The sequence below is a fragment of the Vibrio sp. 10N.261.51.F12 genome (assembly GCF_041471725.1).
GTDB lineage: Bacteria > Pseudomonadota > Gammaproteobacteria > Enterobacterales > Vibrionaceae > Vibrio.
Genome location: NZ_JBFROV010000016.1, coordinates 98,477 through 156,147, shown reverse-complemented (window position 1 = coordinate 156,147; position 57,671 = coordinate 98,477). Strand labels below are relative to the sequence as shown.

Below are 57,671 nucleotides of genomic sequence, written 5' to 3'. Positions count from 1 at the left end.
CGTTCCACGGTATCGATATCAGAATGCAGATAACGGACTCGAACACCATGCTCGCTCAAATATTCAGTCAGATCCTCGGCCATTCTTTTTGTTAACGTGGTCACTAATACCCGCTCGTCTCTTGCCGCGCGAGCTTTTGCTTCCGACATCACATCATCCACTTGGGTGGCAACGGGTCGCACTTCCAACACCGGATCAAGCAGCCCTGTTGGGCGCACCACTTGATCCGCTACTGCGCCAATTGATTTTTCCATCTCATAGGCTCCAGGCGTTGCTGAGACATAGATGGTTTGTGGCGCCAACATTTCAAATTCATCAAACTGCAACGGACGGTTGTCAAGCGCAGACGGCAGTCGAAATCCGTATTCCACTAGGGTTTCTTTGCGCGAACGGTCACCTTTGTACATTGCACCGATCTGAGGAACTGTCACGTGTGATTCATCAATAATCAACAAGCCATCAGCTGGGAGGTAGTCAAATAACGTCGGTGGCGGCTCGCCTTCACTGCGGCCACTTAGATAGCGAGAATAATTTTCGATGCCTGAACAAAAACCAAGTTCGTTCATCATCTCAATATCAAACTGTGTGCGCTGAGAAATACGCTGCTCTTCAAGCAACTTGTTATTATCGATTAGGTAAGATTGACGGGACTTAAGCTCAACCTTTATCTCTTCAACCGCTTCAAGAATTCGATCACGAGGGGTCACATAATGCGTTTTAGGATAAATAGTGTAGCGTGCCAAATCACGCTGAATGATCACGCCGGTGAGCGGATCAAACAGACTAATACAGTCAATCTCATCATCAAACATCTCAATGCGCACTGCGACTTGATCCGATTCCGCTGGGAACACATCAATCACTTCACCACGGACTCGAAACTGACCACGCTCGAAAGCGACGTCATTTCTAGAGTACTGTATTTCAGCAAGGCGACGAATGATGTCACGCTGATCTAACACGTCACCACGAGTGACGTGAAGCATCATTTTCAAATAAGACTGGGGATCACCAAGACCATAGATAGCCGATACAGAGGCGACAATGATGGCGTCTTTACGTTCCAACAGGGCTTTAGTCGCGGACAAGCGCATCTGCTCTATATGAGCATTGACAGAGGAATCTTTCTCAATGAAGGTGTCCGTCGTCGGAACGTATGCCTCAGGTTGGTAATAATCATAGTAGGAAACAAAATACTCAACTGAGTTGTTTGGGAAAAAAGCTTTCATCTCTCCATACAACTGAGCAGCGAGCGTTTTGTTGGGTGCCAGTATAATGGCAGGACGTTGTGCCGTCGCCACGACATTCGCCAAGGTAAACGTTTTGCCCGAGCCCGTTACCCCGAGTAGCGTTTGATGCGCGAGACCCGAATCTAGGCCATCTAACAATTTTTCAATGGCAGCAGGCTGGTCGCCTGAAGGTTGATAATCTGAAACTAATTCGAAATGTTTTGCCATGATATCGAGTCCTTTATTTGTCTCGCCCACATTGTCGCCGTTACAGGCTGACTTTTGCAACTCTTTGCTCGCTTTTCGTTTCACTTTTAGGTATATTAACTGCCCTCGTGAACTCCCCATAGAAAATATAAGCTAGCGTTTCATCCACGGCTTGTCCCCAAAATACAAATTATCTCTCACTAATGAGAATTTAGACATTATTCCCAAACCGAATAAAATCCAAATTAAACAACAAAAATCAAGCACTTACTTTCATCAGTTAAAACTTATTCACATTCGTTATTTTCATTCCTGTCAGTTCCATCATGTTGTACCGGATAATTAACACCCTTATCCACAATTTTGGTGGATAACTAAAATCACGTCATACCCGGCAAGGCGTACAAAGAAGTAAAGATATTTTTATTAGTTTTTTTCCACATCAACAACAAAAAAACCATTGACTCCTACCTCCTCTATCGCTAATATTCGCCGCGCTAAAGCAATTCCCCCTTAGTTCAGTTGGTAGAACGGCGGACTGTTAATCCGTATGTCGCAAGTTCAAGTCTTGCAGGGGGAGCCAAATTTTAAAAGCCGCATCTTAGGATGCGGCTTTTTTCGTTTTCAATTCTGCAAGTTTTGAGTCTTTTAATATCCATCGCGTATAATCTGGTAGACAGATTAATTGCTTACAAACCCACAGGTTTTCATAAAAACGCCTACATTTTCGTAGAAACTAATAAAACCTTATCTTTCACTGGTTGTTATTAACTACGCAAAGCACGATAATAACGGGATCGGAGCTCTTTACACATACTATTATGACCGAATATTTTCTATTGTTGGTAGGCACCGTCCTAGTCAATAACTTTGTACTGGTAAAATTTCTTGGCTTATGCCCATTCATGGGTGTATCAAAAAAACTCGAGACCGCCATTGGCATGGGCTTGGCAACCACCTTCGTCCTAACCTTGGCTTCGGTTTGCGCCTACCTTGTCGAAACCTATATTCTCATCCCTCTTGGTATTCAATACCTCAGAACAATGAGTTTTATTCTGGTGATTGCCGTCGTCGTTCAGTTTACCGAGATGGTGGTGCACAAAACCAGCCCAACCCTGTATCGACTACTTGGCATCTTTTTGCCATTGATTACGACCAATTGCGCTGTCTTGGGTGTTGCATTGCTCAACATTAATGAAAACCATAATTTCATGGAATCTATCATTTATGGGTTTGGAGCTGCGGTCGGTTTCTCTCTCGTTCTTATTCTTTTCGCGTCAATGCGTGAACGCATTACTGTCGCCGACGTACCTGCGCCATTTAAAGGCGCTTCTATTGCGATGATTACAGCTGGATTAATGTCACTCGCCTTTATGGGCTTCACAGGCTTGGTGAAATTATAATGACAACTATCATTATTGCAGTCCTTGCCCTTGTCGCGCTTGCGGCCATATTTGGGGCTATTCTAGGGTTCGCGTCCATTAAATTTAAGGTTGAAGCTGATCCGATTGTTGAACAGATTGATGCGATTTTGCCGCAAACTCAATGTGGCCAATGTGGATACCCAGGCTGTAAACCTTATGCAACGGCTATTGCTAACGGGGACGCTATCAACAAGTGCCCTCCCGGCGGACAGGCGACCATCGAAAAACTTGCAGATTTAATGGGTGTTGAAGTTGAGAGCTCGGCTCACGACGCTGAAAAGTCCATCAAGAAAGTCGCTTTTATACATGAAGATATGTGCATTGGCTGTACCAAGTGCATTCAGGCTTGCCCAGTGGACGCTATTGTAGGCGGCACGAAAGCCCTACATACCGTCATAAAAGATGAGTGCACGGGGTGTGATTTATGTGTTGCACCTTGCCCAACGGATTGCATCGAAATGATCCCAGTACAGACAACAACCGATTCATGGAAATGGCAATTGCAGCCCATTCCAGTGGTTAATGTTACCGATTCAAACACTCAGCCAATTAAGTCGTAGGTAGGGTATGTTGTCATTAATTGAACAAATTCAAACTGGCTCGCTGTGGAACTTCCCCGGTGGTGTCCACCCACAAGAAAACAAAAAGCAATCTAATACACACGCTATTTCTAGAGCGGCTATCCCTGCTGAGTTGGTCATTCCGATTAAGCAACATATCGGTAAACCCGGTGACTTACTCGTCGAAGTTGGCAGTCATGTACTCAAAGGACAACCATTGAGTGAGGTTAATGCGGCGTTCATGCTCCCTGTCCACGCCCCTACCTCAGGGACGGTAACAGCAATAGAACCAAGAACGGTCGCCCATCCTTCTGGCTTAAGCGACTTGTGCATCGTGATTGAGTCCGATGGCAATGATCAATGGATAGAGCGAGAGTTCACCACCGATTACTATCAAGTAGAACCCACTCAACTCATCGAAACGATCCGTCAGGCAGGTGTTTCAGGCATGGGCGGAGCCGGGTTCCCAACTGCTAAAAAAATTCAAAGTGGGTTACAACGTACTGATATTCTTATCCTAAACGCAGCCGAGTGCGAACCTTACATCACGTCTGACGACCGCCTGATGCAAGAATATGCGAGCGATATTGTTGAAGGGGTCAAAATACTCAAGCATATTTTAAAACCCAAATTAACCATCATCGGGATCGAAGATAATAAGCCGGACGCCATTAAAGCATTAGAGATAGCTGGGAAGGACGAAGATATCGTCATTCGTGTTATTCCTACCAAATATCCTTCAGGCGGTGAAAAGCAGCTGATTAAAATATTGACGAACTTAGAGGTTCCCGTTGGTGGTATCCCCGCCGATATTGGACTCCTCGTGCAAAATATCGGTTCAGCATACGCCATAAAACGCGCTATTTGTGATGGTGAGCCCCTGCTAGAACGGGTTGTAACGTTAACAGGTAAGGCGTTCAAACAGCCACAAAATGTTTGGGCACGAATTGGCACCCCGGTGCAGTCCTTACTCGATGAGTTTGGTTATAAAGCAGATAAAAAAGCACCCCGCCTAATTATGGGGGGGCCAATGATGGGCTTTACACTGCCGCATGCCAACGTACCCATAACGAAAACGTCTAACTGTATCCTTGCACCTACCTCTCGTGAAATCGATCCGAATCAAAACGAGATGGCATGTATACGCTGTAGCCAATGTGCGGAGGCATGCCCTGCATCACTATTACCACAGCAGCTGCAATGGTATGCAAAATCACAAGAATACGACAAATGCGAAGAACTCAATCTTAAAGACTGTATAGAATGTGGGGCATGCGCGTACGTTTGCCCAAGCGAGATTCCGCTCGTTCAGTATTATCGTCAGGCGAAAGCAGAGATTCGAACGCGGACGAAAGAAGCCGAAGCGGCTGAACGTGCAAAGGTTCGTTTTGAAGAAAGAAAAGCCCGCCTTGAACGAGATAAAGCCGAGCGTGAGAATCGCTTTAAGAAAGCAGCTGATGACCGTCGTAAACAAATGGCGACGTCAAACGGGGATGATGCCGTTGCCGCCGCGATTGCTCGAGTGAAGGCTCAAAAAGCAGCACCAACAACTGGCGAAGTCAAACCCGCGGTTGCCGCCGCAATTGCACGAGCAAAAGCCAAACAAGCGGCTGCAAAAACGTCTGAGCAAAGCCAGCCAGATAATAGTGAAATGGCTAAACTCAGAGAAGAACGTAAGCGTCTTGCTCGAGAGCGCAAAGCAAGTAAAACTGACACGCTAGACCACGTTGATACGAATACGGGTGCAAACGCTAATCAAGGTAATGATGATAAAAAGTCAGCCGTCGCCGATGCTATTGCACGCGCCAAGGCACGTAAGGCTGAACAGGCTTTAAGTAAACCAGAGGTATCTGAATCTACCAACGTTGATACCGCGGCCGATGTCGACCCGAAAAAAGCCGCCGTGGCCGCCGCAATTGCTCGCGCCAAAGCACGTAAATCTCAGCAAGCGGCAAGCGAATCCGAACCAGAAATGCCTGAGCCAGCCAACGCTGATACCGCGGCCGATGTCAACCCGAAAAAAGCCGCCGTTGCCGCCGCAATTGCTCGCGCCAAAGCACGTCAATCTCAGCAAGCGGCAAGCGAATCTGAACCAGAAGTGCCTGAGCCAGCCAACGCTGATACCGCGGCCGATGTCGACCCGAAAAAAGCCGCCGTTGCCGCCGCAATTGCTCGCGCCAAAGCACGTAAAGCTCAGCAAACGGCAGGCGAATCTGAACCAGAAATGCCTGAGCCAGCCAACGCTGATACCGCGGCCGATGCCGACCCGAAAAAAGCCGCCGTTGCCGCCGCAATTGCTCGCGCCAAAGCACGTAAAGCTCAGCAAGCGGCAAGCGAATCTGAACCAGAAATGCCTGAGTCAACCAACGCTGATAACGCGGCCGATGTCGACCCGAAAAAAGCCGCCGTGGCCGCCGCAATTGCTCGCGCCAAAGCACGTAAAGCTCAGCAAGCGGCAAGCGAATCTGAACCAGAAATGCCTGAGTCAACCAACGCTGATAACACGGCCGATGTCGACCCGAAAAAAGCCGCTGTCGCTGCTGCCGTTGCGCGCGCCAAGGCACGTAAAGCTCAGCAAGCAGCAAGCGAATCTGAACCAGAAGTGTTTGAACCAGTCAACGCTGATACCGTTGCCGATGTCGACCCGAAAAAAGCCGCGGTTGCCGCCGCGGTGGCACGCGCCAAAGCACGCAAGTTAAAAAATGAACAACAAGATAAGGAGAACAACTAGTGTCGTTCTTTATTGCTAGCTCTCCACATGCTCATAGTCGTAAACGTACCCCAGATCTGATGAAGGGCGTTGCCTTGTGTGCGCTGCCGGGATTAATAGCGCAAAGCTACTTTTTCGGCTGGGGTACCCTGATTCAACTTGGTTTGGCCGTTATTATTGGTTTAACACTCGAAGCACTGATCATGTTGCTCCGCAAGCGTTCTCCTAAAAGAGCACTTAGCGACTACAGTGCACTCGTCACTGCATGGCTACTAGCGGTGGCTATCCCGCCAATGTCACCTTGGTGGATCGTGGTTATTGGTTTGATTTTTGCGATTATTATTGCCAAACACCTGTACGGTGGCTTAGGACAAAACCCATTTAACCCCGCCATGGTCGCTTACGTTGTGTTGTTGATTTCATTTCCGGTAGAAATGACAAGTTGGATCACTCCGCATTCACTAAGCGGCGAGTCAATTACCTTTCAAGATACGTTTTCACTGATTTTTACTGGCTTTGACGTTGATGGTTATTCCTTACAGCAAATCCGCACCGGTATCGATGGCATCACGATGGCAACACCACTGGATGCGTTAAAGACTGGCTTCAAAAACGGATATACCTCGACTGAAATATTCCAACAACCTATCTTTTCTGGTTTAGCGGGTATTGGCTGGGAGTGGGTGAATTTGGCTTACTTGGCAGGTGGGTTATTGCTCCTTAAATTGCGGGTTATTCAATGGCACATTCCAGCTGCTTTTATCGGTTCACTTATTGTTATCAGTGGTTTGTTTGCCCTCATTTATCCAGGTGAATCTGCCTCTCCGTTGCTACACCTATTGTCTGGTGCAACCATGTTAGGGGCCTTTTTTATTGCCACTGACCCAGTGTCGGCTTCAACAACGATAAAAGGTCGCCTTCTATATGGTGCTTTCATTGGTGTCATGGTGTTTGTTATTCGGACATGGGGCGGATTCCCAGACGGTGTCGCCTTTGCAGTATTACTTGCCAATATGTGTGTGCCGTTAATCGACTACTACACGAAACCTAGAACTTACGGACATTAATGACTATGTTAAACGCGATTCGTAAAAACGGACTAACATTGGCTATTTTTGCCTGCGCTTCTACTGGGGTTGTGGCGTTGACGCAGTATCTGACAAAAGATCAAATCCTACAGCAAGAGCGAGCCCAGCTGCAGGCCACTTTGAATGAGGTTATCCCCCATTCTCTCCATGATAATGAATTGTATGCGTCATGTACGCTTGTCACCGATCCTTTGCTGGGTAGCGATTCTGCACAGCCACTCTATATTGCGACTCAATCTGGCGAGCCAACAGCGATGGCAATAGAAAGCATCGCACCTGATGGTTACAATGGCGCTATCCGTATTATTGTCGGCATCGATATTAATGGTGTTATATTGGGCTCTCGTGTGTTGTCTCATCAAGAAACGCCTGGGCTCGGTGATAAGATCGATCTTAGGATCACAGATTGGATGTTAAGTTTCACTGGTAAGCAAGTGACCCCTGACAATAACTCTGAGTGGGCCGTGCGCAAAGATGGCGGCCAGTTCGATTCCTTTACTGGCGCGACCATCACCCCTCGAGCAGTCGTAAAGGCCGTTAAAAATACGGTTAACTATGTTAATGCTAACCGCGACATTATTCTCAAGCAGCCGTTAAACTGTGGAGGTAAATCATGAGTACATCTAGACAACTCGCAAAAAATGGCTTGTGGGACAACAACCCTGCTCTGGTGCAATTATTGGGTTTATGTCCATTGCTCGCGGTCTCATCAACGGTGACGAATGCCCTAGGATTGGGGTTAGCGACACTTGCTGTTTTAGTTGGCTCTAATGTCACGGTGTCACTCATTCGCGACTACGTCCCAAAAGAAGTTCGAATACCCGTTTTTGTCATGATCATTGCGGCGTTGGTGACCTGTGTTCAATTATTAATGAATGCTTACGCCTACGGACTCTACCTATCGCTAGGCATCTTCATTCCATTAATAGTGACAAATTGCATCATTATTGGACGTGCAGAAGCGTTTGCCTCCAAGAATGAAGTCTTGCCTGCCGCACTTGATGGCTTATGGATGGGATTAGGTATGACGGCTGTTTTAGTTTTACTAGGCGCAATGCGCGAAATCATCGGTAACGGTACACTCTTTGACGGCGCAGACTTGTTACTTGGAGACTGGGCGTCAGCGTTACGAATTCAAGTCTTTCAATTCGACAGCCAGTTCTTGCTTGCATTATTACCCCCTGGCGCGTTTATCGGCGTAGGTTTTCTTATTGCGCTTAAGAATGTCATTGATAGAAAAATTGAAATGCGTCAGCCTAAACAAGACAAGCCTGCAATAGAAAGAGCAAGAGTGACAAACTAATCATGCTTCACCGATGTCTGGCACCGTTCGGACACGAATACTGAGCATTTATTCACTGGAAGAAAAAATTAGTCAGCAATGAATAATATAAAAAGAAGACAAATTCTAGAACGACTCCGCGAGAACAACCCAAAGCCGGAGACCGAACTTAATTGGAGCAGTCCATTCGAGTTACTGATCGCCGTTCTTTTATCTGCACAAGCAACCGATGTGAGCGTCAACAAAGCCACAGACAAACTTTACCCTATTGCTAATACACCAGAGAGCATTCTTGCTCTAGGGGTAGACGGGGTAAAAGACTATATCAAAACGATTGGCTTATTTAATTCAAAAGCTGAGAACGTGATTAAGACATGCCGTATTTTGGTTGAGCAGCACGCAAGCGTGGTCCCTGAAAATAGAGAAGCGCTAGAAGCGTTACCTGGTGTGGGTCGAAAAACCGCCAACGTCGTCTTGAATACCGCCTTTGGTTGGCCAACCATTGCCGTCGATACACATATTTACAGAGTCTCTAATCGCACTAAGCTGGCGATGGGAAAAACGGTTGACGATGTTGAGGCGAAACTCCTCAAGGTTATACCCAGTGAATTTAAGCTCGATGTGCACCACTGGCTCATTCTTCATGGACGCTATACCTGCGTTGCACGCAAACCACGTTGTGGAAGCTGCATCATCGAAGATTTATGTGAATTCAAAGAAAAAGTAGACATATAGCCGAAGCGTTATTCGAAAATGCTCTGGCTATTACCGACAATTAAGGAGCAATGTCATGTCAAACGGTCGTATCTTACACACCATGTTACGCGTAGGGGATCTTGATAAATCCATTTCTTTCTATAGCGATGTGATTGGAATGAACCTGCTACGTAAAAATGAAAATACTGAATACAAGTACACGCTAGCATTTCTAGGGTTTGGCGACGAATCAGAAGGTTCGGTGATTGAGCTAACCTACAACTGGGGCGTTACTGAGTATGACCTAGGCTCAGCATACGGTCATATTGCCATTGGCGTTGATGATATCTACACCACTTGTGATGCAATTAAAGCGGCTGGCGGCAACGTCACTCGTGAGCCAGGTCCCGTTAAGGGCGGCTCAACTCAAATTGCATTCGTCAAAGACCCGGACGGCTACATGATTGAGTTAATCCAAAACAAACAAGCAAGCGCTGGTTTGGAGGGGTAATAATCCCCCCTCAAATTATGCCCTTCTAATCAAAGAGCGTGCTTCCTAGCACGCTCTTTTCGTAACACTCACGTCATTGTCAACTCGCCATTAGGTAAGTTAGACATTAGGTAAGCTAGACATTTGTGCGCCCAAACGAGATGACAACACGTTGGTTTTTAGCTTTACCAATCGGAGAGGAATTATCGGCTATTGGTCGACGCTTGCCATATCCCTGCACCTGAATTCGATCTTTGGGTAATCCCAAAGACTGAAAGTAATCCTGCAATATCAACGCTCGCTTATCAGATAACTGCTGACTTTCACTCTTGGACTCTGTCGAATCAGTATAAGTAGAGACCAAGACTAAATCGATATTCTGGTTGAAGCGAACGTATTCGGCGATTTGCTGTAAGCGATGCTGCGACGTTTTATTTAACTGTTCGCTATTGGCATCATAATGAAGGATTGTAAACGAGATATCTTCGAAACTGTAAGGAAGCAGGTTCGCGATACACTGGCTGAACACGTTGTACTTGGCTTGAAATAATACCGATGATAATGCGACTTCTATCCGTTCATCTCGACTTTGCCAGTCTTGATAGCTAAACGTGGGATAGCGACCTTTTTCAAGCTCACTCAATAAGCTCCATGCAGCTTGCCCACCAACGTACCCATCAAACTGTCTGAAAAACTGCAGGTTTGAAATGCGATCCGCGCTATCTCCTGGCCGCCAAGGCGGTGGCATAGAAACCAAACTTACATTGCGCGTCTCACCCATCGCTCTTCGCATCTTTAATTCAAAGTCTAGGTTCATCTTTTTACCTGCTTTGGAGGTAAATTGAGCATCACCAAAGTTAGGAATGGGGTGAACGAGCTGACATTCTAACGGAGTGTTAGTGACCATCTCCCACTGAGATTGTGTTGGTGTCGCGACATAACGTTTTTCGATTGCCGCTTCTGCTTGAGGTATCAGTAAACTAGAAAAAACGACTCCACATAGCAACGCACTAGATAACCCTCTTCTAGGGCGCAATGTTCTAGGTCGGAGAGTTCTAGGTTGCAAAGTCGTAGATAACAATGCCCCAGATAAAAACCGAGGTACCAGCGGCAATGTAGGTGTGACATTCAATTTCATAGTGATAAATAGACTCAACGTTAGCGTCTTAGCGGCATATCATTGCCGCGACGATTCTAGATTATTAGATCTCTACTCAACGTTGCAAAATCCTAGCCAATTATTTAAATTCATCACCAGGCATTGAAGAGGTTAACTTTTCACCACCCATTGCACTTGCTGTTGGTATATCACTACATAAGCTTCCACCGAATGCACATAACAACCGTTACCAATGAAAATGAGCAATAGATTCGATAAATAGCACCAAATAGTGACCAAATTAAATGCCGTGGCAGGTTTGTTATAAGACCATTATCTGCAATAATGCAGCCTTCGCCACCACTGATAGATCTGAAATGACTGTAGAAAACGAAGCTCTCACCTTAAAAAAGCGATTCCGTGGCTATTTTCCTGTTGTTGTCGATGTAGAGACGGCTGGATTTAACGCCCAGACCGATGCGCTACTCGAAATTTGTGCCATCACTTTAAAAATGGATGATGAGGGAAATCTCGTCCCTGCTAGTGTTTTGCACTATCACATCGAGCCATTCGAAGGCGCAAACCTTGAAAAAGAAGCACTTGAGTTTATTGGTGTACGTGACCCTTTTAGCCCGCTTCGTGGCGCCGTACCGGAGCAAGAAGCGCTAAAAGAAATCTATAAAGTCATAAGAAAAGAACAGAAGCAGCACGACTGTAGCCGAGCTATTATGGTTGCTCACAATGCTAACTTCGATCACAGCTTTGTCAGTGCAGCGAATGAACGTTCAAAATTAAAACGTGTCCCTTTTCATCCCTTTGCGACTTTTGATACCGCCACATTGAGCGGCCTTGCGTTTGGTCAAACCGTTTTGGCAAAAGCATGTAAAACCGCAGGAATGGAATTTGACAACAAAGAAGCCCATTCGGCACTGTATGATACTCAGAAAACAGCAGAGTTATTCTGCCGAATCGTTAATAAATGGAAGGCTCTTGGAGGCTGGCCGCTTATTGACAACGATGAACAATAATTCAAACACAACATTTTAGAGCTTATTATGAACCCTGTCGTTATTTCCGTTTGCATCATGCTGCTACTCGCACTGATGCGTGTCAACGTAGTCGTTGCGTTGACCTTTAGTGCCATTGTTGGTGGTGTCGTTTCTGGTATGTCACTCACCGACGCGGTAAGCGCCTTTGAAGGCGGCCTAGGTGGTGGTGCAACCATCGCATTGAGTTATGCCATGCTAGGTACGTTTGCCGTCGCGATTTCCAAATCAGGCGTTACTGACTTGCTGGCGCAAAGTGTCATCAAACGCATCCATGGTAAAGAGAACGCAGCATCAGCGACTGGCCTAAAGTACGCGGTACTGGTTGCGCTAATCTTGGTGACGGTGTCCTCTCAAAACGTAATTCCAGTGCACATCGCCTTTATTCCAATTTTGATCCCACCTCTATTAGGCGTATTCGCCAAGATGAAGCTTGACCGTCGACTGGTTGCTTGCGTTCTAACGTTTGGTCTGGTCACGCCATACATGATTTTACCTATCGGTTTTGGTGGTATTTTCTTAAACAACATCTTGCTTAAAAATCTCCACGACAATGGGCTAGAAACGATTACTGCCGCTCAGGTACCAATGGCGATGATTCTTCCCGCCATCGGGATGTTGACGGGTCTGGCCATTGCGGTCTTCTTTAGTTACCGCAAGCCGCGTGAATACAAAGAAACTGAAATGACGCAGGTCGACAACGAACCTGCACACATCAACAAGAAAAACATCGTGGTTGCTTTAGCCGGTATCATCGCTGCATTAGCGGTCCAGTTGACTTCTGGCTCGATGATTATTGGTGCATTAGCTGGCTTTATGGTGTTCACTTTCGGCGGCGTTATTGCTTGGAAAGAAACCCACGACGTGTTCACTAAAGGTGTCCACATGATGGCAATGATCGGCTTTATCATGATTGCGGCGGCTGGCTTTGCCGCGGTGATGAAGCAAACTGGCGGCGTAGAGTCTTTGGTTGAAGCACTATCGACAAGTATTGGCGATAATAAACCTCTCGCAGCCTTATTGATGCTTGTCGTCGGCCTGCTTGTGACTATGGGTATTGGTTCATCATTCTCGACCATCCCAATCCTTGCAACAATCTACGTGCCACTTTCGCTGGCCTTCGGTTTTTCTCCAATGGCAACGGTTGCCCTTATTGGTACCGCCGCAGCACTGGGTGACGCAGGCTCTCCGGCATCAGATTCAACGCTCGGTCCTACCTCTGGATTGAATGCTGATGGCCAGCACGAACATATCTGGGAAACCGTAGTACCTACGTTCATTCACTACAATTTACCACTGATTATCTTTGGTTGGATTGCAGCGATGGTGCTATAAACATCACCGATGAATTGCTTGTACGAGAATAGACAATAACAAAAAGGCTTGGTCACTGACCAAGCCTTTTTCTATAGTGTTGCCTAAGATGTCACGCTAATCTCAGCGAGTGCAGTAACATCAATTAGACCATTGCCTGCTATTCAGCATCACCAGCACTGCGTGCTGCTGCTTCTTTAATTAATGGTTGAAGTTCACCCTTCTGGAACATTTCCATGATGATATCGCAACCACCAACCAACTCACCTTCAACCCATAATTGTGGGAATGTAGGCCATTGAGCATAGCTAGGCAGCTCTGCGCGAATGTCTGGGTTTTGCAGAATATCAACATAGGCAAACTTCTCACCACAGCCCATTAGCGCTTGTGATGCCTGTGAAGAAAAACCACAGCTAGGCAGCTTTGGTGAGCCTTTCATATAAAGAAGGATCGTATTTTCTTCAATTTGCTGTTTGATTTTATCGATAGTTTCCATTGCTTCCTCGAAATACTAGTACTGCGGATGTGTTCACATTCTAGCGAATCGACACAGAATAAAAAGCACAATAATTATAAGGTTATATAATTAACTCGTTTTAGTGTTCATTTGGTGACAACAGACGCCATATTATCGACTAAAACAACCTAAATAGTAGGCTTTTGACGGTAAGAAAAGAGAGATATCTCTTTTAATAAAGTAAAAACTTGCTAAAATAGAAACCAGTCAGTCAATACATTGACTCATATATATAATAAATTGGAAGCAATCAAAGGGTTAATACCCCTAAACCACTCAATGGAGAAGCGAGCAATGGCATTCGAACTACCAGCACTTCCGTACGCGAAAGACGCTCTACAACCACATATCTCAGAAGAGACTCTGGAATATCATTACGGTAAGCACCACAACACATACGTTGTTAAGCTTAACGGCCTTGTTCCTGGTACTGAGTTTGAAGGCAAAACATTAGAAGAAGTCGTGAAGACTTCAACTGGTGGCATTTTCAATAATGCAGCACAAATCTGGAACCACACGTTCTACTGGCATTGCCTAGCGCCAAACGCGGGTGGTGAACCAACAGGCGCCGTTGCTGAAGCAATCAACGCAGCATTTGGTTCTTTTGAAGAATTCAAAGCTAAGTTCACGGATTCTGCAATCAACAACTTTGGTTCTTCTTGGACTTGGTTAGTGAAAAAAGCAGATGGCACACTAGACATCGTCAACACTTCAAACGCAGCCACTCCGCTGACTGAAGAAGGCGTAACGCCGCTGCTAACCGTTGACCTTTGGGAACACGCTTACTATATCGATTACCGCAACGTTCGTCCTGATTACATGAATGGCTTCTGGGCGCTTGTAAACTGGTCTTTCGTTGAAAAAAATCTAGCTCAATAAACTAGAGTTTCAACTGATTTTGTAAAACCTGCCTTGTGCAGGTTTTTTTATTTCAGTTGAAAAGAAACCCTAAAGTGCCCCTCACACTTGCCGATAAAGAGAGTGAACATCGAGGGTACTATGCAAATTCATACAGTAGACAAAGCTAATTTAATCAACGAATTACAATGTGGCACATCACTTAGCCGTGCCGTTGTCCAAGGTAGACGCGCGGATTTTTCATTGTTATTGTCTATGCTAAGCCATGACTCTCGAGAAACTAGCGTAGTAGAAGAGTTTGACACCTCTATTACTGATGAAGAAGCATTAAAAAAGAGATTTGATGTTCCCACAGCCCAGAAGCTCAAAGGGGATCTCGACGATTATAGTAACTCGGCAGCCATAGCAAACCAATTCCATCACGGCGGCCTAGCAAGCGCAAAATTACATCATTATCGTTCTCCGGAACCATTGAGTTTTCAACCTGTCGACACTCAAGGCTTAGCCGAAGAGGTCTATCAAAATCTATCTGGTCACACTCGCCGACAACTGAGCAAGACAAAAACAAATCCGACGATCGATATTTTGTATAATCAGCTCTCCACGGCTTACAGAAAAGACCAAATTTCAATTCGATTATAACCACTTAACAAAGGTGGCAATGAATGCAACATCGACATTCGCTCTCATGCGGATTGTGATGAGTTGCATAATTAGTCGCTCCCAACCCTACTCATATGCAAAACTTTGACACCATTCACATCTCATCTAATTTTTATATACCAAGTTAATAACTCGCTGACGTTACCTTTTTAGGTGCAACCGCCCCCCCTTATTCGGAGTCTTTATGGTTATTGACAACTCAATAGTACTCATCACATCTGCTGGAACCACCCTAGGTGCGATGCTTGCTATTCACTTTTCTCGTTTAGGGGCACACGTCTTTCTTTGTGATACAAGTGACTCTCGATTACAGAATACCTACCAGCGCTGCCAAAATTTAACTCAGCGAGTTGATAAAATTCTAGTGAGTGACATTTCCATCTCGTCCATAGAAACGTTGTTTGATACCGTGGAAAGCCGCTCAGGTCGAACGCCTGATGTTCTCGTTAATCATTGGCTCTCCTTACCTCAGCAGTCATTAACGAATTCAGTATCCGGCGAGGCGTTTATTACGCAATTTTCACTATTGGCATCGAGCCTTTTCATGTTTGGGCAAGTGGCGGCCGAACGAATGTCTAGCGGCCAGTCTGGTGTCATCGTCAACGTTGTCGCTCAAGAGCCAGACCAACACCACAGTGATCTAGAGAATACGACCTCAATGGTCACAGGTTTTACTAAGAGTTGGGCAAAAGAACTTGAACCTCATAATGTTCGTGTTGGCGGCGTTATACCGGTGAAAAGCCATAACTTTAATCTTTCTGGGAACTGGTCTGAAATACAAGACGAGTTGACGCGTACGACCGAATACATCATCACCAATGACTACTTTAGCGGTCGAGTTGTTAGCACGGAGGCGTAGTTATTATGGTTCTTTACACTTGCGCTGACTGCTTACTAAGACGGTTTAATTGAAGCTGCGCCCTATATATCAAACCACGCTTTTCAAGGATAAAAAAAGCCCCTCTTCAAAAGAAGAGGGGCTTTGATCTTTTCCCGAAATAGTATTCGTGCTAGCGAAAACTACGTTCTCAATTAAGCGTTAGCTTTTTCTTTTTTTGCTTTTGCTGCTGGCTTAGCCGCTGGTTGCTCGTCTGTTTTCTTAATAACAGTTGTGCCTTCAAACGTTTCGCCTTCAACAAACGCTTTACCGTAGTAAGAAGCCGTTAGTACTTCTTTCAACTCACTAATTAGTGGGTAACGTGGGTTAGCACCAGTACATTGGTCATCAAACGCTTCAACTGATAACTGGTCTAGTTTCGCTAGGAAGTCAGCTTCTGGAACACCAGCAGCTTGAATTGATAGCGGGATATCTAGTGCAATTTTCAGCTCTTCTAACCATGCTAGTAGACGCTCAATCTTCTGAGCAGTACGGTCACCTGGTTGGCTTAGACGAAGGTGGTCAGCAACTTCTGCATAGCGACGACGAGCTTGTGGGCTTGCGTACTGAGAGAATGCTGTTTGCTTCGTTGGGTTATCGTTCGCGTTGTAACGTACCGTGTTAGAAATCAACAATGCGTTAGCTAAACCGTGTGGTACGTGGAACTCAGCACCCAGTTTGTGCGCCATTGAGTGACATACACCTAGGAAAGCATTCGCAAACGCGATACCAGCGATTGTCGCGGCATTGTGTACTTTCTCACGAGCGATTGGGTCAGCTGCACCATTTGCATAGCTTGATGGTAGGTATTCTTTAAGCATCTTAAGTGCTTGTAGAGCTTGACCATCTGAGTATTCGTTCGCTAGAACTGAAACATAAGCTTCTAGAGCGTGAGTTACTGCATCGTAACCACCAAATGCTGTTAGAGACTTAGGCATGTTCATTACTAGGTTTGCATCAACGATAGCCATATTTGGCGTTAGCTCGTAATCCGCTAGTGGGTACTTAGCACCTGTTTTGTCGTCAGTTACAACAGCAAAAGGAGTAACTTCAGAACCTGTACCTGAAGTAGTAGTAATACATACTAGTTCAGCTTTCTCACCCATTTTAGGGAACTTGTAGATACGTTTACGGATGTCCATAAAGCGCATTGCTAGTTCTTCGAAGTGAGTTTCTGGGTGCTCGTACATTACCCACATGATCTTCGCAGCATCCATTGGAGAACCGCCACCTAGTGCTAGGATAACGTCAGGCTGGAAGCTCTTCATTGCTTCAGCGCCTTTCTCAACAACAGACAATGTTGGATCTGCTTCTACATCGAAGAATGTTTGAACTTCGATACCTTGAGCTTTAAGTAGCTTAACGATTTCATCTGCGTAGCCGTTGTTGAATAGGAAACGGTCTGTTACTAGGAATGCACGCTTCTTACCTTCTAAGTCGCTCATTGCGATTGGAAGGCTACCACGACGGAAGTAGATTGACTTAGGTAGTTTGTGCCACAACATATTTTCAGCTCGCTTCGCTACAGTTTTCTTGTTGATAAGGTGCTTAGGACCTACGTTCTCAGAGATAGAGTTACCACCCCATGAGCCACAACCAAGAGTTAGAGAAGGTGCAACGTTAAAGTTGTAAAGGTCACCGATACCACCATGAGTAGTTGGGATGTTTACAAGAATACGAGCCGTCTTCATCTTGTCACCGAAGTAACGGATACGATCTGCGTTAGTGTCTTGGTTAGTGTATAGACCAGATGTGTGGCCGATACCGCCAATTTCTACCATTGTTACGGCTTGTGCTACTGCGTTCTCGAAAGAAGACGCACGGAACATACCTAGAGTTGGAGACAGTTTTTCGTGAGCAAATTCATCATCGTAAGACACTTCACCGATGCCTTCACCAACAAGAATCTTAGTATCTGCAGGCACTTTAACACCCGCCATCTCAGCGATAGCTGTTGCAGGTTGACCTACGATCTTCGCGTTTAGGTTACCGTCGATTAGTAGTACTTTACGTACTTTATCCGCGTCAGCTTTGCTTAGTACGTGAGCTTTGTGAGTAGCAAAACGCTCTTTCACTTCGTCATAAACTTCGTCCATAACGATAACTGCTTGCTCAGAAGCACAAACTACGCCGTTATCGAATGTTTTAGACATAAGAACAGAAGCTACAGCACGTTTGATGTCTGCAGTTTCATCAATAACAACAGGAACGTTACCTGCACCAACACCGATTGCTGGTTTACCTGATGAGTATGCTGCTTTAACCATGCCTGGACCACCAGTTGCTAGGATAAGTGCAATACCGTCGTGCTTCATTAGCGCGTTAGAAAGCTCAACTGAAGGCTGGTCAATCCAACCAATGATGTCTTTTGGTGCGCCTGCTGCTACTGCTGCATCAAGAACAAGTTTTGCTGCGTCGTTGGTAGAGTTCTTAGCACGTGGGTGTGGTGAGAAGATGATACCGTTACGAGTCTTCAAAGAGATAAGCGATTTGAAGATTGCTGTTGATGTTGGGTTCGTTGTTGGAACGATACCACAGATGATACCAACAGGTTCTGCGATAGTCATTGTGCCGAATTCTTCGTTCTCTTCAAGAATGCCACACGTTTTTTCATCTTTGTATTTGTTGTAGATAAACTCAGAAGCAAAGTGGTTTTTAATTACTTTGTCTTCAACAATACCCATGCCAGACTCGGCTACCGCTTGTTGCGCTAGAGGAATACGAGCTTGGTTGGCAGCGAGTGATGCTGCACGGAAGATAGCGTCTACTTTCTCTTGTGAGTAAGTTGCAAACTCTTCTTGTGCTGCTTTCACGCGTGCTACGAGTGCATCGAGTTCAGCTAAATTAGTTACAGGCATAGTGGATCTCCTAAAAATATAAAATATAAAAAACTAAAAACTTTTTAGTAAGTTAGCTGGCTAAACTTATACGCTGCTCTAGCCAATTCAGCTCTACTTAGTAAATTGCTTTCATGACTGAGTATAATATTTCACGACGTGAAAAAAATTGACTCAGATCAGTTATGAAAAGTTATTTACCTACTTAGTAGTAACCATTAAGGATAACAACAGCTAACCCACTGTTTATTAACAAATAAAAAGCCAAATTCCCGTCGATTAAAAAAGTGGCAATCAAACAAAAATCTGAAAAAAATCACGCGAAAATGTAAAAAAGTTTCATTTTTGTACAATAAATCCAAGTAAAACACACTCCGCGTGCTACAAATAGTATATACAACCCACCCATGTCAGCCATCAGTTATTGACACTTTATTAAAAATTGCGCCCTTGATAACATTTTCCATACATTATCCAACCAGGGAGCCTGAAAAACTGACGCAAAATTTCATATTTCTTCACAAATGACTTGGAATACAAACTCATTAGTTTTTCCATTGTTTTTTTTGTTTGGAACGTTAGATTTTTTCATTCGCCAAAATGAACGTGTTGGCGTACATTAGCGCCAACTGAAGCGGCATTAAAATGCCGATAGGATTGACTCTAATTTTTTCGAAGAATACGCCCATGAACAACATCGAACTTGCCATTTATTTACAGTTTTTCTTAGGCTTGGTGGCTGCGGTTAACCCCGTTGGCATTATGCCCGTATTTGTATCGCTTACCGGACACATGTCTCCCGAAGACAAAAACAAAACCGCTGCAACGGCCAACGTTGCCGTTGCTATCATTTTAATCGTGTCGCTATTAGCCGGTCAGGTATTACTGGATATGTTCAGTATTTCTCTGGATTCTTTTCGAGTCGCGGGTGGGTTGCTGCTATTGAGCATCGCTTTCTCAATGATGTCGGGTAAATTAGGTGAAGATAAGCAAAACAAACAAGAAAAATCCGAATACGTCAGTAAAGAGCAGATCGGCGTTGTGCCATTAGCGATGCCATTAATGGCCGGCCCCGGTGCTATCAGTTCCACCATCGTATATGGTGCGCGTTACCCTGATATGATTGAAACCATCGGAATTATTATCACCATTGCCTTATTCGCACTCTGTTCATGGCTTTTGTTTCGCTCTGCCCCCTTGATTGTCCGCTTTCTTGGACAAACGGGTATTAACGTCATCACCCGTATTATGGGGTTAATACTGGGCGCGCTAGGCATTGAATTTATGGCCAACGGGCTAAGAGCCCTATTCCCAGGCCTTGCTTAGCAAAAAAAAGACATCCATCAGCCCTTCTGACGGGAGGGCTTGCACCAAAGATCCGATTGTCATTCGACTGGTATATAATAGTAGGTAACCTTTTCAGCTTGTTACGTACTTTCATGACAGACAATAGACTCAAGCATAAACTGTACATTATTATATTTGGGACACATACCAAGGCCGGTTGGGTGTTCGATGTCGCACTGATCATTGCAATCTTGCTCTCTCTCGCAGTATTAGTTTTGCACTCCTTGCCTAATGTTGGTGCTGAATGGGGAGGGTTACTTGAGAAGTTAGAATACATCTTTACCGCTATTTTCACGGTTGAGTATTTATTAAGGCTCTATTGTTCTCCCAAACCAAAGGCGTATGCAACAAGCTTTTATGGCGTGGTGGACTTACTGTCTATCTTACCCACTTATTTGGCTCTGCTGTTTCCAAGTGCATCGTTCATGGGGGTCTTGCGTCTTCTTCGTGTTATGCGGATTTTCCGCGTATTGAAACTCGTGCGGTATTTACAAGATTCCAATATTTTACTGCGCTCATTACTTATGGCGAGACGAAAAATACTGGTATTTTTTAGCTCTGTTGCCGTACTCGTCACGATATTCGGATCATTAATCTATGTGATAGAGGGTCCTGAAAATGGCTTCAGCAGCATCCCACAAAGTATCTACTGGGCCATCGTTACCATTACCACCGTTGGTTACGGTGATTTAGTGCCCTCTACTCCTTTGGGTAAAGCGGTTGCTTCGCTAACAATGTTATTGGGCTACTCTATCCTAGCCGTTCCCACCGGCATCATCACGGCAGAACTCAACAACGAGATGCATGCGCACCGGAATTTGGTCAAATGCCCTAATTGCTCTCAGGCTGGCCATGAATCTGATGCTCTTCATTGTAAACATTGCGGCAGCCAACTTGCGGAACCAGATCAGCGCGTTGTGGTACCTGAAAAGAAGCCTTAATCCTTGATGGTTAATTGAAGCGGTACGGCTACGTACCGTATTATGCTCATAAAAAAAGCGCCATAGGCGCTTTTTTTATTCATTACGAAATCCTAACGCTGGGCTAAGATGATACGTAGAGTACGTCTAAGTGGTTCCGCTGCGCCCCACAAGAGTTGATCACCTACCGTAAATGCATTTAAGAAATCATCTCCCATCGCCATTTTTCTCAATCGACCAACAGGAATAGACATCGTACCCGTCACCTTCGCTGGTGTGAGTTCTTGAGCCGTGATGTCACGTTCATTTGGAATCACTTTAACCCAATCATTATGGGTGGCAATAATATCTTCAATTTCATCCATCGGAACATTTTGCTTGAGCTTAATCGTCAGTGCTTGCGCATGGCAACGCATCGCACCTATGCGGACACATGTCCCGTCAATTGCAATTGGATTACCTTGAGAGCCTAGGATTTTATTCGCTTCAACACCCGCTTTCCACTCTTCCTTACTTTGTCCATTATCACGCTTAACGTCGATCCAAGGGATCAATGAACCCGCTAGAGGAGCACCGAACTGCTCGGTAGGAAATGAGGATGAGCGAAGCGTATCCGCCACTTTTCGGTCAATATCGAGAATAGAGCTAGCAGGATTAGCAAGTTCAGAGGTCACAGCATCGTTCACCACACCCATCTGAGAAATAAGCTCACGCATATTTTTCGCACCAGCGCCAGAAGCCGCTTGATACGTCATTGCACTCGTCCATTCAACGAGGCCTTTTTCAAATAAGCCCCCTAAACCAAGAAGCATAAGACTCACGGTACAGTTACCGCCCACAAAAGTATTAATACCTTTATGAATCCCGTCTTGAATTCTTGTTAGGTTCACTGGGTCTAAAGTGATAATCGCATCATTTTCCATGCGAAGCGTAGAGGCAGCATCAATCCAGTATCCTTTCCAGCCAGCTTGCTTCAATGCAGGGTAGACTTTTTCCGTATAGCTCCCACCTTGGCAGGTAATAATCGCATCTAATTGCTTAAGGCTTTCAATGTCATAGGCATCTTGAAGCATTCCTGCATCTTTGCCCAGATTTGGTGCCGGGATACCAATTTGAGAAGTACTATAAAAGACCGGTTCGATGACATCGAAGTCTTTCTCTTCCACCATGCGCTGCATCAAGACCGATCCAACCATGCCACGCCAACCTACTAAACCAACTCTCATTCAATTACTCTCCATGTGATATTTAAAACGCTTCCCCCATCTATAAAATTTTCGAGCCAAGAAAACAAGCGTAAATTCAAATAAAGAGCGGTTTTTTTAACAAACCCAACCAGTTTAGGGTGTAACCATAGTAAAAGTAGTCATATGTGAAAAATCGAACAACATGAAACCCAACATTCTTAACCCCTACGAGCTGTGACAAAGACCCGCTAAACGTCATGTTATTCTGGATCGCAATGCGAAGTAAATTAGTGTTAGTTACTGCTCATTGTTCATCCAAATTAACGACTGACGAACATTAACAACCAAAACAAACTATTGACGAGTGTACGTTAAGTACTCGTACGGGTATCTTGTTTACGCTGAACCTTCTTGCCAAGCAAGTAACCTAGCCCAAGGGGAGCAAAAAAGATAATCAAGATAAACAAAATGAAATAGATAATGGTGCTCTTGATCAGCTGGATTAACTTGTCCACGGCCAACGTCACGACATCCTGAGATATTTTATCCAAGTCTTCAGCAAACAGGCTTCGTTCATGATTGACTATGATCGCAAACGCCTTGCGCTCACGCTCAACCATTTTTATCAACTCTTCTCTTTCACGCGCAACCATGTCGTCCAAAGCTTGTCGCTCTGCGCTCAATTGAGTCAATTTGTCTTGGGTTTTCGTATCCAAATCATTTAACAAAGGTTGCAGTTCAATCGCCATCTGCTGAGCCATACTCTGCATGTATTCCGGGTTGTTATTGACAAAATCTTGGAATGCATCCGCGCTCATTTGAAAACTCTGTAATGCCCCTCGGAGATCATTACCATTGACGTTACTATTCAATGCAATAAGCTGAGCTTTCCAGGTCATCAACTTAGGTGTCTGCTCCGACATTAACGCCAGTCGATCAGACACGTCCGATAACGCTTCTGGCATCGTTCCAAGTGTGGATGTCACCTCACTTTCATCAATCCCTTGTGACTTGAGCCAATCACGATAAGCGGGCGTGCGTGCAAAACTCAGGGTTTCAAAGGGGTGTAAGCGTGCAAACTTATCCACAAATGCCTTGCTTGTTTGGTAGCTATCTCCCTTAAAAAGTGACTGAGCTAATTCGTCAACGCTTTGGCTCAATTGTTGAGACGTCTTCAATGCCTCTTGGCAGGCAAATAACGATTGGCCTGCACCGTCAGAAAAAAAATGCTCCATCTGCAGAGTAAAAACCCACGTATCGATTAAGCCGGCGGGAGGGGAAACTTGGAAAGCGGCTTTTTGCAGCCCTTCTTCAGCATGAATTTTCCAGAGTAAAACATAAGACTGATTCATGACATCAGATTCAGGGTATAACTCGCTCAATGAATCAGCAGTAGATTCCACTTGTGTGAAAAACTCTCGGCTATACTCGCGAGTCATCAACCTCATGTTAAGTTCTTGCTTGGAGAGTGGAGTCGTCTGACTGTCGAGTTTCACCTCAAGGAGTGAGCATCCCGCCAGTAGAGTAAACATAACACCAAGAATTACATTGCGAGCCATCGGCACAATGTTCATGAATCAACCTCAATATTTTGGACAAAGCAATCAGTAACTGAATTATAACTCAAGGCAGTATATTCACGTTAACTATTGATAGTTATAATCTAATAGAGGGAAATTTCCACGCAACTATCTCGATTGTTCCGCTTGAACGTAGTCTTTCGCTGACCGAATCGCATAACTCAACTGCACCCGCAGGCGCTCCAGCAGCTCTACGGTCACTTCCCCATGATCCTTTAGTACTTTTTCAGCCTCCGATGAGACATGGTGCAATGCTTCCGCATAAATACTGCCTGACACGCCTTTTAAGGTATGAACAACTCGTGTCGCGGCATCTAGATCATTCTCAAGGCATTGCTGGAACTTGGCGATATCTTCCGTATGTTCATTAACAAAGACATCAAGAAGCATCAACATTGACGCTTTATCACCATCTAAGGTATGAAGCATCGTCTCAAAATTGATCGTCGGCCCACCCTGCTCTTCTACGATATCGGCCTTCGGAACTTCACTTTCGGCAGGCGTGCGACTCGCGAGGATATCTTCATTGTGAGGTGGACGCGACTCCATCGCTTGCGGCTTGCAAACATCATCGGATTCTATTGTATTCTTGCTTGGCGTGGATACGGCCTCAATAGGCGTCACATTCTGCATGGTTGTAGGGTCTTTATCCACCCTGCTGATGCTAATGACTAATTGACGTCGACTCAGGGCAAAAACAGACATCAACGACAGCAAGCTGACTAAGGCAAGAATGAGCAGCTGTTGTCCTAAATAGGTCTCAGATTGTCTCGAGCGTGCTGCTAACTCTGCCACGACAGAATGATTAACGACGCGATCAAGCAGAAACTCCGTATTGGCTGACTGAGCAAGCAGGACCGACGCCTGAGAATTAAGCAATAATAACGATTGTCTATCATCTTGTGGGAGTTGATAAGCCGCATGTTGTATCTCTTCCAATTTGAGATAGACCTGTCGTGCCTCAAGAGCCTCATTAAACAATGCATCAAGCACAACTGAGGACAATTCATTACTCACTTTCTGTCCCTGTTCACTCAGCGTTGGAAGTCTCACACTTATATTTTGCACAAATTCTTTAAGGCGAACCTCATCATGAGACAGCTGTTGAGATTGCTCGATAAAACGTTCAAGAAGGTACACGGTGTGAGTAAGATCTGACGACGTTCCTGATTCCGTATAAGCTTTTAGCTGCATGGTTTGTGCATGGATAAGCTGAAGATCGAGCTCAATTCTCTGAGATAGCTTCGACCGATAGGGCTGTTGGATAAAGAGAACTTGCCGTAGTTTATCGATACTGATTGAAATCTCATTAATCAGTTTCGTTGCTTGCTCCTCTTTAAATGATACACGTAGCACAAAGGCCGTAGTGACGACCCAAATAAGCAAAATGGCGACAATGGCACGAGAGACAGATTGGCTAGAGTTCAACGACGGCATCCCTTCCCTGGTTTGACGAATGTTTGAAGCGTTACTTCGCAGCAACGCTTCATGATTAGCATATTGAGGTCGCTAGCGGTTGCGACTAAGTTGATCTCGCAAGTTTGGTGGCGTACCTTTGATTGTCAATGTATCCGTTTCTGGATCATAAAAGACACGCTCGCCAAGTAAAAGGCTATCGAAACTCAGGTTCAAACCACCGCCTGATCCGACAAATTTTGTCAGCTTTCGGACGGTCGAACGGTCAGCAGGAAAACTTTCCTCAAGTTCATACCCCTGTTCTTGAGTGTAATCCAAAAAGCTTGAGCCTTCATTAGCAGGCAGTTCACCTGACAACTCTCGCACTTGAACTTCGTCACCGGCCTTTATCTGTTCGTTGCAGTATTCGTACACTTGCTTCTTGTAATTGACCGTCTCTTCTTTGTCGAGTTGCGCATCAGCACAAAAATCATTCACCGCTTGCATCAAAATGGTATTTTGTTGCTTCGTATCTAAACCCACTTCAGCCTGTAAAAAATCCAAAAAGAAATCAGCGACTTTGCGCCCGACTCGGCCTTTAATGTAAGTGAGGTAGCGATTAGAGTTCTTATCAATGTCATAACTCGTTAAATCAATTCGAGCAACAATGTCCATTTTGCCGATATCAAGATAATCAATGGCACCAATATTTAACCCCTCAGTGATTTGTAAACTACTATAAGAAGGTAGCAGTCCAATAAACAAATACTCAGTGGCAAGAGATTGATATTGCGCCATAACCAAAGTACCAGCATCAGCAAACGGGTACTTAGATAATTCAGTCTTTAAACGTTGAGCGCTGTCTTGAGAGAAGGAATAGAAATCTTTGTCGCCATTTTTTAATTCATTCAACCATACTTGAAAATCGCTATCGCTTTTGAATGCGCCAAAGCCTTTACCCGCTTTTGCATTAAAGACGCGATGAAGCTCGGCAACGAGGTTTTCTGCCGAACTGTCATTAGGGAGAAGCTCATCACGATAGTGGACAACTAGCTCTTCCTGCTCATTTATCGTCAGCTGGTGTAAAATAACGTTAGATAGGTTCAAACTCATAGTGAAATTATTATCGATGCTGTTTCGTTTGTGATGCAGAGTAGGGTATCATAAGCCGCTTTCATTATCATTAGCAGAGTCTTTATGCCAATTACATCTAAATATACCGACCAACAAGTTGAACAAATTTTAACCGAAATAGCAGCCGTTCTTGATAAACATGGTGCTGGCCCTGAGCTTTCACTTATGATTGCAGGAAATATCGCAACCAATGTCTTAAATACGGATGTTGCACCTTCACAACGTGAAGCAATTGCGGAAAAATTCTCTAAAGCTCTGATTTCTTCTGTAGAAGCATGAGAAAAACACTAATTTAGGCACGGAATCAATAACGGCAAATGGTAGATAGCGGAAATTCATACGGTGAGCGCGTCTCCCGACTCGTAGGTTGGGGGCACTGGTTTGCGTTCTTCAACATAATTGCAGCGATGCTTGTGGGTACTCGCTACATCTCTGCGTCTCCATGGCCAGACACCTTGTTTGGACAAGCTTACCTCCTGACATCATGGATTGGTCATTTCGGTTTCTTGGTTTTCGCACTCTACCTGCTGATTCTTTTTCCGTTAACTTTTGTCATTCCATCTCGAAAACTATTCAGACTAATATCGGTCTGTTTTGCTACATTCGGCTTAACGGTACTTCTGATCGACACGCAAGCCTACCAAACGATCAATCTCCACTTATCACCTGTGGTATGGGAACTGCTGTTTGGCGATGAGAGCACCGCGGTAAGTAGTGACTTACAACACCTCTTTATTGTCTTACCTCCTATTTTTTTAGCACAGCTTGCCTTATCAGAATGGGTCTGGAAAAAACAACGTAAGCTGTCTCACAAGCATGTCGGACGACCGATCACTGCATTATTTTTCTTGTGTTTTATTTCAAGTCACTTGATTTTTATGTGGGCAGACGCGTTTTTCTATAACCCTGTGACCGTTCAAAAGGCAAATTTTCCACTGTCTTATCCAATGACGGCAAAGTCATTTATGGAAAAGCATGGCTTACTTGACCGTGAAGAATACCTACAGAAGCTGAAAGACAATGAAGGGGCCGTTGATTTAGTCACTTACCCCCTCACCCCAATCGAGTTTAATCGTCGTTCTGAAAATCTCAACGTTCTCGTTGTTAGTATTAACAACCTGCGCAGCGATATGTTATCACCGAAAACAATGCCCGTTAGTTATGGCTTTTCTCTAAACAACCAGAATTTTCTTAACCACTACAGCTCAAGTAATGATGACTTTGGCGTATTTGGTCTTATGTATGGCATACCCACCAGCTACGCTAGCAGCATTAAAGCGCAAGGTAGCGCACCCTTGTTTATGTCTACGCTCAAAAAACAAGGCTACCAGTTCAAACTCTACAGCGGCGATAACTTTGCAGATGACCTGTACACCGACACTATTTTTAGAAGCTTTCCTATTGCGGACATTTCGTTAAACAGTGACGGGACGCCTTCTAGTTCGCCTATTGGCGATAACCTAGCGATCAAGCAATGGCAGCAATCCGTAGCCGGTGACAAAGGCGCACCTTGGTTTAGCTATATTGAACTAACAACCGTTGATGACTTTGATAGTTACCAGCCAGCCACACCTAACTTATCACCTGAGCAACAATTTATTGCTGCGTATTCAGCCGCCGCCACCGCCGCTGATACAGAATTTGGTAAAATACTTCAGACGCTTGTCGATAATAAAATGTTAGACAATACCGTGGTTGTTTTGACCTCGAACCATGGCACTGAATTCAATGAAACCAAGACGCGTAGTTGGGGCTCCAACACCAACTACAGTCAGTATCAACTAAAGGTTCCCTTAGTGATACATTGGCCGGGTAAGTTATCTGCTGACTACACGCATATGACGAGTCATTTAGACTTAGCGGTAACGTTTATGCAGGACCTTAGTGGTGTCTCAACTAACACTAAAGACTACAGCAGCGGCCGTAACCTGTTTGATGAAAGGAAACGTAAGTGGATCATTGCTGGCGATACTCGAGAGCTTGCACTCATCACAGCAAGTGAAACAACCGTTGTCGATAAGTTCGGTAACTACAGTCTATATGACAAAAATTACCAAAAGCTTGATGATAAGAATCCAAAGTTACCGATATTAATGCAAGGCTTTACCGAACTTCAGCGTTTCTACTCAAAAAGTCAGTGACGTCTATAACAAAGAATAACGCGTTCTATAACTTTCGTTCTCAAACCCCAAGCCTATGTGCTTGGGTTTTTTTGTCAGTTATGCATAGATAATAGACACTCTAGGTTACTTTTTAATCCAACAGTCAGTAATTCTGTTTTTTTAAATTAAAAAGGGTTTACAAAGAGTAAGATGCCCATTAATATACGCTTCAACAACGGAGGGATGGCTGAGTGGTCGAAAGCACCGGTCTTGAAAACCGGCAAGGGTTAATAGCCCTTCTAGGGTTCAAATCCCTATCCCTCCGCCACTTTTAGAAAAAGCCGCTATTTATAGCGGCTTTTTTGCATCTAAAGCAAAGACGTGAGGCCCCGTAAAATGGAGGGTTCAATCAGTCTCTGGCAAAAGATATTCAATACGCTGCAATAGCGCCTTAATTTCTTGTTTTTTATAGCCTGATATTGAGCGAGGAGCACTGCTGCCTCGCTCCAGTAACGTGACTGGAATGACCCTTTCAGCGTAGCCATCCGTCAACAACTCTTCGTTTCTCACCTGAAGCGCTAACACCACTGCTTGTAATCCAATCTCAGTAAAGTCTTGCTTTATTGTCGTCAATGGCGGAGAGAAAAAAGCACTATCTGCAATACCATCAAAGCCAACAACAGCTGCCTGATCTGGTACCGCTATGTTAAATTCTTCGAGTGCTCTGAGTGCTCCTAATGCCATTTGATCACTGGCCACTAGCACAGCATCAAATGAGACCTGTTTTGAAATTGCCTGACGAACAGCCATATACCCACTCTCTGCCTGCCAGTTACCCTCATATTGAAGCGCCACTGTACTCTTGTTTTTTTCGATCACCGACTGCCAACTGTGCAAACGAATCGTCGAAGCACTCGATTCATTCGGCCCTGTGATTAATAAAAACTTGCTCCTGCCACCAAGAATTAGGTGCTCTGCGGCTTGTTTAGCGCCTTCTCTGTGTGCACCACAGATATGATGCACATTGGATTTTTCTGGCACATCAATAAATATCAAATGTAAATGGGAAAACTGCTCTAGCAAATAACGGGCATCCACCGATGTCAGCGGAACGTTGAGGATGACACAATCTACTTGTTGTGCGGTCAGTTCCCGGATCGATTGCTGTATATTATCCAACGATGGCTGAGACACAACTGAAAACGCGACACCATACTTCAGTTCGTGGGCTTTCTGTCGCACCCCGTTTGCTATAAGAGCCGCACCATGCAGCGCCATGTCCAATGTAATTAAACCGATACTTTTTGACTTTGCTCGGCTGAGCATCTGCGCGCCTTTATTTGGCACGTAACCTAGCTGCTTAATTGCTTGGTTAACTCTGTGCCGCGTTTTTTCTGCGACCTGTTCAGAACCATTGGTAACCCTAGATACCGTCTGAGTTGATACACCGGCGAGTTGAGCTACATCTTTAAATGTCACATTCATAACTAAATATTCTCTCTAGCTTCTCATACTCACATCTTAACTAAAAACGCTGCCCCTATCTTTGCGCGGCTTCAAAATGTCACAAAACACATTAAAAATGTTTCCGAAAACAGTCGATCTAGCGCAAAATTCGCAATATAAAAAGCCGATCATAATCACACATAACTAACATCTCGCTATTAATTCAACGTCACGAGCGCAAGATAACTCTCAAATAATGTTCACGAAAACAACGAGACTATCATGAGCGACTTTGTTCACTTAACGAGTAAAAACCAAAGCTTAATCATCAAGGTTGACCGTGTCCCAGAAATTTTGCACTGGGGTACTAAAATTGCTTCTATCGACAATGACCTGTTGCTGTCGACAGAGCGGCCTATCTCTCAAGCGCGTTTAGATGTAGATGTACCACTATCGTTATGCCCTGAGTTAGGTAGCGGCCACTTTAATGCCCCCGGTCTCGAAGGCCATAGATCCAGACATGATTGGGCTCCCGTCTTTACCACAACATCAGTGTCAGCAGATGAGCACAGCGCTTGTTTTGACCTTATTGATGACGTCGCAGGGCTTGAGCTTAAAGTCGAACTCAAACTGGATAGCGAAACAGATGTATTACAAAAACGTGTAACCGTTAAAAACATCACCTCCACCCCTTACCATCTAGGAAAATTGTCTTCGACGCTCCCTTTGCCAAGTCATGCTAATGAACTCATGACATTCCACGGCCGTTGGTGTCATGAATTTCAGACTCAACGTCAACGATTCGACCATGGTGGCTTCATGCAAGAAAATCGCCGCGGACGCACTTCCCATGAAAACTTCCCTGGCATGTTTGTAGGCAGTCATGGCTTTAGCGAACAACAAGGGCTGGTCTGGGCGTTTCATTTAGGCTGGAGCGGAAATCACCAAATGCGTGCAGACGTTCGAAGTGATGGGCGACGATTTGTGCAAGCTGGCGAACTATTGCTTTCTGGCGAATGCCTCTTAGAAGAAGGACAAGAGTATAAAACCCCTTGGCTTTATGGTTGCTACAGCAACACTGGTCTTAATGGCGTAGCACAACGATTCCAAGCGTTTGTGCGCAACAATATCGTCTCATTTCCGACTGATAAACCTCGCCCAGTTCATCTTAATACCTGGGAAGGGATCTACTTTGATCACAAGCCTGACTATATTATGCAAATGGCGACAGAAGCCGCTCGCATGGGTGTTGAACGCTTTATTATTGATGACGGCTGGTTTATTGGCCGCGATGGTGAACGTACTGCATTAGGCGATTGGTATCTCGACGAAACTAAATATCCAGATGGACTAGAGCCCGTGATTGACCACGTCAACCAGCAAGGCATGGAGTTTGGTCTTTGGGTTGAACCCGAGATGGTGAGCCAAGACTCTAACCTTTACCGAAATCATCCGGACTGGGTACTTGGCCTTAAAGGTTACCATCAGCCATCCGGTCGTTGGCAGTATGTGTTAGACCTTCAAAACAACGATTGCTTCAATTACCTATTTGAACGACTAGATACTCTGCTGACACGTTACTCAATCACCTACCTGAAGTGGGATATGAATCGTGAGCTTGTTCAGCCCGGCCACCAAGGCAAAGCCGCTGTCCACGGCCAGACGCAAGCACTCTATCGCCTCATTGACAAACTCACTGGTGCCCATCCATCTGTTGAGATTGAATCTTGTTCTTCTGGAGGAGGTCGCATCGACTTCGAAATTCTCAAGCGAACCCACCGTTTCTGGGCATCCGATTGCAATGACGCCCTAGAAAGGCAAGCAATACAGAAAGGGATGAGCTATTTCTTCCCACCAGAGGTAATGGGCGCACATATTGGTCCAGCTGAATGCCATTCAACAAATCGCCGTCACCACATTAATATGCGCGGCGTTACCGCCTTTATGGGACACATGGGCGTTGAACTCGACCCAGTGAAAGAGTCTGACGAAGAGAAAGCCGCGTTCGCTCATTACATTGCCCTACATAAAAAATACCGCCACATCCTACATTCCGGGCGGAGTTTCAGAATTGACCCCGCCGACCAAAATCAGCACATCTATGGTGTCGAAACCGATGATGAAATGATCATAACGGTATGCCAGTTAGCAATGCCATCTCATGCCCTTCCCTCGCCGCTGCGCATTAGCTGCTGCGACACAAACAGTCAATATAAAGTGACCATAGTGGAGATGCCTCAGACCAGTTTTCAGTTAATGAAACAACGCCCTAAATGGCTTGAGCAAACACTCACACTACATGGTGACAACCTAAAAGAAATTGGTATTACCCTACCCATTCTTGACCCGGAATCCGCGCTTATTGTGCATCTACGAAAGATAAATTAATTCTTACCTAGCCCCACAGTATGCATTTAAGTGACGTGTATCGTTCACCAACTTCGCATTCTGTGTGGGCAACCCTACACACAAATGACTCGGAGTAGTCATAATCACTACGACTAACGTTTAAGGAAACAAAATGTCTATTACAGTATTACTATCGTTCTTGCTGTTTACAGGCTTTGTTGTCGCATTTACCTACAACAAAGTGAAACACGACAAAAACACCTCTCAAGATGGTTTCTTCCTCGGCGGGCGAAGCCTGACTGGCGGACTGATAGCCAGCTCTCTTATTCTTACCAACCTAAGCGCGACTAGCTTTGTAGGAATGAGTGCGCAGGCATATACCCACAACATGAGTGTTATGGGTTGGGAGGTCGCCTCGGGCGTTACCTTGGTCATTATTGCGCTATTACTCGTACCACGCTATCTCAAGCAAGGGATAACCACTATCCCTGACTTCCTTGAGAGCCGCTATGATATGTCCGTCAAAAAGTTCGTAACCTTGCTATTTTTATGCCAATACGTTATCAATATTTTGCCCACTACCCTCTATGCTGGTGCCGTCGTTCTTGGTGAAATATTTGACGTTCAAGCCTTACTTAATATTTCTGAATTCAGTTCGATTGCTCTCATTTCTGCCACCATTGGTCTGCTTGGATTCTTCTACGCTATTTATGGCGGATTAAAAGCTGTTGTTATTGCAGACACGATTAACGGTGTTGGTTTGATCGTCGGCGGAATGATGATACCTGTTTTTGGTCTAATGGCGCTGGGTGGTGGTAGCTTTGGTGAGGGGCTCGACATTCTATTGACGGCTGCGCCAGAAAAGCTTCAGTCTGTCGGTAAAGAAACTGACCCCCTACCATTCTCAACGCTATTTACCGGCTTGTTACTGGTTAATCTCTATTATTGGGGAACAGACCAATCGATCATCCAACGAGCTCTTGGCGCTAAGAATCTAAAAGAAGGTCAAAAGGGTGTCATTCTGGCGGGGGCAATCAAGGTCATCTCACCTCTGTTCCTCATTATTCCTGGAATCATTGCTTTTCATATGTTCGGCGCAGATGCCGGTAATCCAGATACCATGTACACCCGATTAGTCAACGAAGTCCTACCAAAACCATTAGTTGGCTTTTTCGTCGCGGTAATGTTTGGGGCCATCTTAAGTACCTTCAATGGCGTACTTAATAGTTCGACCACCTTATTTGCACTGAACGTCTACAAGCCATTATTTGGTCAAGGAAAAACTGACGAAGAATTGGTGGGTAAAGGTCGAATCTTTGGCGTCATCATCGCGATTATCTCGGTGTGTATCGCGCCATTCATCATGTATGCTCCCGAAGGACTATTTCAATATTTACAAATGGTAGCTGGCTTTTTTAGTGTGCCTATTTTCACCATTGTATTCGTTGGTTATGTATCAAAGCGCGTCCCAGCCATTGCGGCTAAGGTCTCACTGGTTGTGTTTGTCAGCTCTTACGCGGCGATGCAATTGATATTCAAGACACCGATTCACTTCCTACACCAACTCGCGATTCTATTTGTCGTGTGTACCACCTTGATGTTTATCATTGGGCACTTTATGCCAAGAGAACAAGACTACGTTATGCCCGTAAACGATACGATTGACGTGATGCCTTGGGCGTTCCGCTTTGAAGCGTCGGCCATCATTCTGTATATGGTTTTAGGTGCGTATATCATGTTTTCTGACGTTGGCTTCGTTTCTAACGACCCAACCATCATGCAGGTCTATGGATTCTGTGGCGTCATTATGATTGTCGGTATTGTCTTACGAACCATGAGACGCCGTAAAAACAAGTGCCTAACACCGAGTTTATAGGTTCTCACATCACGCGATACCTTAGATCTGCTATCGCGCGTTAAAGCCACGTTAATTTGCCCTAGACAGTATTCTGATCTGGGGCTTTTTTACATCAGGATTTGCTAATGGAGATAATTAGTTGGCGTAGACGCATCACACCGGGTACAAGCAGTGAGGAGTACAAACAATGCGCGAGGTTGGTAATAAATTGTGGAGGTAAGTAGCTAGCCTCAGCACTCAGAAGGCATGATGGGTGTCTATTGCTCAGTATTTCATGAGCAACATACACTAGACTCTACAAACCAGACTCTACAAACTAGACTCGATACAAACCTGAATCAATTACGCCGATGCTACAGGTTCTGTAGTCTCAGACGAAGTCGCATCTTGCGTCGATGAATCTTGTTCAGCTTGTTCATTCAATAAGGCTTGTTCCGCCTCTATTTTTGCACGTTCTGCTTTAGAAATGTAACGAGGCTTATTGCTCGTTTGCTTCTTTGCGTTCGCTTTTTTTACGCGAGCTTTATGAATTTGATTAATCTTTTTTTTGCGGTTCATGGCGTCTAATATCCGTCAATAGTGTGAGGCCGAGCATAATACCCCCCTCTCTTAAGTTAATCCAGTCGATTAACATCATCATTGTCACCTTGAACGAAGCTACCGAGATGCAATGAGGACCGCCTCGCTTTAATCATGGGGACAATCTGCGACACGATATCTCTGGGAAACGTTTTTATATTCGCTAACTCCGCCAATGGCACCCATTGTACTGCATGGATGTACGACTCATCATTAAGCCCGCTTAAGTGATGTAGTCCTAGCGAGCCGCTCCAGCTTTCAATTTGATAAAAAAGCTCCACGTGGTAGGTATTGCGGGCCGTTTCCAAAAACTCTCGTACAAACAGCAATGGCCCGACGACGACATCAAGACCGGTTTCTTCTTTATACTCCCTGACAAGGGCGTGCTTGCTACTTTGATCCGAGCCTTCAAGCCCACCACCAGGCAGAATCCAGTATTCACCGGAATGTTCATCACTCACTTTTAATAGCAGAATGTTGTCGTTGTTTAGTGCGATCCCCGCCGCTCGAATACGGTGTTTCATTATGCCTTCTCCCACACTTCTCGGCCTGCGTTGATCAACGCCATATGTATTGGTACAAGATCGGCGTGATGGCTACGGTATCCACCGCCAATCACACACGCAACCGGTAAACTTGCCGCTTTACAGCGAGTCAATAACCAGCGTTCTCTTTGCGCAATACCTTCCGTGGTAACGTTAAGATACCCGAGTTCATCCCCTTCATGAATATCAACGCCAGCGTCATAAAGCACAAGGTCGGGTGAATGTAGCCTTATTGCCAAGTCCACCACATTATAAAATGTAGCAAGAAATTCGTCATCGCTAACGCCTCTTGCCAGCGGCACATCAAAATCCGATTGTGGCTTGCGGGCAGGAAAGTTTTTCTCACAGTGAAACGACAACGACACGATCTGAGGATTGCCTTCAACCAAGGTCGCCGTGCCGTCACCATGATGAACATCACTATCGACGATCAAGACCTTTTCAATACCTCGATTCAGTGCATGTGTTGCCGCAAGTACCAAGTCGTTAAATAAACAAAAACCGCTGCCAAAATCGTAATGAGCATGATGGTAACCGCCACTCAAGTGGATCGCGACTCCGTTCTCCAATGCTTTATCTACGGCTAAGCAAGTACCGGCTGCGGAGATAAGTGTTCGTTCGACAAGTTCAGGACTCCACGGAAAACCGATACGACGCATTTTAGCGGCGGGTAACTCTCCGCATAGCAGCGAATCGACATACTGACGGCAATGAACTTGATACAGCTGTTCAACACCAAGTGGCTGTGGTGAATACACGTCAAATGCGGCTGATCCTTGACTCAAATACTCTGCATGTATGGCTTGATAAAGCAGACGGTATTTATTAATCGGATATCGATGACCGTCTGGTAGCGCTAGGTCAGAATAGATATGATGATAGATTAAGGGAACAGGCATGAATGATCTTGTCGGTTTGGAAAATGTGATAGTTGAAGTTTAACGCGAGGTGAAGTCGATGAAAACCGTACTAATAACAGGGGCTAACCGCGGGATAGGCTTTGCCTTGACTCAAGAATACTTAACGGCTGGTTATCAAGTTTATGCAACTTATCGTAGTGAGTCTTCTTCACAGGCGTTGATGGCACTTTCTATCCAGCATGAATCACTCACCACTTATAAACTGGATATCACCCACTATGATGAGATGAGTCGGCTGTTCCAGGACTTCCCTACTATCGATATCGTCATTAACAATGCCGGCTATTATGGCCCTAAAAACTATGGCTTTGGCAACACGGATCCGGAGGAATGGCGCCGCGTTTTCGAAATTAACACCATTGCCCCTCTTAAGCTCGTTGAAATACTTTGCCCTAAACTGCAAGCTTCGTCAGTCAGAAAAATTATTTGTTTGTCTTCTAAAGTCGGTAGCATGACTGAGAACACCTCCGGTGGCGGCTATATTTATCGCTCATCTAAGGCGGCACTGAACTCGGTAGTAAAAAGCCTCAGTAATGACCTTTCATCAGACGGCTTTACGGTTCTCGCATTGCACCCGGGGTGGGTTCAAACGGAGATGGGAGGCCCCAACGCGCTCATCTCAACACAAATCTCCGCCAAAGGGTTAGTTTCTGTCATTGAATCAGCAACGTTAGAAGATTCGGGGCGATTTCTTAACTATGATGGCCGTTCATTACCATGGTGACCTTAATGGTGTTTGGGCAAACTAGCTCTGTAGGCTGTAGTGCATCGTTTGATACGACCTTTGAAGTAATAACCTATTGTAAATTGCTGTAAATATTCACTTTACCACGACATTTGTTGCTACGCTGAATAGCGTATAACCACTGTATGAGTAAGGATTATGAATCATTGGCTTCGCATTAGTACTATCACGGCCATCGTTATTGGAGTGACGGCGTCAGGGGTTTGGCTAACCTATCCCGAGATGTTTTCCTCCTCAACAACAAACACAACCTCTTATCGGACAGAGTCCTCTAGTATTGGTGATATCAGCAACACTGTCAGCGCAACAGGAACACTTGCCGCTGTCGATGACGTGGTCGTGGGCGCACAATTGTCGGGTCAGGTGATAAAAGTGTACGCTGACTTCAACGACGTCATTGAAAAAGATCAATTGTTGGCCAAAATTGATCCGGCCTCTTTTGCCGCTCAAGTTGCACAAGCAAAAGCACTTTCTGAGAAAAGTGCCGCCGATGCGACGGCACAACAACTGCAGATCCAACGAGCACGACTCAATTATGAACGCTCAGTGAGAGAAGTAGAACGCGCTCACGTGCTGTATTTAAAGAAAAACGTTTCTGAAGATGCGTTAGACGACCTACAAACGACGAGTAAACAATATCGGTTAGATTGGCAGCAAAGCATCGTTCAACTCGAAATACTGCAAGCGACCCATGCAGCCAACCTTGCTAGTTTAGAGCAAGCTCAGATTGAACTCGACCGTACCAATATTCGCGCACCAATCAGTGGTTTCGTTATCAACCGAAATATTGAAGCGGGTCAGACGGTGGCCTCTAGCTATAACACGCCCGAGCTCTTCACATTAGCGAAAAGTTTGACTGAGATGGAAATCGAAGCCTATATCGACGAATCAGATATCGGCTTAATTGTTGAAGGGCAAAAGGTCAGTTTTGGTGTTGATGCCTTTGCCGATCGCAGCTTTAAAGGTGAAGTAAAACAAATACGTAAAGCCCCACAAACCAATTCGAATGTTGTCAGTTACGTGGTTGTCATTTCGACCAGCAACCCAAGTGGGGTGTTACTTCCAGGGATGACGGCAAACCTAGAAGTTGCCATAGAAAAAATGGACGGCGTACAGCGAATAACGAACGCGGCCATTCGCATGGCCAATCGATATACCGTCTCTGACAGTAATGAGGCGAAAGGCCCGCTTTCTCGCTTAAAATATTTAAACCTAACAAAAGAGCAAACGCTCGCAATCCAACAAGCGCTGCCCAAGAAAGCCCCCGATGCTTCTCCAGATGCAGACAGACAACGTCGACAGCAGTTCAATAAAGCGCTAGCGGGTGTATTAACAAAAGAGCAGCGTTCATTGCAAAAGCAAATTCGAAACGGGCAAGTAAAAATGGGACCAGTGTTGGTGCTCCGCGACAATAAAATGGAGACCATTTATGCGGAACTTGGTGTATCCGATGACACATTCACTGCCGTAATCAACCCCGATCTATCGAATGAAACTATCGTTACCCAATATAGGGAGAGCAACCAGTGAACGCGGCAATAAGGTGTCAGCATATCAGTCATAGTTTCCCTACCGGTGAAGAGCGCTTTCAGGTTCTTGATGATGTAAATTTCACCGTGCAGCAAGGTGAAATGGTCGCAATTATGGGACCATCAGGATCTGGGAAATCCACATTGATGAATATGATTGGCTGCCTAATGACGCCTGAAGATGGCCAAGTTTCAATCCTTAACCAAGAAACACAAGATCTCAACAAAAACCAACTGGCAGAAGTACGCAGAGACCATATCGGTTTTGTTTTCCAACAGTTCAACCTACTGTCTCGCACATCCGCGCTCGATAATGTCAAAATGCCTTTAATGTACTTCGATAAACCCATTAAAGACGCCGATAATCGCGCCAAGAAATGCCTTGAGCTTGTCGGCTTAGGTGACCGACTTCATTCTCATCCTAATCAACTATCCGGCGGTCAACAACAACGAGTAGCCATTGCCAGAGCCCTTGTCAATCAACCCGACATATTGCTGGCCGATGAGCCGACAGGCGCACTTGATAGTAAAACCGGTAACGATATTGTGGCCCTGTTTCACCATCTCAACAGCCAAGGCCAGACCATTATTATTATCACTCATGACCATGAAGTTGCGGCGCAAGCCAGTCGCATACTGCACATTCGAGATGGGAAACTACTGTCTGAAGACGCGCTCAAACATCTTGATACATTAAGGGGGTCGGCATGATACTCATCAGCACCGCGCTGTTATCTCTTAAGCGCAATCTACTGCGATCTATCTTAACCACATTAGGCATTATTATTGGCATCAGCGCCGTCGTCATCATGTTTGCATTGGGTGAAGGCGCACAACGGCAAGTCGAGCAACAGATTGAGAGCTTAGGTACCAACCTATTAATGGTCCGACCCGGCTCTATTAAGTCTGGTGGCGCTTCAAACGCAGTAGGAGCAAGCAACAAACTGTCGATGAGTGATGTGGCTATCATAAAGAACGAAATCCCCGAAATTATCGCGGCAGGCGCGTCAGTGGATAGTCAGGCACAAGTTGTCTGGGGCAACCAAAACTGGAGCTCTACGATTCAAGGCACGAACGCCGATTACCTTGTTGCCTCCAACTGGGGCGTGACATCCGGGCGGCTGTTTGATGAAAGTGAAGTTAAAAAAAGTGCCAAGGTTGCCTTAATTGGTAACACCGTTGCCACCGAGTTGTTTGGGCATGCTCAGAGTGCAATGAATGAAACCATACGCATCAATAAGGTTCCCCTGACTATTATTGGTGTCTTAACATCAAAAGGGCAAGACATGCGGGGACAGGACCAAGATGATATTGTGATAGTGCCGATCTCGACCGCAAATCGAAAAATCATTGGCCGAGACAATGGCAAGAGTGACCGTGTCAAACGCATGACCATCTCCGTTGAGCATCAAAATGACATGGACTTTGTAGCCGAAGAAATCGAGCGACTGCTTATCCAAAAACATAGAATTCCGTCCCATCAGGTCAGTCCTTTTAAGATTATGAACCTCACCGCTATGTTGAATACTCGTGCAGAAGCGAACAAGGTATTTTCTTTGTTGTTATCAGGTGTCGCCGCCGTTTCGTTGCTCGTGGGGGGCATTGGGGTGATGAACATCATGTTGGTGAGTGTCACTGAGCGAACCCGAGAAATTGGACTTCGAATGGCCGTGGGTGCCAAGCCAAAAAACATCTTATTACAGTTCCTCATTGAAAGTGTTGTGCTCTGTTTAGTTGGGGCGTTACTGGGGATTATTATTTCGTTAGTCACAATAGCGGTATTGCAGCACGGTTTAGGCTGGCAATTGATCGTGTCACCGATGATCATTATGGTCAGTATATCCGCCACAGCCTGCATCGGCATCGGGTTTGGTTTCTACCCGGCTTATAAGGCTTCTCAGCTTGACCCTATTGAAGCACTAAGATACGAATGACGAAGTACGATTGCGATACGAGTGCAAACAAAGACGCTTAACTACTTTGTTAATAAAATACCGCCACATCACGTGATATGGCGGTATTTTATAGGGCTACTTTGACTTCCTCGGGCTTTTTCTTGGCTTGCTGTTACGTTTTTTCTTAAAAGCCGGCCGTTCCACCTTGGGTAAATTTCTCAACGATTCAGGCACTGGCTCTTCTTTAACCCGACGCATCAACTCATCCATTTTTTGAGTAAGACCTAGCATAAAGGGAGCGTATGAATACGTTTTTTCGGCCATACCTTGAAGCTGATGTTCCCAGTGCGCCGTCATGTCCGGATGGGTCGATTCATCTGGTAATGCATACACTAAACCTCGACCCGCAGGTGAACCTAACACTGCCTTGCCATCGCGTCTTAACAACTGCCTTTTAAACAAGGTATCCAGTATGCCTGCACGAGTCGCCTCCGTACCGATTCCATCGGTGTCTCTTAGGATTTTTTTCAACGATGGGTCAACAACAAAGCGGCCAATACCCGTCATTGCCTGCAGCAGCGTTGCCTCAGTAAAATGACGGGGAGGTTCCGTTTTTTTCTCCAATATTTGTCCTTCACGACAAAGCAACTCGGTACCAACAGGCAGGGCTGGCACCGCATCAACATCTTCTTCCTTGCTGTTAGACTGCTTACCAAGCAAGACGCGCCATCCTGGCTCTTGCATACGCTTGCCTTTTGATACGAAGAGTCCACCTTGGATATCAAATTCGAGCATCGCTTCGGCATACACGGCTGGCGGGTAAAATTGCATGACGTATTGACGAGCGATCAACCCATAAACGTTCTCTTCGTAGTTCGACAGTACGCTGTTCGACTTTTTAGGTGTTGGGATGATGGCATGGTGCGCATCAACCTTGCTGTTGTTCCACGCTTTTGACTTGCGACTGCTATCCGCCTCATCCACATGAGCCGCACAAGCTTTACTATTATTTTTTATTGCAGCGAGTACTTCATTGGCCTGGTAGAAATGGTCATTAGGTAGGTACCGACAATCTGAACGCGGATAGGTGATCAGTTTATGTTTTTCGTACAAGGCTTGGCAGACATCGAGAACCTGTTGAGCGCTCATGTTGTAACGTTTGGCAGCGTCAATCTGCAACGCGGACAACGAATACGGCATCGGCGCATTTTGCTTGGTCGATTTGTGTTCAGACTTTACCACCTTAGCGGGTTGGCCTTTAATTCGACTCGCGACATTCTCAACCAGCTTGCGATTAAGCACTCGACCTTCTTCATCTTGCCAATTCTTACAGGCTTCACTTGGTTTCCAGCGAGCTCGAATATCGAAGCTACTTTGACTGTCTTGATAAGGAATGAGAGCATGCAGCGTAAAGTAGTCCTTGGGGATAAAATTTGCGATCTCATCGTCACGTCGAACCACTAATCCTAAAACGGGCGTTTGTACTCGCCCCACAGAAAGCACACCTTGGTAACCCGCTTTTTGGCCCAATAATGTGTAGGCACGAGACATATTCATCCCATACAGCCAGTCTGCTCTTGAGCGAGCCAATGCAGAGACCGAAAGCGGTACAAACTCTTTGTTCATGCGCATCGATCCAATGGCTTTCTTTACCGCAGGTAGGTTCAAATCACTAATCAATAACCGTTGCGCATTATCTTTCTTGGCTTTGCTGACCTTACAATAATCAATGACCTCGTCGACAAGTAACTGCCCTTCTCGATCAGGATCGCCCGCGTTAACTAATTCGCTTGCTTGTTTGACACACTTTTTCACCACGGCAAGTTGCTTTGCTGCCGTTTTTCTAGGTCGAAGCTGCCACTGTTCAGGAATAATGGGGAGGTCAAGGAGGTTCCATTTTTTATACCGGTCATCGTAAACATCGGGCTCAACCTGTTCAAGTAAGTGGCCGATGCACCATGTCACCACATCACCATTACCACATTGAATAAACCCATCCCCTTTCTTCTGAGGGTTAGGTAAGGCCGCCGCGATTGCGCGACCTAAGCTCGGTTTTTCTGCGATAAATAGACGTGTCATAAAAATATACTGGCAAAAGAAAAGGTAAGCTTAACCAAGCTTACCTTTATTAATCAAGAAAAACTGTATAAATAGACAGTTACAGGAACTCTATAAACTTAGAAAGGTCTCGCTCGGGGGCTTTCATCGGGGTGCAACCAGGCGTGCCAACATAAAGAAAACCAACAATTTTATCGTCTCCTGTCACATTAAATGCTTGTTTCACATGCTCATCAAACATCCATTTACCGGAGCGCCAAAAGGCTTGAAACCCTTGCGCAACTGCAGCCATTTGCATTGCTTGAACGGCGCACCCAGCAGAAAGGTATTGCTCAAATGCGGGTACTTTTTCATGTGGAGTCACGCTGGCAATCACCGTGATCACCAGTGGCGCTCGAAACGGTGCTTTTTGCGCTTTATCAATCACATTTTGCTCACGACCCGCGAGCGTGCTGGCCTCTGATAAAATGGTCGCAAGCTTGTTAAGACCATTGCCTTGAGCCAACACGAACCGCCAAGGTGTTAAGCCACCGTGATCGGGCGCACGCAGTCCTGCTTTTATGATATTTTCCAGTGCGACCCCTTCCGGTGCGGGGTCACTTAGGCGGGCAATTGAACGTCGGTTAAGCAGCAGTTCTAAGGCATCCATAATACGTCCTTGGAGTTAATGTTGTTATCGGTCTTTGCATTAATAATAACAAATACCCAACGTGTTAACACTACTATTGATAACCATTATCAAACATCATATTAAATGCTCTATGGTTCACTTCAACCATCACCCGCGTTTTTTATCTCTCTGATTCAGAGGTTGCAGGCCTACAGCTTAGCCGCTAGCTCTACGCCTTGGCGAATTGCACGTACCGCATCTAACTCTCCGGCATAATCAGCACCACCAATCACGTGCAGCTTATCTCCAAAATCAGGCCATTGCGCCTCAAATGGTTTCACGGATTCTTGCCCCGCACAGACAATCACCTTATCGGCAGGGATCAGTTTATGCTCCCCCTTAATCGTGATGTGTAGGCCTTCGTCATCAATTTTTTCATAAGACACACCGGCCAATAGATTAACGCCGCGCTTTTCAAGGATCTTTTTGTGGATCCAGCCAGTTGTTTTTCCAGGGCCCTTGCCAACACGTCCTGCTTTTCGTTGCATCACCCAGACGTTAGTCTCAGCGACTGTATCAGGGAAAGGGTACAAGCCACCCGGATGTTCCACTTGAGTATCGACCCCCCACTCATGCAGCCAATCATCAAGCGTATGACCAACTGGTTCGGTCAGCATAGAGGCGACATCAACACCGATACCACCAGCACCCATTATCGCGACGTTTTCGCCGGCGTATACCTTGTCACGAATCAGTGTTTGGTAATCGATCACCTTATCAGCATTATCAATACCTTCCAGTTTCGGCATTCTCGGCTTCACCCCAGACGCCATGACCACCTCATCGTACTCTTTCAACAAATCGGCATTGGCTTCGGTTTCTAGGTGTAGCTTTACGCCTGTCTCATCAATTCGGTTTGCAAAGTAACGGATCGTCTCACGAAACTCTTCTTTGCCAGGGATCTGCATGGCGAGACGAAACTGGCCACCAATTCGATCGCTTTTTTCGAACAAATCAACGGAATGGCCTTTCTCTGCAAGCATAGTGGCACAAGCTAGCCCTGCAGGGCCTGCACCGACGACGGCAATACTTTTGGACTTAGCGGTCGTTTTAACGATAAGTTCCGTTTCATAACAAGCTTGAGGGTTCACCAAACAGGTCGCGCGCTTACCCTTAAAGGCATTATCCAAACACGCCTGGTTACAACCAATACAAGTATTGATTAATTGTGATTTTCCTTGCTCTGCTTTTTGAACAAAATTAGGGTCTGCTAGGAAAGGTCTCGCCATTGAGACCATGTCCGCGTGACCTGACGCCAATACTCGCTCAGCTTCTTCAGGGGTATTAATTCTATTGGTGGTAATCACCGGAACATTAAGGTGTGGGCGAACCTTTTCTGTCACCCAAGTGAAGGCCGCTCTGGGTACCTGTGTCGCGATGGTTGGGACTTTGGCTTCATGCCACCCAATACCTGAGTTTATAATGGTGACGCCCGCGTCTTCTAGAGCCTTACCTAACTGAATAACCTCGTCAAATGTGCTGCCCTGCTCAACTAAATCAAGCATCGACAAGCGGAAGATGATGATGAACTCCTCCCCAACAGCAGCACGCACCGCTTTAACAACTTCAATCGCCAAGCGAATACGATTTTCATAGCTCCCGCCCCATTCGTCATATCGAACGTTGGTCCGTTTACAAATAAATTGGTTGATGAAGTAGCCTTCCGATCCCATTATCTCTACGCCATCATACCCAGCAGTTTGCGCTAAGGCTGCGCTATTCGCATAGGCCTCAATTGTTTTCCAAATCTGGCGGCTACTAATTTCACTGGGCGTAAAGGGGGTGATAGGTGATTTTATTTTTGAGGCACTTTGAGAAAAAGGGTGATAGCTATACCGCCCAGCGTGTAGGATTTGCAATGCAATCTTACCACCATGCTTATGTACAGCTTCTGTCACAACTTTGTGTGCCTTGGCATGTTTAGGCTTACTAAACTCAGCAGCAAAGGGAGCGAGGCGGCCACGTAAGTTGGGTGAGAAACCACCCGTGACGATCAGTCCAACCCCGCCTTTAGCACGTTCTTCATAGAAAGCCGCCAATTTTTGCAAGCCTTCTTTATGTTCTTCAAGCCCCGTGTGCATAGAGCCCATCAATACACGATTGCGAAGTTGAGTGAATCCTAGGTCTAGAGGTTTTAGTAGGTTTGGGTACATGGCGACTTCACTTTGCTTTTTATAATTGTGGTCTGACCAGATTATTACAACAAGGTTAATAAATCAAACTTGCGTTTACATTCTTACAACATAATGCAAAATAATTTTTGATTATTTGAACTTCATCGATGATGATAAGTCTCTAATTTTTATGATGATGGCTTTTGATTGGGTGAAAGTCGTCACATTCACGTACAATTACAATATTCATACAGCTTATTCATAGTCGTAACACTAGACTACAAGCTGTTATTTAGGGATGCAGACACTCACTTCGTGTGTTGTGGAGAGATGATGAAAAAAATAGTTCGATTTATTGGGTTAATCTTCAAGGGATTCTGGAAAGTGATTAACTTTACCAGACTGGCCATTGTGAACCTGTTGTTCTTTGCCGTGATCGCCCTGCTTTATTTCGGTTTCACTCAGGTAGAACCAAGCGCTCCGCCAGTTAAAAAAGAAGCCGCGTTAGTATTAAATATTGCCGGCCCAGTGGTAGAGCAAAGCACCTACGTGAACCCAATGGATTCGGTCACCGGTTCATTGTTTGGTAAAGACCTACCCAAAGAGAACGTCCTGTTTGATATCGTGGACACCATTCGACATGCCTCGACAGATGACCATGTCACTGGGTTGGTGCTCTCTCTACGTGATATGCCAGAAACCAGCTTAACAAAGCTGCGCTATATCGCCAAAGCCATCAATGAGTTCAAGGCAACCGGTAAACCTGTACTTGCTTATGGCGCTTTCTATAACCAAAGCCAATACTACCTAGCCAGTTATGCCGACAAGGTCTATCTTGCGCCTGACGGGGCGGTGTTAATCAAGGGTTACAGCGCGTACTCAATGTACTACAAAACGCTGCTTGAAAAGCTTGATGTTACGACACACGTCTTCCGCGTTGGCACCTACAAATCAGCGGTTGAACCATTCTTACGTGATGATATGTCTCCGGCAGCCAAAGAGTCAGCAACACGCTGGGTATCCCAACTTTGGGGCGCTTACGTCGATGATGTTGCCACCAATCGTCAACTTGAACCTACCGTCTTAACACCAACGATGGACACCTTCCTATCCGAGTTGAAATCCGTGGATGGCGACCTTGCGGCTCTGTCTAAAAAGTTGGGACTTGTCGATGAATTAGCCACCAAGCAACAAGTCAATCAAGCTATGATTGACGCATTCGGTAGCGACGGAGATGGTAGCTTCAATGCTGTCGGATATTACGATTATCTCATGACGATTCCATTTGATATTCAACCATCGAAAGACAGCGTTGCTGTCGTCGTCGCTAGCGGTACCATCATGGATGGAGAGCAGCCAAGAGGCACGGTGGGTGGTGACACTGTTGCAGGGCTTCTCAAACAAGCCAGAGAAGACGATTCGGTTAAGTCCGTGGTTCTTCGTGTTGATAGCCCAGGCGGAAGCGCCTTCGCTTCAGAGGTTATTCGTAACGAAGTCGTCGCTTTGCAAAAAGCGGGCAAACCGGTCGTGGTATCAATGTCTAGCCTCGCCGCATCTGGCGGTTACTGGATCTCAATGAGCGCTGACAAAATTATTGCTCAGCCAACGACGATTACCGGTTCGATTGGTATCTTCAGCGTTATTACCACGTTTGAGAAAGGATTGAGCAACATTGGTATCTCAACCGATGGCGTAGGCACTTCCCCATTCTCGGGTGTTGGTGTGACGACAGGCTTGTCCGAAGGCGCATCAGAGGCTTTCCAGATGGGGATTGAAAATGGCTACAAGCGCTTCATTACCTTAGTCGCCAACAATCGTGATATGGACGTTTCCGATGTCGATAATGTCGCTCAAGGTCGAGTATGGACAGGCAAAGACGCCCTAGAACGTGGATTGATCGACCAAATTGGTGACTTCGATGACGCCGTTGCGCTAGCGGCGGAGTTGGGCAACGTAGACGATTATGACGTTTACTGGGTTGAAGAGCCATTAAGTCCAGCGCAGCAGTTTATCCAAGAGATGATGCAACAAGTGAAGGTGTCGTTGGGGTATGATATCTCGAGTATGCTCCCAGAGAGCCTACAACCGGCAGCTGCACAGATTCAACAACAAGCATCGCTAGTAGAAAGCTTCAATGATCCTAAAGGTCAGTACGTTCTCTGCTTAACGTGTAATGTTGAGTAAGCAACATGATTTAGATTTAACCACTTGTTAAATGCCCTAAGAGCCGCCGTTTCGGTGGCTCTTTTGTTTGATTCCGCTATAATCCTGCCACCTGTTCTAAACATTGAAGTAATGTCGATCATGACAAGAAAACACATCTACATCGCCTACACTGGCGGAACAATTGGGATGAAAAAATCATCCAATGGTTACGTCCCAGTCGCGGGATTCATGGAAAAACAACTAGCAAGCATGCCTGAGTTTCATCGTTCAGAGATGCCTGAATTCACTATCCATGAATACGATCCCTTGATTGATTCTTCCGATATGACACCAGCGGATTGGCAGCAAATTGCCGATGACATCCGAGATAATTACGATAATTACGACGGTTTCGTTATCCTCCATGGTACTGATACCATGGCTTACACCGCGTCAGCCTTATCCTTTATGTTAGAGAACCTAGGTAAGCCAGTGATCGTCACGGGATCGCAGATCCCTCTCGCGGAGCTTCGCTCAGATGGCCAAGCTAATTTGCTCAATGCGTTACATATTGCGGCAAATTACCCGATTAATGAAGTCACGCTGTTCTTTAATAATCAGCTTATGCGTGGGAATCGCAGCACAAAATCTCATGCTGACGGCTTCAACGCCTTTACGTCACCAAATTTACCGTCGTTGCTAGAAGCAGGTATTAACATCCAGCTCAGCAATGGTGTAGAAATCAATAAGCCAGCAAACGGTGATTTCCGAGTCTGTAATATTACGCCTCAGCCTATTGGGGTCATCACCATGTACCCAGGCATCTCTCACGAGGTGATCCGAAACACGTTGCTTCAACCGGTTAATGCTATGATTTTGCTTACATTCGGTGTGGGTAACGCGCCACAAAACCCAGCACTACTCGCGCACTTAAAAGAAGCGTCAGAACGTGGGGTTATTGTAGTCAACCTGACGCAATGTCTTGCAGGGAAAGTAAATATGGGTGGCTATGCTACGGGATGTGCACTGGCCGACTCTGGTGTCATTAGCGGCTACGATATGACACCAGAAGCCGCATTAGCAAAACTGCACTACTTATTAAGCCAAGATCTTAGCTATGAGCAGATTAAACGACAGATGTCAGAAGTGTTGCGCGGTGAGATGAGTAAGTAAGCGTCTGCACTTAAGAATCAACCCATTGAATAACAGTTCACACACCCAACAAGGTTTCACCCTAACGCGTTGATTATGTGAACTGTTAATCGTGAGTACGATTGATAGTGAGAATGGATTGATACAGTCAGCTGGTGAATAGTGACAACGCGTTAATCCCGCCAGTGGCCGTCTAATTACGCCATTATTTCATTGTTTTTAGTGCTTCTAACACCCCTTGTGCGGCATCCTCAATCAAGTCAAGAACCTGCTCAAAGCCTTGCTCCCCACCGTAGTATGGATCGGGTATCTCCTTTTGTTCAGAGTGACCATGACTTAGGAAAAGCGATAATGCGCTCTGTCGATGTTCGGGACACCTAACAATAAGATCATTGAGGTTGTCTTCATCAGCAGCCAAAATCAAATCAAAGTTATAAAAATCCGCATCAGTCACCTGCCTCGCCGTTATGCCTTCAAAGGAATACCCTCTCGATTCTGCCGCCACTTGGGCCCTTGGGTCCGGAGATGCCCCCTCATGAAAACCAATCGTCCCCGCTGAATCCACCAAAATATCCAGTCCTTGCCTTTGTGCGCAAGCTCTAAGCACCGCTTCTCCCGTTGGCGAACGACAAATATTCCCCATACAGACGACTAATACTTTCTTCATTGCTATACCCTTAAAATTTAACTTGTTTTTTTCTCACGCTATTTCATTATCATAGAGTGTAGATGGGTTTATAGAAACTCGATTAATGAATAAAAACAATACTCAGCAAGGGAATAGTCATGTCACTTTCGGAAGAGCAAAAACAACAGCGCCATAAAGATCGTCAGCAGAAAGTTAAAGAAAATGTTGATAAAAAAATTGCCAACGCCCAAGAAGAAAAAGGATTATTGTTGGTCATTACTGGCAATGGTAAAGGCAAGTCGACGGCAGGATTTGGTACCGTAACCCGAGCGATTGGTCACGACAAGAAAGCGGCCGTTGCGCAGTTCATAAAAGGAACATGGGCAAACGGAGAAAAAAACCTGCTCGAAAAGCTGGGCGTCGAATTTCAAGTGATGGCAACCGGCTTTACTTGGGAGACTCAAAATAAAGAAGCGGACACGCTAGCTGCGCAACTAGTCTGGCAGGAATGCAAACGAATGCTTAAGGACGAAAGTATCGATGTCGTACTGTTCGATGAACTCACGTATATGGTGAGTTACGGCTATATCGATTTAGATGAAGTCGTAGAAGCCTTGACGCATCGACCTAAAATGCAGTCGGTGATAATCACAGGCCGCGGCGCTCATCGTACATTAATTGAGCTCGCTGATACCGTTTCTGAGGTTAAAAACGTTAAGCATGCTTTTGAATCTGGCGTAAAAGCGCTCAAAGGCGTGGACTGGTAATAAAATAGCCAGTTAGGCTCGATTAATGTTATATCACCAGAGCGGCGAACCGATGCTGCCCATCTTGAATTTAAGGCCGTGCTGGTCGCAACGCTTACTAGCCTGATGAGTGCTTATCTTGGTTTTTTCCCTTGCCGTTAAGCCGGTAACGTTCCGCACATTATCTCAAAAACAAAAACGGTGCCCAAGGACACCGTTTTTTAGCTTTTAGCTTTCAGCTTTCAATATAGCCACTAGCCGATCAGTTGAACAATCCTTTCAATAATCCATCAACGGCTTTCTTCGTTTTCTCATCTTTGATGCCAAGGCGTTCTGTTGCTCGCTCCACCTCTTTTTGCGCTTTTTGTTTAAGCACGTCATCGAACACGAGTGCGAACTTAGGCGCTGCCCATGGACCCGTTATCTTGATTGGAATCGTGACATCACGCAGTTCGGTAATGCTCTCACCGCCTTGTCCTTCGAGCGTCCCTACCACCGATGTACTCACCAAGAAGTCAGCCGTTTCGTTGATGTAATTAGCCGAGCCTGAGCCCTTAATCCGTAACAATGGTGACTCGGCTTTCATATTGTTCGTTGATACGACTCCTTTGTTGAAAGTCAGCGTTGCTGTCATCGCGCTAAAGTCTGTTTTTTGTGGCTCAGACTTACCGTCTAACGATTGTCCTTTAAAGCGTGCGTAGTTTTCACGAATCATTTGTGCAACGTTTATACCGTTGACCGCACCATCCGCAAAGTTAATCTTGACCGTGCCTTTTAGGTTTTTCTTGATGCCTGTTGGGGTTAGACTTTTACCGGTAACGTTGACGTCAATATTGCCCGTACCCTCGAGTTTGTCGTTATTGGCAACATCAATAAGCAATGGTTGGACTTTAACCCCTTTAATGGTCTTTATTGCGCTGTAGCTTGCTGGTGATTGGCGAGCATCCAATTTCGCTTTTGCGGTAATCGAGCCTTGGTAAAGATTTGAACTAAATGAAGTCAGTTCAGCAATCCCACCTTTAACATAAAAGTCGCTTTTCACTTCCTGCATACGAGCGTTAGCTGCTTTAAACTTGTCAATCGAGATTGACCCTTTAACATCTAATCCTTTCAATGCAGATAGGTCAGGTTCAACCTCTTTACTTACCGCTCCATCATTTGAACTACCCGCAGACTCTTGGGTATCTGACTGCGCCGTCTCAGAGGCTTGGTTTAACCCTAGAAACTCATCAAGATCAATGTCTGGGCTGTGCAAGGAAAAACGCACCTTGGGAATGTCAGCAAGTTGTACCGTCGCTTTACCATCCAGCTTTATCTTATTGACGGTGAGTTTTTGTAAAACGAAGTCTAAGAAGCTTTTATTGAGATCAAACGTCAAATTAGAAGCCATACCAATCTTCATAGGAGATTGAGGCAACGCATCCCCTTCAACGGTCGCATCCAACGTCAATGCATTTAACTTCAACATCGTCATCGCTTTATCGATCTCAAATGCGGTGCCGCCTGTCGCATTGAGCGTCATGTCTGCGACTACGCCCTGTACCGTAAAATCAATATTGTTGGTTTGGTCAAATTCAAAGGTATTCAATTTCAACTGTGCGTTATCAATCTTGTTCACCCCATCATCGAAGGTGGCATCAAACGCGATGTTTTTTAGCGCGTAGCGACTAAAATCTTGGCTCAGCGTAAAGTCTGCCGTGCCGTTGGCGGTAAAGGTCTGCGCATTAGGTTGGCCTTTCGCTTCCATTTGACCTTTGACTTCAAACTGAGCCGTTGTCCATTGATCAGCCGCAAACTCAGAAACTGTCAAACCAACATCGTATAACTTGGTATGCGAGCCCGTTTTAGCATCCGAAATGTCGAGTAAGGCATTTGAAACCGTCACGCCGGACAGAGAAATACTCCAGCCATCAGCCGAAGAGGCCGTTTGTTGTTGCGGTTGAGTCGTGTCATCGGTGGTCGCGGCTTCAGCGGAGCTGTCTTTCGATGCTGTCAAGGCGTCTAGGTTTGATGCGCCATTTGGCAACGTTTCGAGGTAGACTTGCGCCCCATCCAGATTGATTGAACCTATCTCGAGTGTTTTGTCCAGTAACGGCATTACTGCGATACTAACACCCACTTGTTGAACGCTGAATAGGTTCGGGTTGTTGAATCCTTGTGGATTCTTAAGATTGGTTTCTCCTAATTCAAAGCCAACTGATGGGAAGAATTGCCAGCTAATATCACCATTAATCTCCAGGTTGAGTCCAGTTTGAGCCTGAACCTGTTCGGTAATCATAGGCTTAAATTGATTTGGATTGACGAAAATCGTTAGGCCTACGATACCAAGTAGAACGACGACAATAGGAATGGCGATGACGAGAAGAAGTTTTTTCATTGGCAACGTCCTTTGCAAGGCTGAAAATAAAAAAGTGGCACTAAAAGTGCCACTAATTCATTAAAAAATAAAGTGATTTAATTGCGGCTCGAGTATTGATTTAGTATAGAACGTTACTGAATCAATACTCAAGAAATCCATCCGAAATTAAGCGCGAAGTAACTTCGCAATATGCGCTTTCAACACATCGATAGCAATACGATTTTTACCACCACGAGGAACAATAATATCCGCGTATTGTTTAGAGGGTTCGATAAACTGCATGAACATCGGACGTACTGTCGTTTGGTACTGCTGCAAGACCGATTCCATCGTACGGCCACGCTCTTCTACATCACGAGTCACGCGACGAAGAAGACAAATATCTAACGGCGTATCCATAAACACCGTGGCGTGCATCAACTTACGAAGGCGAGGATCCGTTAACAACAGAATCCCTTCTAGGATGATCACTTTTTTTGGTGTCAACGTCGTCGCGTTGCTGGTACGGGTGTGTTCAGAGTAGCTGTACTCTGGAACTTCGACCGCTTCGCCTCGAATCAAGGCCTCAAGGTGGTCGCACAATAGGTTGTGGTCCAGTGCACTTGGGTGGTCATAGTTTGTTTTAACACGCTCTTCCATGCTCAGATGGCTTTGGTCATTGTAGTAACAATCTTCCGTGATGACACCAATTTGGTGATCGCCTACTTTCTCGCGCAATTCGTTATAGATAGTGCTCGCAATGAGACTTTTTCCAGAAGCAGAAGCGCCAGCGATACCGACGATGACACATTGATTATTATCAGACATTCTTTGCACCTAGTACATATATGGTGGTGAGGACAAAACCGGGTAATTATAGGGATTTCACCCCTTATATACTAGACGATTGAGCAGTTATTTGATGGCCATTTTGGTCTTTAACTAACAAAATCCAAATTGCAATCGATTACTTCACCTTGTCCTCACCAACCTTGAACATTCTAGCGTCACTGAACCATGGTAAATTGGATGGCGTCAGGTCTCACTTTGCCACCCCAATACAAATCTGCACATACTCTTTCGGCCAACGCATGATAGATCGCAGCGTGCTCACCTTGCGGGTCTGAAGCGACCGTCGGCGCGCCGTTGTCAATCGACTCACGAATATCAATATGAAGTGGAACTTGTGCAAGCATATTGATACCAAATTTTGATGCCATCCATTCTGCGCCACCCGAGCCAAAGATGTGTTCTTTTGAACCGCATTGGCTACAAATGTGGTAGCTCATATTTTCTATAACCCCAACCACTGGCACAGAGACTTTCTCAAACATAGCGACGCCTTTAATGGCGTCAGCTAACGCTAGGTCCTGCGGGGTTGTCACAATCACAGCAGCTGTCACAGGGATCTGTTGCGACAATGTAAGCTGAATATCACCCGTACCCGGAGGCATATCAAGAATCAAATAATCCAAGTCTGGCCATTCCGTTTCGTTTAATAATTGCGCCAGTGCTTTTGATGCCATTGGGCCACGCCAGATTGCCGCATCGTCTGAACTAATCAAGTAACCTATCGATTGAGTATAAATACCATGTGCTTGGACGGGTTGCATCCACTTCCCATCACGAACCTCTGGGTGTGCATCCATTTTTCCAAGCATCAGCGGAACAGACGGCCCGTAGACATCTGAATCCAAGATGCCGACCTTGGCTCCGAGTGCACTAATCGCAAGCGCTAGGTTAACCGCTGTCGTTGATTTGCCCACGCCTCCCTTTGCAGACGTTACCGCAATGATATTTTTGACGCCTTTCACTTCAGCCGCTACCGTTGTCACCAGTGATTTGGTTTCACTCGATACAGAAAAATCAAACGGCGCGACACGTTGGCTCTCTTGTTCTTTTCTAATCCACGCTTCTAATTCATCGACCGTCGTTTTATTGGCAAACGGCAAGGTGATTTTAAACTCACCACTGGCTAATACACTCACCACATCCGGAATTTCGCTCCAGCCTATTTTCAGATTGTTTGCTGTAAATTCACCTAACCACTGACAAAATTCTTGTTTCGACTCGAACGCTCGCATCTGGGATTCCTTATAATTGCTCTCACCACTAAGACTAGCACCGAGTGGCCAGAACCAGAACCCCAAAAAAGTTAAGGGGATCGACTCTGGATACCTTGGAGTCATGGCGAGCATCATGTAGTATTAGCCAATATTTTACACTGAATAAGAAAGCGAAATTTAAGTATGGCAACCGATCCAAGAAACCTTACCCCAAGGAAACTGTTGGTAACCTGCGCGCTTCCGTACGCGAACGGCTCAATTCACCTTGGTCATATGCTTGAGCATATCCAAGCGGATATTTGGGTGCGCTACCAACGCCTGCGCGGCAACGTAGTTAACTTCATTTGTGCTGATGACGCTCACGGCACACCAATCATGTTGAAATCTCAGCAGATGGGGATCACGCCAGAAGAAATGATCGCAGCCGTTAGCGAAGAGCACCAAAAAGACTTCGCTGGCTTTGACATCAGTTTTGATAACTACCACAGCACGCATAGTGAAGAGAACCGCGAATTAGCATCTCACATCTATCTGGAGCTCAAGAAAAACGGTTTTATTTCAAGCCGCACGATTTCTCAGTTATTTGACCCAGAGAAAGAAATGTTTCTTCCCGATCGTTTCGTTAAAGGCACCTGCCCGAAATGTAAATCTGAAGATCAATACGGCGATAACTGCGATAATTGCGGCGAAACGTATAGCCCAACGGAGCTTATCAATCCTAAATCTGCCGTGTCTGGTGCTACGCCCGTCATGAAAGATTCAGAACACTTCTTCTTTGACCTTCCGCAATTCGAAAGCATGCTAAAAGAGTGGACACGCTCAGGTTCATTGCAAAATGAAACCGCGAATAAGATGCAAGAATGGTTTGAGTCAGGTCTTCAACAGTGGGATATCTCTCGTGATGCGCCTTATTTTGGCTTCGAGATCCCAGGCGAGAAAGACAAATTTTTCTACGTTTGGTTAGATGCACCTGTTGGTTACATGGCGTCGTTCAAAAACCTCTGTGACAAACGTGACGATTTAGATTTCAACGAATACTGGTGCAAAGACAGTAAAACTGAGCTTTACCACTTTATTGGCAAAGACATCGTTTACTTCCACAGTTTGTTCTGGCCAGCGATGTTAGACGGAGCAGGTTTCCGCAAGCCTAACAACGTTTTTGTTCATGGCTATGTCACAGTGAACGGCGCGAAGATGTCTAAATCTAAGGGCACCTTCATCAAAGCGGCTACGTACCTTGATCATTTAGACCCTGAATGCTTGCGCTACTATTACGCTGCGAAACTCAACAGCCGCATCGATGATCTAGACTTAAACCTCGAAGACTTCACGCAACGCGTTAACTCAGACGTGGTGAACAAAATTGTTAACCTCGCGTCCCGTAACGCCGGCTTTATTAGCAAGCGTTTCGAAGGCAAGTTATCGGATACTTTTGCCGAACCTGAGCTTTACAACGAATTCGTTGCTGCAGCAGAACGCATTGGTGAATGCTACGAGTCACGTGAGTTCAGTCGCGCTATTCGTGAGATCACGGCACTTGCTGATAAAGCCAACCAATACGTTGACGAAAAAGCACCGTGGGTAGTCGCGAAAGAAGAAGGCAAAGACCAAGAACTACAAGATATCTGTTCAGTTGGTATCAACTTATTCCGCGTGTTGATGGCTTATCTCAAGCCTGTCATGCCAGAGCTAACGGCTCGTACTGAAGCTTTCTTAAATGAAGAGCTGACGTGGGACAGCATCGTGAACCCACTGACCTCTCATGAAATCACCAAGTTCAAAGCACTGTTCAACCGCATCGACCCTAAGAAAGTTGAATCTATGGTCGAAGCGTCTAAAGAAGATGCCGCTATTGAAATGGCCGCAAAAGAAAAAGCGGAAGCAGCAAAAACAGAAACTGAGCTGACTAAAGAGCCAATTGTCGATGAGATAGAGTTTGACGACTTTGCTAAAGTCGACATGCGAATCGCTCGAATCATTTCCTGTGAAGAAGTGCCGAAAGCAAACAAACTACTTAAATTCCAATTGGATATTGGTGGCGAGACTCGCCAAGTATTCTCAGGCATTAAGTCAGCCTACAAGCCAGAAGAACTCGAAGGCAAATTGACGGTAATGGTTGCGAACCTGAAACCACGTAAAATGAAATTTGGAATGTCCGAAGGTATGATCTTAGCCGCTGGTCCTGGTGGCAGTGATCTTTGGATTTTAGAACCTCATGACGGTGCTCAACCGGGTATGCGAGTGATGTAATTGAGCTTCACTTAACCCTTCAAAAAGGGTGTGTTCATCAACAAAAGCCAGCCTTCGTGCTGGCTTTTTTATCATTTACTCCCCCCTCAACTCTGGTGCAATTGCACCAACAGCATCCAATCAATATCATCCTTGAACTAATAGTGGAAGTAAGGCATTGATTTTAAAGAATAGTTTTCTTGGCATCTAGATTGCAACGACTTAAGGCAGTGAAACAACGACAACGAGGAGGTCGTTATGTTTATCTTAGTGTCCGTGATCATTTCGCTTGGGATTTTATTCGTGATATACCGTTATTCACGTCAACAACAGCACAAGCTTGAGCGCCGATATCAACTGATTGTTCATCTTAGAGATCTCGTTAACCTCATAAGGCAACATCGCTCTATCACTCACTTTGCGCTAATGTCTCGCCACAAAAAAACCAGACACATCGATAAAGTCGAACAAGAGATCGAAATTCATTGTCAGGAGCTCATCCAACTCGCTCATTTCAACAACAAGCCGATGTACCGTGTTCTGCATAATAATATCGCACTGCTGATTCGCTCTTGGAAACGCAGCAATGTTAACAAGAATCAAATCATACATGGCAAAATGGTTCGTCATACACTGTTGTTAATTGATGAACTAATCGTGGCTTGGTTGGTCGACCTTGAGCAAAACGAACTTGAGTTAACATACAGTGAGGTTTGGCATGGCGTTATTGATTGCCTTGATTGTTTGACTCAGTTTCGAATGTGTATTCAAAACTCCGACACCACGATGGGCAAACAACAGCTATTACATTATTGCCATGTCATGCAGCGTAAGGTGAGCCGTTTAAGTGTCACACGCTCTTACGCCACAATTCGCGTCCCAATGACCAGCGCAGCGATGATCACGATCGATGACATACTCGCTCATCCAGAGAGCCCGATCGATAAAGAGGCCATGTATCAGTTAAGTTCAACGCTTTCCGACTTCATCTTTCAGACTTATGATGATTGTATTGGGGAATTGGCCGAAACCCTTTATCAACCATTACCTCATACTGCCGCTATTTAATCCCTCTTAGACGAAACAATAAAAAGCCG

General features: G+C 45.4%; 47 protein-coding genes and 2 tRNA genes (1 of these 49 cut by a window edge). 30 read left to right on the top strand and 19 right to left on the bottom strand.

Going from position 1 to position 57,671, the window contains the following annotated elements:
• Window positions 1-1,457, bottom strand: partial view of an excinuclease ABC subunit UvrB gene (uvrB, locus tag AB4405_RS11030; protein WP_372060809.1) — the 5' portion only. Its footprint begins 574 nt before the window's first position; the window shows 1,457 of its 2,031 coding nt (coding positions 1-1,457); the start codon lies at window positions 1,455-1,457; the stop codon falls past the left edge of the window.
• A 486-nt stretch (window positions 1,458-1,943) separates the two neighbouring features.
• Between uvrB and AB4405_RS11025 the strand changes: the two genes are divergently transcribed.
• The 9 genes from AB4405_RS11025 (at window position 1,944) to gloA (ending at window position 9,707) form a co-directional block, all read left to right on the top strand.
• Window positions 1,944-2,019: transfer RNA gene (locus AB4405_RS11025), tRNA-Asn, on the top strand.
• 238 nt (window positions 2,020-2,257) lie between these two features.
• Window positions 2,258-2,839: an electron transport complex subunit RsxA gene (gene rsxA / locus AB4405_RS11020; protein ID WP_102470385.1), complete on the top strand. Its 582-nt coding sequence runs from the start codon at window positions 2,258-2,260 to the stop codon at window positions 2,837-2,839.
• Complete coding sequence (rsxB, locus tag AB4405_RS11015) at window positions 2,839-3,420, top strand: electron transport complex subunit RsxB (RefSeq protein WP_372060808.1); 582 nt, start codon at window positions 2,839-2,841, stop codon at window positions 3,418-3,420. The genes rsxA and rsxB overlap by 1 nt, the downstream gene beginning before the upstream one ends.
• Window positions 3,421-3,427: 7 nt before the next feature.
• Window positions 3,428-6,151: an electron transport complex subunit RsxC gene (gene rsxC / locus AB4405_RS11010; RefSeq protein ID WP_372060807.1), complete on the top strand. Its 2,724-nt coding sequence runs from the start codon at window positions 3,428-3,430 to the stop codon at window positions 6,149-6,151.
• The gene (gene rsxD, locus AB4405_RS11005) at window positions 6,151-7,197 is read left to right on the top strand and encodes an electron transport complex subunit RsxD (RefSeq protein ID WP_372060806.1); all 1,047 of its coding nucleotides are present in this window, start codon (window positions 6,151-6,153) and stop codon (window positions 7,195-7,197) included. Before rsxC ends, rsxD begins: the two co-directional genes overlap by 1 nt.
• 5 nt (window positions 7,198-7,202) lie before the next feature.
• The gene (gene rsxG / locus AB4405_RS11000) at window positions 7,203-7,835 is read left to right on the top strand and encodes an electron transport complex subunit RsxG (RefSeq protein WP_372060974.1); all 633 of its coding nucleotides are present in this window, start codon (window positions 7,203-7,205) and stop codon (window positions 7,833-7,835) included.
• Window positions 7,832-8,521: an electron transport complex subunit E gene (locus AB4405_RS10995; RefSeq protein ID WP_102470381.1), complete on the top strand. Its 690-nt coding sequence runs from the start codon at window positions 7,832-7,834 to the stop codon at window positions 8,519-8,521. Before rsxG ends, AB4405_RS10995 begins: the two co-directional genes overlap by 4 nt.
• Before the next feature lie 78 nt (window positions 8,522-8,599).
• The gene (nth, locus tag AB4405_RS10990; protein WP_372060805.1) at window positions 8,600-9,235 is read left to right on the top strand and encodes an endonuclease III; all 636 of its coding nucleotides are present in this window, start codon (window positions 8,600-8,602) and stop codon (window positions 9,233-9,235) included.
• A 55-nt stretch (window positions 9,236-9,290) separates the two neighbouring features.
• Complete coding sequence (gene gloA / locus AB4405_RS10985) at window positions 9,291-9,707, top strand: lactoylglutathione lyase (protein ID WP_372060804.1); 417 nt, start codon at window positions 9,291-9,293, stop codon at window positions 9,705-9,707.
• A gap of 115 nt (window positions 9,708-9,822) precedes the next feature.
• Here the strand turns inward: gloA and motY are convergent, their stop codons facing one another.
• Window positions 9,823-10,824, bottom strand: a complete 1,002-nt coding sequence (motY, locus tag AB4405_RS10980) for a flagellar protein MotY (protein ID WP_372060803.1) — start codon at window positions 10,822-10,824, stop codon at window positions 9,823-9,825.
• Window positions 10,825-11,162: 338 nt separating this feature from the next.
• Between motY and rnt the strand changes: the two genes are divergently transcribed.
• Together rnt and AB4405_RS10970 are read left to right on the top strand one after the other, a co-directional pair.
• On the top strand, window positions 11,163-11,813 hold the full coding sequence (gene rnt, locus AB4405_RS10975) for a ribonuclease T (RefSeq protein WP_102467734.1): 651 nt from the start codon (window positions 11,163-11,165) through the stop codon (window positions 11,811-11,813).
• Window positions 11,814-11,840: 27 nt separating this feature from the next.
• Window positions 11,841-13,166, top strand: a complete 1,326-nt coding sequence (locus AB4405_RS10970; RefSeq protein WP_372060802.1) for a Na+/H+ antiporter family protein — start codon at window positions 11,841-11,843, stop codon at window positions 13,164-13,166.
• Between the two features lie 139 nt (window positions 13,167-13,305).
• Here AB4405_RS10970 and AB4405_RS10965 read toward each other — a convergent pair whose 3' ends face one another.
• Window positions 13,306-13,641 (bottom strand): Grx4 family monothiol glutaredoxin, encoded by a 336-nt coding sequence (locus AB4405_RS10965; RefSeq protein WP_102467732.1) that lies wholly within the window; start codon window positions 13,639-13,641, stop codon window positions 13,306-13,308.
• Window positions 13,642-13,956: 315 nt separating this feature from the next.
• Between AB4405_RS10965 and sodB the strand changes: the two genes are divergently transcribed.
• The 3 genes from sodB to AB4405_RS10950 all read left to right on the top strand — a co-directional run bounded on the left by sodB (window position 13,957) and on the right by AB4405_RS10950 (window position 16,042).
• Window positions 13,957-14,541 (top strand): superoxide dismutase [Fe], encoded by a 585-nt coding sequence (gene sodB, locus AB4405_RS10960; protein ID WP_102467731.1) that lies wholly within the window; start codon window positions 13,957-13,959, stop codon window positions 14,539-14,541.
• A gap of 120 nt (window positions 14,542-14,661) precedes the next feature.
• Complete coding sequence (locus tag AB4405_RS10955) at window positions 14,662-15,162, top strand: VC2046/SO_2500 family protein (protein ID WP_372060801.1); 501 nt, start codon at window positions 14,662-14,664, stop codon at window positions 15,160-15,162.
• Window positions 15,163-15,367: 205 nt separating this feature from the next.
• Complete coding sequence (locus tag AB4405_RS10950) at window positions 15,368-16,042, top strand: SDR family oxidoreductase (protein ID WP_372060800.1); 675 nt, start codon at window positions 15,368-15,370, stop codon at window positions 16,040-16,042.
• Window positions 16,043-16,215: 173 nt separating this feature from the next.
• On the opposite strand, the gene adhE is transcribed toward AB4405_RS10950, so the two are convergent.
• Window positions 16,216-18,918, bottom strand: a complete 2,703-nt coding sequence (gene adhE / locus AB4405_RS10945; protein WP_372060799.1) for a bifunctional acetaldehyde-CoA/alcohol dehydrogenase — start codon at window positions 18,916-18,918, stop codon at window positions 16,216-16,218.
• A 666-nt stretch (window positions 18,919-19,584) separates the two neighbouring features.
• Between adhE and AB4405_RS10940 the strand changes: the two genes are divergently transcribed.
• Window positions 19,585-20,223 carry a YchE family NAAT transporter gene (locus AB4405_RS10940; RefSeq protein ID WP_102467727.1) on the top strand — a complete coding sequence of 213 codons (639 nt, stop codon included), beginning with the start codon at window positions 19,585-19,587 and terminating at the stop codon, window positions 20,221-20,223.
• A 113-nt stretch (window positions 20,224-20,336) separates the two neighbouring features.
• On the top strand, window positions 20,337-21,185 hold the full coding sequence (locus AB4405_RS10935; RefSeq protein ID WP_372060798.1) for an ion transporter: 849 nt from the start codon (window positions 20,337-20,339) through the stop codon (window positions 21,183-21,185).
• A gap of 92 nt (window positions 21,186-21,277) precedes the next feature.
• On the opposite strand, the gene asd is transcribed toward AB4405_RS10935, so the two are convergent.
• The 4 genes from asd to yejK all read right to left on the bottom strand — a co-directional run bounded on the left by asd (window position 21,278) and on the right by yejK (window position 26,439).
• Window positions 21,278-22,390: an aspartate-semialdehyde dehydrogenase gene (asd, locus tag AB4405_RS10930; protein WP_372060797.1), complete on the bottom strand. Its 1,113-nt coding sequence runs from the start codon at window positions 22,388-22,390 to the stop codon at window positions 21,278-21,280.
• A gap of 332 nt (window positions 22,391-22,722) precedes the next feature.
• Entirely contained in the window at window positions 22,723-23,925 is a 1,203-nt protein-coding gene (locus AB4405_RS10925; protein ID WP_372060796.1) for a chemotaxis protein, read from the bottom strand.
• A 114-nt stretch (window positions 23,926-24,039) separates the two neighbouring features.
• Entirely contained in the window at window positions 24,040-25,359 is a 1,320-nt protein-coding gene (locus tag AB4405_RS10920) for an Hpt domain-containing protein (protein WP_372060795.1), read from the bottom strand.
• Window positions 25,360-25,440: 81 nt separating this feature from the next.
• Window positions 25,441-26,439: a nucleoid-associated protein YejK gene (gene yejK, locus AB4405_RS10915; RefSeq protein WP_372060794.1), complete on the bottom strand. Its 999-nt coding sequence runs from the start codon at window positions 26,437-26,439 to the stop codon at window positions 25,441-25,443.
• Window positions 26,440-26,523: 84 nt separating this feature from the next.
• Here yejK and AB4405_RS10910 point away from each other — a divergent pair, with 84 nt between their 5' ends.
• The 3 genes from AB4405_RS10910 (at window position 26,524) to AB4405_RS10900 (ending at window position 28,890) form a co-directional block, all read left to right on the top strand.
• Window positions 26,524-26,739, top strand: coding sequence for a YejL family protein (locus AB4405_RS10910; protein ID WP_102467721.1), 216 nt, complete (start codon window positions 26,524-26,526; stop codon window positions 26,737-26,739).
• Window positions 26,740-26,777: 38 nt separating this feature from the next.
• Window positions 26,778-28,601, top strand: coding sequence for a DUF3413 domain-containing protein (locus tag AB4405_RS10905; protein WP_372060793.1), 1,824 nt, complete (start codon window positions 26,778-26,780; stop codon window positions 28,599-28,601).
• A gap of 198 nt (window positions 28,602-28,799) precedes the next feature.
• Window positions 28,800-28,890, top strand: a tRNA-Ser gene (locus AB4405_RS10900).
• Between the two features lie 77 nt (window positions 28,891-28,967).
• On the opposite strand, the gene AB4405_RS10895 is transcribed toward AB4405_RS10900, so the two are convergent.
• Entirely contained in the window at window positions 28,968-30,047 is a 1,080-nt protein-coding gene (locus AB4405_RS10895; RefSeq protein WP_372060792.1) for a LacI family DNA-binding transcriptional regulator, read from the bottom strand.
• Between the two features lie 243 nt (window positions 30,048-30,290).
• On the opposite strand from AB4405_RS10895, the gene AB4405_RS10890 reads away from it, so the two are divergent.
• Together AB4405_RS10890 and AB4405_RS10885 are read left to right on the top strand one after the other, a co-directional pair.
• Window positions 30,291-32,396, top strand: a complete 2,106-nt coding sequence (locus tag AB4405_RS10890; RefSeq protein WP_372060791.1) for an alpha-galactosidase — start codon at window positions 30,291-30,293, stop codon at window positions 32,394-32,396.
• A 133-nt stretch (window positions 32,397-32,529) separates the two neighbouring features.
• Window positions 32,530-34,233: a solute:sodium symporter family transporter gene (locus AB4405_RS10885; RefSeq protein WP_372060790.1), complete on the top strand. Its 1,704-nt coding sequence runs from the start codon at window positions 32,530-32,532 to the stop codon at window positions 34,231-34,233.
• A 324-nt stretch (window positions 34,234-34,557) separates the two neighbouring features.
• Here the strand turns inward: AB4405_RS10885 and AB4405_RS10880 are convergent, their stop codons facing one another.
• Genes AB4405_RS10880 through AB4405_RS10870 form a run of 3 tightly spaced genes read right to left on the bottom strand, consistent with a single transcriptional unit; the run spans window position 34,558 to window position 36,238 of the window.
• Window positions 34,558-34,773, bottom strand: a complete 216-nt coding sequence (locus tag AB4405_RS10880; RefSeq protein WP_372060789.1) for a DUF2986 domain-containing protein — start codon at window positions 34,771-34,773, stop codon at window positions 34,558-34,560.
• 56 nt (window positions 34,774-34,829) lie between these two features.
• The gene (locus AB4405_RS10875) at window positions 34,830-35,318 is read right to left on the bottom strand and encodes an NUDIX domain-containing protein (protein ID WP_372060788.1); all 489 of its coding nucleotides are present in this window, start codon (window positions 35,316-35,318) and stop codon (window positions 34,830-34,832) included.
• Entirely contained in the window at window positions 35,318-36,238 is a 921-nt protein-coding gene (locus AB4405_RS10870; protein WP_372060787.1) for a histone deacetylase, read from the bottom strand. Before AB4405_RS10870 ends, AB4405_RS10875 begins: the two co-directional genes overlap by 1 nt.
• A 58-nt stretch (window positions 36,239-36,296) precedes the next feature.
• Between AB4405_RS10870 and AB4405_RS10865 the strand changes: the two genes are divergently transcribed.
• The 4 genes from AB4405_RS10865 to AB4405_RS10850 all read left to right on the top strand — a co-directional run bounded on the left by AB4405_RS10865 (window position 36,297) and on the right by AB4405_RS10850 (window position 40,467).
• Entirely contained in the window at window positions 36,297-36,983 is a 687-nt protein-coding gene (locus tag AB4405_RS10865) for an SDR family oxidoreductase (RefSeq protein ID WP_372060786.1), read from the top strand.
• Between the two features lie 159 nt (window positions 36,984-37,142).
• Window positions 37,143-38,534, top strand: coding sequence for an efflux RND transporter periplasmic adaptor subunit (locus AB4405_RS10860; RefSeq protein ID WP_372060785.1), 1,392 nt, complete (start codon window positions 37,143-37,145; stop codon window positions 38,532-38,534).
• Complete coding sequence (locus AB4405_RS10855; protein ID WP_372060784.1) at window positions 38,531-39,244, top strand: ABC transporter ATP-binding protein; 714 nt, start codon at window positions 38,531-38,533, stop codon at window positions 39,242-39,244. The genes AB4405_RS10860 and AB4405_RS10855 overlap by 4 nt, the downstream gene beginning before the upstream one ends.
• Complete coding sequence (locus AB4405_RS10850; protein WP_102467710.1) at window positions 39,241-40,467, top strand: ABC transporter permease; 1,227 nt, start codon at window positions 39,241-39,243, stop codon at window positions 40,465-40,467. The genes AB4405_RS10855 and AB4405_RS10850 overlap by 4 nt, the downstream gene beginning before the upstream one ends.
• A 96-nt stretch (window positions 40,468-40,563) precedes the next feature.
• Here the strand turns inward: AB4405_RS10850 and AB4405_RS10845 are convergent, their stop codons facing one another.
• The 3 genes from AB4405_RS10845 to AB4405_RS10835 all read right to left on the bottom strand — a co-directional run bounded on the left by AB4405_RS10845 (window position 40,564) and on the right by AB4405_RS10835 (window position 45,309).
• The gene (locus AB4405_RS10845; protein ID WP_372060783.1) at window positions 40,564-42,507 is read right to left on the bottom strand and encodes a DNA topoisomerase III; all 1,944 of its coding nucleotides are present in this window, start codon (window positions 42,505-42,507) and stop codon (window positions 40,564-40,566) included.
• 79 nt (window positions 42,508-42,586) lie between these two features.
• Complete coding sequence (locus AB4405_RS10840; RefSeq protein WP_102467708.1) at window positions 42,587-43,135, bottom strand: NAD(P)H nitroreductase; 549 nt, start codon at window positions 43,133-43,135, stop codon at window positions 42,587-42,589.
• A gap of 170 nt (window positions 43,136-43,305) precedes the next feature.
• On the bottom strand, window positions 43,306-45,309 hold the full coding sequence (locus tag AB4405_RS10835) for an FAD-dependent oxidoreductase (RefSeq protein WP_372060782.1): 2,004 nt from the start codon (window positions 45,307-45,309) through the stop codon (window positions 43,306-43,308).
• A gap of 294 nt (window positions 45,310-45,603) precedes the next feature.
• Here AB4405_RS10835 and sppA point away from each other — a divergent pair, with 294 nt between their 5' ends.
• Together sppA and ansA are read left to right on the top strand one after the other, a co-directional pair.
• Window positions 45,604-47,454, top strand: coding sequence for a signal peptide peptidase SppA (sppA, locus tag AB4405_RS10830; protein WP_372060781.1), 1,851 nt, complete (start codon window positions 45,604-45,606; stop codon window positions 47,452-47,454).
• Window positions 47,455-47,574: 120 nt separating this feature from the next.
• Window positions 47,575-48,588 (top strand): asparaginase, encoded by a 1,014-nt coding sequence (gene ansA / locus AB4405_RS10825; protein ID WP_102467743.1) that lies wholly within the window; start codon window positions 47,575-47,577, stop codon window positions 48,586-48,588.
• A 184-nt stretch (window positions 48,589-48,772) separates the two neighbouring features.
• On the opposite strand, the gene AB4405_RS10820 is transcribed toward ansA, so the two are convergent.
• The gene (locus tag AB4405_RS10820) at window positions 48,773-49,234 is read right to left on the bottom strand and encodes a low molecular weight protein-tyrosine-phosphatase (RefSeq protein ID WP_372060780.1); all 462 of its coding nucleotides are present in this window, start codon (window positions 49,232-49,234) and stop codon (window positions 48,773-48,775) included.
• 119 nt (window positions 49,235-49,353) lie between these two features.
• On the opposite strand from AB4405_RS10820, the gene cobO reads away from it, so the two are divergent.
• Window positions 49,354-49,962, top strand: a complete 609-nt coding sequence (gene cobO / locus AB4405_RS10815; protein WP_372060779.1) for a cob(I)yrinic acid a,c-diamide adenosyltransferase — start codon at window positions 49,354-49,356, stop codon at window positions 49,960-49,962.
• A 241-nt stretch (window positions 49,963-50,203) separates the two neighbouring features.
• Here cobO and AB4405_RS10810 read toward each other — a convergent pair whose 3' ends face one another.
• The 3 genes from AB4405_RS10810 to apbC all read right to left on the bottom strand — a co-directional run bounded on the left by AB4405_RS10810 (window position 50,204) and on the right by apbC (window position 54,363).
• Window positions 50,204-52,318 carry an AsmA family protein gene (locus AB4405_RS10810; RefSeq protein ID WP_372060778.1) on the bottom strand — a complete coding sequence of 705 codons (2,115 nt, stop codon included), beginning with the start codon at window positions 52,316-52,318 and terminating at the stop codon, window positions 50,204-50,206.
• 147 nt (window positions 52,319-52,465) lie between these two features.
• On the bottom strand, window positions 52,466-53,107 hold the full coding sequence (gene udk, locus AB4405_RS10805; protein WP_102467702.1) for a uridine kinase: 642 nt from the start codon (window positions 53,105-53,107) through the stop codon (window positions 52,466-52,468).
• 179 nt (window positions 53,108-53,286) lie between these two features.
• Entirely contained in the window at window positions 53,287-54,363 is a 1,077-nt protein-coding gene (gene apbC, locus AB4405_RS10800) for an iron-sulfur cluster carrier protein ApbC (protein ID WP_372060777.1), read from the bottom strand.
• Window positions 54,364-54,528: 165 nt separating this feature from the next.
• On the opposite strand from apbC, the gene metG reads away from it, so the two are divergent.
• Together metG and AB4405_RS10790 are read left to right on the top strand one after the other, a co-directional pair.
• Window positions 54,529-56,595 (top strand): methionine--tRNA ligase, encoded by a 2,067-nt coding sequence (gene metG, locus AB4405_RS10795; RefSeq protein WP_372060776.1) that lies wholly within the window; start codon window positions 54,529-54,531, stop codon window positions 56,593-56,595.
• Window positions 56,596-56,832: 237 nt separating this feature from the next.
• On the top strand, window positions 56,833-57,642 hold the full coding sequence (locus AB4405_RS10790; RefSeq protein ID WP_372060775.1) for a hypothetical protein: 810 nt from the start codon (window positions 56,833-56,835) through the stop codon (window positions 57,640-57,642).
• The last annotated feature ends 29 nt before the right edge of the window (window positions 57,643-57,671 follow it).

What these genes read in the sequence shown, in the direction of transcription:
- rsxA (WP_102470385.1), top strand. Translation starts at nt 2,258, where the DNA reads ATGACCGAATATTTTCTATTGTTGGTAGGCACCGTCCTAGTCAATAAC.
- rsxB (WP_372060808.1), top strand. Translation starts at nt 2,839, where the DNA reads ATGACAACTATCATTATTGCAGTCCTTGCCCTTGTCGCGCTTGCGGCC.
- rsxC (WP_372060807.1), top strand. Translation starts at nt 3,428, where the DNA reads ATGTTGTCATTAATTGAACAAATTCAAACTGGCTCGCTGTGGAACTTC.
- rsxG (WP_372060974.1), top strand. Translation starts at nt 7,203, where the DNA reads ATGTTAAACGCGATTCGTAAAAACGGACTAACATTGGCTATTTTTGCC.
- AB4405_RS10995 (WP_102470381.1), top strand. Translation starts at nt 7,832, where the DNA reads ATGAGTACATCTAGACAACTCGCAAAAAATGGCTTGTGGGACAACAAC.
- nth (WP_372060805.1), top strand. Translation starts at nt 8,600, where the DNA reads ATGAATAATATAAAAAGAAGACAAATTCTAGAACGACTCCGCGAGAAC.
- gloA (WP_372060804.1), top strand. Translation starts at nt 9,291, where the DNA reads ATGTCAAACGGTCGTATCTTACACACCATGTTACGCGTAGGGGATCTT.
- motY (WP_372060803.1), bottom strand. Translation starts at nt 10,824, where the DNA reads ATGAAATTGAATGTCACACCTACATTGCCGCTGGTACCTCGGTTTTTA.
- rnt (WP_102467734.1), top strand. Translation starts at nt 11,163, where the DNA reads ATGACTGTAGAAAACGAAGCTCTCACCTTAAAAAAGCGATTCCGTGGC.
- AB4405_RS10970 (WP_372060802.1), top strand. Translation starts at nt 11,841, where the DNA reads ATGAACCCTGTCGTTATTTCCGTTTGCATCATGCTGCTACTCGCACTG.
- AB4405_RS10965 (WP_102467732.1), bottom strand. Translation starts at nt 13,641, where the DNA reads ATGGAAACTATCGATAAAATCAAACAGCAAATTGAAGAAAATACGATC.
- sodB (WP_102467731.1), top strand. Translation starts at nt 13,957, where the DNA reads ATGGCATTCGAACTACCAGCACTTCCGTACGCGAAAGACGCTCTACAA.
- AB4405_RS10955 (WP_372060801.1), top strand. Translation starts at nt 14,662, where the DNA reads ATGCAAATTCATACAGTAGACAAAGCTAATTTAATCAACGAATTACAA.
- AB4405_RS10950 (WP_372060800.1), top strand. Translation starts at nt 15,368, where the DNA reads ATGGTTATTGACAACTCAATAGTACTCATCACATCTGCTGGAACCACC.
- adhE (WP_372060799.1), bottom strand. Translation starts at nt 18,918, where the DNA reads ATGCCTGTAACTAATTTAGCTGAACTCGATGCACTCGTAGCACGCGTG.
- AB4405_RS10940 (WP_102467727.1), top strand. Translation starts at nt 19,585, where the DNA reads ATGAACAACATCGAACTTGCCATTTATTTACAGTTTTTCTTAGGCTTG.
- AB4405_RS10935 (WP_372060798.1), top strand. Translation starts at nt 20,337, where the DNA reads ATGACAGACAATAGACTCAAGCATAAACTGTACATTATTATATTTGGG.
- asd (WP_372060797.1), bottom strand. Translation starts at nt 22,390, where the DNA reads ATGAGAGTTGGTTTAGTAGGTTGGCGTGGCATGGTTGGATCGGTCTTG.
- AB4405_RS10925 (WP_372060796.1), bottom strand. Translation starts at nt 23,925, where the DNA reads ATGAACATTGTGCCGATGGCTCGCAATGTAATTCTTGGTGTTATGTTT.
- yejK (WP_372060794.1), bottom strand. Translation starts at nt 26,439, where the DNA reads ATGAGTTTGAACCTATCTAACGTTATTTTACACCAGCTGACGATAAAT.
- AB4405_RS10910 (WP_102467721.1), top strand. Translation starts at nt 26,524, where the DNA reads ATGCCAATTACATCTAAATATACCGACCAACAAGTTGAACAAATTTTA.
- AB4405_RS10905 (WP_372060793.1), top strand. Translation starts at nt 26,778, where the DNA reads ATGGTAGATAGCGGAAATTCATACGGTGAGCGCGTCTCCCGACTCGTA.
- AB4405_RS10895 (WP_372060792.1), bottom strand. Translation starts at nt 30,047, where the DNA reads ATGAATGTGACATTTAAAGATGTAGCTCAACTCGCCGGTGTATCAACT.
- AB4405_RS10890 (WP_372060791.1), top strand. Translation starts at nt 30,291, where the DNA reads ATGAGCGACTTTGTTCACTTAACGAGTAAAAACCAAAGCTTAATCATC.
- AB4405_RS10885 (WP_372060790.1), top strand. Translation starts at nt 32,530, where the DNA reads ATGTCTATTACAGTATTACTATCGTTCTTGCTGTTTACAGGCTTTGTT.
- AB4405_RS10880 (WP_372060789.1), bottom strand. Translation starts at nt 34,773, where the DNA reads ATGAACCGCAAAAAAAAGATTAATCAAATTCATAAAGCTCGCGTAAAA.
- AB4405_RS10875 (WP_372060788.1), bottom strand. Translation starts at nt 35,318, where the DNA reads ATGAAACACCGTATTCGAGCGGCGGGGATCGCACTAAACAACGACAAC.
- AB4405_RS10870 (WP_372060787.1), bottom strand. Translation starts at nt 36,238, where the DNA reads ATGCCTGTTCCCTTAATCTATCATCATATCTATTCTGACCTAGCGCTA.
- AB4405_RS10865 (WP_372060786.1), top strand. Translation starts at nt 36,297, where the DNA reads ATGAAAACCGTACTAATAACAGGGGCTAACCGCGGGATAGGCTTTGCC.
- AB4405_RS10860 (WP_372060785.1), top strand. Translation starts at nt 37,143, where the DNA reads ATGAATCATTGGCTTCGCATTAGTACTATCACGGCCATCGTTATTGGA.
- AB4405_RS10850 (WP_102467710.1), top strand. Translation starts at nt 39,241, where the DNA reads ATGATACTCATCAGCACCGCGCTGTTATCTCTTAAGCGCAATCTACTG.
- AB4405_RS10845 (WP_372060783.1), bottom strand. Translation starts at nt 42,507, where the DNA reads ATGACACGTCTATTTATCGCAGAAAAACCGAGCTTAGGTCGCGCAATC.
- AB4405_RS10840 (WP_102467708.1), bottom strand. Translation starts at nt 43,135, where the DNA reads ATGGATGCCTTAGAACTGCTGCTTAACCGACGTTCAATTGCCCGCCTA.
- AB4405_RS10835 (WP_372060782.1), bottom strand. Translation starts at nt 45,309, where the DNA reads ATGTACCCAAACCTACTAAAACCTCTAGACCTAGGATTCACTCAACTT.
- sppA (WP_372060781.1), top strand. Translation starts at nt 45,604, where the DNA reads ATGAAAAAAATAGTTCGATTTATTGGGTTAATCTTCAAGGGATTCTGG.
- ansA (WP_102467743.1), top strand. Translation starts at nt 47,575, where the DNA reads ATGACAAGAAAACACATCTACATCGCCTACACTGGCGGAACAATTGGG.
- AB4405_RS10820 (WP_372060780.1), bottom strand. Translation starts at nt 49,234, where the DNA reads ATGAAGAAAGTATTAGTCGTCTGTATGGGGAATATTTGTCGTTCGCCA.
- cobO (WP_372060779.1), top strand. Translation starts at nt 49,354, where the DNA reads ATGTCACTTTCGGAAGAGCAAAAACAACAGCGCCATAAAGATCGTCAG.
- AB4405_RS10810 (WP_372060778.1), bottom strand. Translation starts at nt 52,318, where the DNA reads ATGAAAAAACTTCTTCTCGTCATCGCCATTCCTATTGTCGTCGTTCTA.
- udk (WP_102467702.1), bottom strand. Translation starts at nt 53,107, where the DNA reads ATGTCTGATAATAATCAATGTGTCATCGTCGGTATCGCTGGCGCTTCT.
- apbC (WP_372060777.1), bottom strand. Translation starts at nt 54,363, where the DNA reads ATGCGAGCGTTCGAGTCGAAACAAGAATTTTGTCAGTGGTTAGGTGAA.
- metG (WP_372060776.1), top strand. Translation starts at nt 54,529, where the DNA reads ATGGCAACCGATCCAAGAAACCTTACCCCAAGGAAACTGTTGGTAACC.
- AB4405_RS10790 (WP_372060775.1), top strand. Translation starts at nt 56,833, where the DNA reads ATGTTTATCTTAGTGTCCGTGATCATTTCGCTTGGGATTTTATTCGTG.